Here is a 57671-nt window from a genome sequence, read left to right on the forward strand (position 1 = left end):
GGCCACGATCGGATGGAGCTGCGGCACTGCTGCTACTGGACCAACCTCGCCGGACACCCCGTGACCGGCAGGCACAAGACCACCGTGCGGATCCCCACCGCCCGCGTCTTCGACGACCGGGCGCTGTGCGAGATCATGACGCGGGTCGGGGCGGGAGGAAGACCGTGATGCGACCGATCGACGACGAGCTCGGCGACCTCCAGCCCCCCGACCCCGGACGCGTCGACCCCGGAGTGCTCACCGCGCTGCTGCGGCGGCACGGCTGGGAGCGCCGGGGACGGCAGGACGGCCCGTACACCCGCTGGACGCCGCCCGGGCACCCGTACGCCGACGGGGGCGCCGGTGGCACGAGTCTGCTGGTCCCGGCCCGCGGCGGCTTCGGCGACTCCGCCGACCTGCTGGGGGAGGCGCTCACCGCGCTGGCCCGCTCCGGCGCGCCCTCCGCCCGCGAGGTGCTGCTCGCGCTCAGCGTGCCCGGCGACGAGGTGCGCTGGCGGCGCGACGTGCCGCGCACGGCCGGCGCGGTGCCGTGGACGGCCGCGGAACAACTGCGCCAGGCCGTGCGCGGCACGCTGCTCGCTGCGGCGCGGGCGGCCCGGGCGCCGTCCGGCTACTTCGGCGAGCGGCACGCCCGGCACGCCCGTGCCTGCCTGGAACAGGTCCTCCTCGGCCCCGCGGCGAGCGGCCACCTGCTCACCGCGTACCTGCCCGCGCCCGGCGCCCGGTCGGTCACCGTCACGCTGCTGCGCGCCCTGCAGGCCACCCGGGACGCCGTCGACTACCAGCGCGCGACCGGCCGCTGGGACGCCTTCGACGCCGCCGTCGAACTGGGCGTCTGCCACGAACTCGTCGTGGCGCTGGCCCACTTGGTGCGCGAGAGCGAGGGCGCCGAGGTCGCGCTCGCCTGGTCGCCCGCAGCCGGAACGCCGCCCGGGGTCGCCGCCCGCCCCGAACCGGTGGAGTTCTCCCCGGGCGACCTGCCCGCACTGCACCGGGCCGCGACCCGCTACGTGCGCGCCGAGCCGCCGGTCCGGGTCACCGTGACCGGCACCGTGGTGCGGCTGCGCAGCGCCCGCCCGTCCGGCGGCGGGACGGTCAGGCTGCGGGTGCTGTCCGGCGCCGAGGTGCGCCAGGTGCGGGTCAGGCTGGACGAGGACGGCTACCGGGCCGCCGCCGAGGCCCACCTCGCCGGGCGGCCGGTGCGGCTGAGCGGGGCGCTGGAGAGCCGCGACGGCTTCCGCAGGCTCACCGGCGCCTCGGTCCCGGTCCCGGCCGACCTGGACGAGGCCGAACGCGACCGGCTGCTGAAGGCCTGGGAGGAACCCGCGCGCGACGAGGAGCCGGACGCGTAGCCCGCCGCACGGCCGCCCCCGCGCAGCCGTCACCCCCTGACCATCGCTTCGCGGCCAACGCCTCCGGCTCGGTACGATTCAGCGGGGCGGCGTCCGCTGCCGACCGTGGGACGTGAAGTCAGGAGAGACCGGTGTCAGACCTCCGTGTGATCATCAAACGCGATTCCGCGAGCCCGGAAGAGCGGCTGGTGACTACGGGGACCACGGCGGCCGAGCTGTTCGAGGGCGAGCGCTCCGTCGTCGCCGCGCGGGTCGCCGGGCAGCTGCGGGACCTCGCCCACGTCGTCGCGGACGGCGACGAGGTCGAGCCCGTCGACATCACCAGCGACGACGGCCTGAACATCCTGCGCCACTCCACCGCGCACGTCATGGCCCAGGCCGTCCAGGAGATCTTCCCCGAGGCCAAGCTCGGCATCGGCCCGCCCATCAAGGACGGCTTCTACTACGACTTCGACGTCGAGCAGCCCTTCCACCCGGACGACCTCAAGCGCGTCGAGAAGAAGATGCAGGAGATCGTCAAGCGCGGCCAGCGCTTCTCGCGCCGTCCGGTGAGCGACGAGGCCGCCCGCGAGGAGCTGGCCGCCGAGCCGTACAAGCTGGAGCTGATCGGCCTCAAGGGTTCCGCCGCCGAGGCCGCGGAAGGCGCCTCCGCCGAGGTCGGCGCCGGTGAGCTGACGATCTACGACAACCTCGACGCCAAGACCGGCGAGCTGTGCTGGAAGGACCTGTGCCGCGGTCCGCACCTGCCGACCACCCGGCTGATCCCCGCCTTCAAGCTGATGCGCTCGGCCGCCGCGTACTGGCGCGGCAGCGAGAAGAACAAGCAGCTCCAGCGGATCTACGGCACGGCGTGGCCGACCAGGGACGAGCTGAAGGCGTACCTGGACTTCCTCGCCGAGGCCGAGAAGCGCGACCACCGCAAGCTCGGCTCCGAACTCGACCTGTTCTCCATCCCGGAGCAGATCGGCTCGGGCCTGGCGGTCTTCCACCCCAAGGGCGGCATCGTCCGCCGGGTCATGGAGGACTACTCGCGCCGCCGCCACGAGGAGGAGGGCTACGAGTTCGTCTACACCCCGCACGCGACGAAGGGGAAGCTCTTCGAGACCTCCGGCCACCTGGACTGGTATGCCGACGGCATGTACCCGCCCATGCAGCTCGACGAGGGCGTGGACTACTACCTCAAGCCCATGAACTGCCCGATGCACAACCTGATCTTCGACGCGCGCGGCCGCTCGTACCGCGAACTGCCGCTGCGCCTCTTCGAGTTCGGGACCGTGTACCGGTACGAGAAGTCGGGCGTCGTGCACGGCCTGACCCGCGCCCGGGGCTTCACCCAGGACGACGCGCACATCTACTGCACCCGCGAGCAGATGGCCGACGAACTGGACAAGACGCTCACCTTCGTCCTCAACCTGCTGCGCGACTACGGCCTGGAGGACTTCTACCTGGAGCTGTCCACCAAGGACGAGACGAAGTACGTCGGCTCGGACGAGGTGTGGGAGGAGGCCACCGAGGTCCTGCGCCAGGCGGCCGAGAAGCAGGGGCTGCCGCTGGTGCCGGACCCGGGCGGCGCCGCCTTCTACGGCCCGAAGATCTCCGTGCAGACCAAGGACGCCATCGGCCGCACCTGGCAGATGTCGACGATCCAGCTGGACTTCAACCTCCCCGAGCGCTTCGACCTGGAGTACACCGCGGCCGACGGCTCCCGGCAGCGGCCGGTGATGATCCACCGGGCGCTGTTCGGCTCCATCGAGCGGTTCTTCGCGGTGCTGCTGGAGCACTACGCTGGCGCCTTCCCGGCCTGGCTCGCGCCCGTCCAGGCGGTCGGCATCCCGATCGGCGACGCGCACGTGCCGTACCTGGAGGAGTTCGCGGCGAAGGCCCGGACGAAGGGGCTGCGGATCGAGGTGGACTCCTCCTCCGACCGCATGCAGAAGAAGATCAGGAACGCGCAGAAGCAGAAGGTGCCGTTCATGGTCATCGCGGGCGACGAGGACATCGCCAACAACGCGGTGAGCTTCCGCTACCGGGACGGCTCGCAGAAGAACGGCATCCCGGTCGAGGACGCCCTCGCGGAGATCGCGGACGCCGTCGAGCGCCGCGTCCAGGTCTGACCCACCGCGATCCCACCGGCCGGCACCGGCCCCCGCAGCGCGCGTCAGTCGCGCCCCGGGGGCCGTTCCGCCTCCGAGATCTCGCGGAAGCGGCCGACCAGCCAGGACGAGAACGTGCCGACCACCGAGCCCAGCAGGCCCAGGCCGATGACCATCAGGCCGACGCCGATCAGCCGGCCGCGCGCCGTCACCGGGAAGACGTCGCCGTAGCCGACCGCGGTCAGCGTCGAGCAGGTGTACCAGACCGCGTCGCCGTAGGTGCGGATGTTCGCGCCCGTCCTGCCGTGCTCCACGTGGTAGACCGCGAGGCTGCCCGCGAAGCCCAGCAGCAGCGTGGTGAGCCCGGTGTACGCCATCACCTGCGCCTCCAGCCGCAGCCGCCCGCCGTGCCCGGAGAGCTGCGCCCGGGTGTAGGTCCGCACCACCCGCAACGGACGCAGCAGCGGCAGCACGAGCACCACCAGATCGAGCCACCGCGTCACGACGAACCGCAGCCGCCGCGTGCTGAGCGCCAGCCGCACCAGGTAGTCCACCACGAACACGGCCCAGGCCACCCCCAGCACCGCCCACCACGCATCCCGGGCGTCCGGCGACAGGCCGTGGTCGAGGACCAGCACGGCGTACGCGGTGAGGAAGAGCATCGAGGTGGCCATGAGCGGCACCGAGGTGCGGCGCTCCCACTCGCGGATCCGGCGGTCGTCCATCGCCCCAGGATCCAGGCAGCCGACCGGGGCCCGCCCCGACGACACGCCCGGGGCGGGTGAAGCCATATGCTGCACACCATGACGAGTGAGCCGGAGCAGCAGATCGGAGTGGGGACGCCGGACGCGTTCCAGCGCCTGTGGACCCCGCACCGCATGGCGTACATCCAGGGCGAGAACAAGCCCACCGGCCCCGACGCCGACGGCTGCCCGTTCTGTTCCCTCCCGGCCAAGTCCGACGAGGACGGCCTGATCATCGCGCGCGGCTCGTCCGTCTACGCGGTGCTCAACCTCTACCCGTACAACGGCGGCCACCTGATGGTGGTCCCGTACCGGCACGTTGCCGACTACACCGAGCTGGACGCCGCCGAGACCGCGGAGCTCGCCGGGTTCACCAAGCGGGCGATGACGGCGCTGCGGTCGGCGTCCGGGGCGCACGGCTTCAACATCGGCATGAACCAGGGCTCGGTGGCCGGCGCGGGCATCGCCGCCCACCTGCACCAGCACGTGGTGCCGCGCTGGGGCGGCGACACCAACTTCATGCCGGTCGTCGGCCACACCAAGGTGCTGCCCCAACTCCTCGCCGACACCCGCGCGATGCTCGCCGAGCACTGGCCGCAGGAGGGCTGAGCACCGCGGCCCGGCCGCCGCCGCGCCGTGTCGCGGCGGCGGTCCCGGTCAGGCGTCGTAGACGTCGGCCTTGCCGGGCTTGGCGTCCTGCACCGCCCCGCCGAGGACCAGCGAGCGGCCCTCGAACCGCGTGGTGTCCACGCCGTTCTCCCTCAGCAGCCCGATCGTCGCGGCGTGCACCGCGCGCAGCACCGGGGTCGCCGTGCGCAGCGCGTCGTCGGCCATGAAGCGGTGCTGCCACGGCTTCGCCGCCCAGGAATGCCGCAGGCCGAACGGCTCGGGCAGGGTGAGCTTGCCCCCCAGGAAGTCCAGCACCGGCGGGAACCAGGTGAACGGCGCGCGGGCGGCCAGCCGGACCACCTCGCCCGAGTTCACCAGGGGCATGTGCACCGTGCGGGTCTCCCAGAACTTGACGCTCTTGGAGACCTCCTTGGTGTTCGGCGCGGGCTTGGACATGAACATCCCGGCGACCGGACCCAGCGCGTGCCCGGTGACCTCGACGCGCAGCGTGCGGTGCAGCACCGTCACCGTGATCATCATCGTGATGACCAACTGCCCGTCCCACAGCACGAACTGCACGCCCAGGTAGTGCCGGTTGCCGCTGCCGAACTGCTGCTCGTTGCAGATGCGCTGGACCTCGAAGTCCTTGACCGTGAAGCCGTCCACGGTCTCGCCGGTGGGCCGCGAGATGCTCGTGGCGTTCTCCCCGACCGGCGCGACGATCCAGTGCCGTATCGACGGCTTGGGGAAGCCCCCGGTGTGCAGCGGGCCGCGCTCCAGGTCGCGCAGCCGGTCGTGGATGGCGCGGATGACGTCCCAGGAACGGAACTGGTGGAAGTCCTTGCCGTCCGCGGGCAGCAGCTCCTCCGCCAACTGCCATATGCCCCAACGGGATCCCATGCCCAGTATCCCCTTGGGGCCCGCGTAGAAGACCACGTTGCTGTTCTGCTCGGCGGCCAGCACCACCAGGGACTTGCGCAGCTCCTCGGCGCGCTTGTCGTTGGGGTTGCGCGGCACCGCCTCGGGGATCTTGGCGCCCGGCCCGGGGCCGCCCAGCAGCGATCCCCAGCGGCCCCGCAGGTCGACCGCGGTGCGCTCGCAGATGCGCTTCGCCAGGTACCACCCGCCCACCGGGAACAGCAGCACCACGCGTACGTACAGCCCCCAGAAGCCGCCCAGGGGCGGGCGCCAGGCCAGCAGCCCGGCGAGGCCCACCACGATCACCAGCACCAGCGTGCCCAGCGTCCCGGCCCAGCCGCGGTCACCCTTGCCGAGGGTGCGGCGCAGCTGGAACGCGGCGAGCCAGATCAGCACCCCGGGCAGGAAGAGCAGTCCGAAGACCACCATCACCGCGGTGAGGCGGATGTCGCGCTGCTGCCGGATGCGGTTGGCGGCCAGGCAGTGCTCCACGACGGTCTGCGGGTCCATGCCGAAGGACTGCACGGTCTCGCTGTGCGCGCCACCGAGCATCCGCACCTGTACGGCGCGCGCGAACGCCTCGCCGAGGTTGGGCTCGAACAGCGACAGCCGGGGCGGCTTGACGCCCGCCTCCGGGTTGGCCGCGAGCAGGTCGGCGACGGCACCGTCGCGGTAAGGGGCCGACGACAGGGCCTGCGTGGCGGCGGTCTGGCCGCTGTGCACACCCATCAGCGGCACCTGCGCACCCGGGCTGAAGTCGAACTCCGTGCCGGAGAAAAGCGACACCGCCTGCCCCCACTCCCTCGCTCCGACCCGCGGTGCGCCGTCCGCGCCCGCGCCGCCCCGGACCGGTCGGCCGCGCCATCCGGTCCGGGAACAAGCGTATCCGCACAGTGACCAGCGCGTCAGCGGCGCACGGGAACGCGGATCAGTGGGCCTGCTCCTCCTCCTGCCGCAGTTTCGCGGCGAGTTGGGGCGGCATCGGCTCGTGCCGGGCGTAGGCGCGGGTGAACCGCCCGGTGCCGTGGGAGAGCGACCGCAGATCCACCGCGTAGCGGCCGATCTCGGTCTCGGGGACCTGCGCGCGCACCACCGTGCGCCCCGGGCCCGCCGGTTCGGTGCCCACCACCCGGCCGCGCCGTCCGGCCAGGTCGCTCATCACCGCGCCCACGTACTCGTCGGAGACCATCACCGTCAGGTCGCACACCGGCTCCAGCAGGTGGATCCGGGCGCCGGCCGCCGCCTCGCGCAGCGCCAGCGCGCCCGCGGTCTGGAACGCGGCGTCGGAGGAGTCGACCGAGTGCGCCTTGCCGTCCAGCAGCGTGACCCTGATGTCCACCACCGGGTGACCGGTCGCCACGCCCTTGAGGGCCTGCGCCCGCACGCCCTTCTCCACCGAGGGGATGAACTGCCGGGGCACGGAGCCGCCGACCACCTTGTCGACGAACTCGATGCCCGAGCCGACCGGCAGCGGCTCCACCTCGATCTCGCAGATGGCGAACTGCCCGTGGCCGCCGGACTGCTTGACGTGCCGGCCGCGCCCCGCCGCCCGTTCGCCGAACGTCTCGCGCAGCGACACCCGGTAGGGCACCGCGTCCACCTGGACCCCGTACCGGCCCCGCAGCCGCTCCAGCGCCACGTCCACGTGCGCCTCGCCAAGGCACCACAGCACGACCTGGTGGGTGTCCTGGTTCTGCTCCAGGCGCATCGTCGGGTCCTCGGCGACCAGCCGGGCCAGCCCCACCGACAGCTTGTCCTCGTCGGCCTTGCTGTGCGCCTCGATGGCCACCGGCAGCAGCGGCTCCGGCATCACCCACGGCTCCATCAGCAGCGGGTCGTCCTTGGACGAGAGGGTGTCGCCGGTCTCCGCGCGGTTCAGCTTCGCCACGCACACCAGGTCGCCCGCGACGCCCCGGGGGACCGGCCGCTGGGTCTTGCCGAACGGCGACGACAGCGCGCCGACCCGCTCGTCGACGTCGTGGTCCTCGTGCCCGCGGTCCTCCAGACCGTGCCCGCAGATGTGCACCGTCTCGTCGGGCCGCAGGGTGCCGGAGAAGATCCGCACCAGGCTCAGCCGCCCGACGTACGGGTCGGAGGAGGTCTTGACCACCTCGGCGGCCAGCGGGCCGTCCGGATCGCACTCCAGCGGCGGCCTGGGGTCGCCCTTCGGCGTGGTCACCGCGGGGGCCTCGCGCTCCAGCGGGGTCGGGAAGCCGCCGGTGACCAGTTCCAGCAGCTCCAGCGTGCCGAGGCCCTGCGTGGCGTCCCCGGCCGGGGGAGCGGCGGCCAGCACCGGGTGGAAGGTGCCGCGCGCCACGGCCCGCTCCAGGTCGTCGATGAGCGTCTTGAAGTCGACCTCCTCGCCGCCGAGGTAGCGGTCCATGAGGGTCTCGTCCTCGCTCTCCGCGATGATGCCCTCGATCAGGCGGCCGCGCGCCTCGGCGATCAGCGGCAGGTGCTCCGGGTCCGGCTCGCGCTCGGCCCGCTCACCGGAGGAGTAGTCGTAGACCCGCTGCGACAGCAGGCCGATCAGCCCGGCGACCGGGGCGTGCCCGTCCGGGGTCTCCTCGCCGTGCAGCGGCAGGTACAGCGGCAGCACCGCGTCCGGGTCGTCGCCGCCGAAGACCCGGCGGCAGATCTCGGTCATCTCGTCGAAGTCGGCGCGCGCGTTGTCGAGGTGGGTGACGACCACCGCGCGTGGCATGCCGACCGCCGCGCACTCGTCCCAGGCCATCCGGGTCGCGCCGTCCACCCCGTCCGCCGCCGAGACCACGAACAGCGCCGCGTCGGCGGCGCGCAGCCCGGCCCGCAGCTCGCCGACGAAGTCCGCGTACCCGGGGGTGTCCAGCACGTTGATCTTGACGCCGGCCCACTCCACCGGAACGAGCGACAGCTGGACGGAGCGCTGCTGCCGGTGCTCGATCTCGTCGTAGTCGGAGACCGAGGCCCCGTCCTCCACCCGGCCGCAGCGCGTCAGCGCGCCGCACGTCCTGGCCAGGGCCTCCACCAGGGTCGTCTTGCCCGAACCACTGTGGCCGACCAGCACCACGTTCCGGATCTTCTCGGGCCGGTCGGCCGTCGGTACGCCTCCGGCGGCTCCCGCGTGCGGTTCTCGTTTGTCGCCCATCGCATGCCTCCCGGTCACTGCGCGGTGACTGCCCCGGTGAGCGGGGCACTCGGGGAATTCTGGGATTGCGGGGATTGGGGATGTGGGCTGCGGGCGCGTCGGGACGCCGGCCGCGGTCCGCGTTCGGCACCGGACGACGCCCGCGGTCCTTCGACCTTCCCACGACCGTCACGCTGCGTCCATACGTCGTACCCCCGGCGGCCGCCGGGGGTGCCCGGTGGGTGCCTGCGCCTGCGGCCCGTCCCGCGTGACTACGATGATGGGGCCGCCGGGGGCCGCAGGGGCCCGTCCGGCGCCCCACTGACCTGTCGGGAAGGCCATGCTGAACAAGTACGCGCGTGCTTTCTTCACGCGTGTCCTCACCCCGTTCGCCGCTCTGCTGCTGCGCAAGGGCGTAAGCCCCGACGCGGTCACCCTGGTCGGAACGGGCGGTGTGATGGCGGGAGCGCTGGCCTTCTACCCGCGCGGCGAGTTCTTCTGGGGCACCGTCGTCATCACCCTGTTCGTCTTCTCCGACCTCGTCGACGGGAACATGGCCCGCCAGCTGGGCCGCTCCAGCCGCTGGGGCGCCTTCCTGGACTCCACCCTGGACCGGGTGGCGGACGCGGCGATCTTCGGTGGCCTGGCGCTGTGGTACGCGGGCGGCGGCAACGACCTCACGCTCTGCGCGGTCACCATCTTCTGCCTGGCCAGCGGCCAGGTGGTGTCGTACACCAAGGCGCGCGGCGAGGCGATCGGGCTGCCGGTGAAGGTCAACGGCCTGGTCGAGCGAGCCGAGCGGCTGGTGGTCTCGCTGGTCGCCTGCGGCTTCTCCGGGCTGCACAAGTTCGGCGTGCCGTACATCGAGTGGCTGCTGCCGGTCGCGCTGTGGCTGGTGGCCGCGGGCAGCCTGGTGACCATCGTGCAGCGGGTGGTCACCGTACGCCGCGAGTCCGCGGAGGCCGACGCGGCCGACCGCGCGAGGGAGGGGAACCCGGCGTGAGGGAACGACTGAACGACGCGCTCTACGGAGCCGGCTGGGCGGCCGTCAAGCGGCTCCCGGAGCCGGTGGCCAACGCCCTGGGACGGCGGATCGCCGACATCACCTGGAAGCGGCGCGGCAAGGGCGTCCTGCGGCTGGAGGCGAACCTCGCCCGGGTCGTCCCCGGCGCCTCCCCCGAGCGGCTCGCGCGGCTGTCCCAGGCGGGCATGCGCTCCTACCTGCGCTACTGGATGGAGTCCTTCCGGCTGCCGACCTGGAGCGACGAGCGCATCCGCGACGGCTTCACCCCGGACGGCCTGGAGCACCTGGAGAAGGGCATGGCGGCCGGACGCGGCGTGGTGCTCGCGCTGCCGCACATGGCCAACTACGACCTCGCGGGGGCGTGGGTGACCCGCAAGCTCGGGGTGCCGTTCACCACCGTCGCCGAGCGCCTCAAGCCCGAGACGCTCTACGACCGCTTCGTCGCCTACCGCGAGGGCCTGGGCATGGAGGTGCTGCCGCACACCGGCGGCGCCGCCTTCGGCACGCTGGCCCGGCGGCTGCGCGGCGGCGGCCTGGTCTGCCTGGTCGCCGACCGCGACCTGTCCTCCTCCGGCGTCGAGGTGGAGTTCTTCGGCGAGAGGACCCGGATGCCCGCCGGGCCCGCGCTGCTCGCCCAGCAGACCGGCGCGACGCTGCTGCCGGTCACGCTCTGGTACGACGGCACGCCGGTGATGCGCGGGCGGGTCCACCCGCCCGTCGAGGTGCCGGACGAGGGCACGCGGGCGCAGAAGACCTCCGCCATGACCCAGTCGCTCGCCGGCGCCTTCGCCTCCGGCATCGCCGAGCACCCCGAGGACTGGCACATGCTGCAACGGCTGTGGCTGGCCGACCTCGACCCGGCGCGCACGGCACCGTCCGCCGCGCCGGGGCCGCGTGAGGCGTCCGGCACGGCGGCCGCGGTCCCCGCCGGGAACGGCGCCGACCGCCCCGGCCCGGCAGGCACCCCCGAATCACCCGAGCGCCCCGGATCGGAGGAGAGTTGAGGATCGGGATCGTCTGCCCGTACTCCTGGGACGTGCCCGGTGGCGTCCAGTTCCACATCCGCGACCTCGCCGAACACCTGATCCGCCGCGGCCACGAGGTCTCCGTGCTGGCCCCGGCCGACGACGACACCCCGCTGCCGGACTACGTGGTCTCCGCGGGCCGCGCGGTGCCCGTGCCGTACAACGGCTCGGTGGCCCGGCTCAACTTCGGCTTCCTGTCGGCCGCGCGGGTGCGCCGCTGGCTGCACGACGGCCGCTTCGACGTCATCCACATCCACGAGCCCGCCTCGCCGTCACTGGGCCTGCTGTCCTGCTGGGCGGCGCAGGGCCCGATCGTGGCCACGTTCCACACCTCCAACCCGCGTTCGCGCGCGATGATCGCCGCCTACCCGATCCTCCAGCCCGCGCTGGAGAAGATCAGCGCCCGCATCGCGGTCAGCGAGTACGCCCGGCGCACGCTGGTGGAACACCTCGGCGGCGACGCGGTCGTCATCCCCAACGGCGTCGACGTCGACTTCTTCGCGCGCGCCGAACCCCGGCCCGAGTGGCAGGGCACCGACGAGGCTCCCGTCATCGGCTTCATCGGCCGCATCGACGAGCCGCGCAAGGGGCTGCCGGTGGTGATGCGGGCCCTCCCGGCGATCCTCGCCAAGCGCCCCGGCACCCGGCTGCTGGTCGCCGGACGCGGCGACGAGGAGGAGGCGGTCGAGACGCTGCCGGCCGCGCTGCGCGGCCAGGTGGAGTTCCTCGGGATGGTCAGCGACGAGGACAAGGCCAGGCTGCTGCGCTCGGTCGACCTCTACCTCGCGCCCAACACCGGGGGCGAGTCCTTCGGCATCATCCTGGTGGAGGCGATGTCCGCAGGCGCGCCGGTGCTCGCCAGCGACCTCGACGCGTTCCGGCAGGTGCTGGACGGAGGCCGGGCGGGGGAGCTGTTCCCGGTCGAGGACGCCGAGGCGCTCGCCGACGCCGCGCTGCGGCTGCTGGCCGACCCCGGCCGGCTGGCCGCCCTCAGCACCACCGGCTCGCGGCACGTGCGCCGCTTCGACTGGTCGTGCGTCGGCGCCGAGATCCTGTCGGTCTACGAGATGGTCACCGACGGCGCCGGCTCGGTCGCCACCGACGAACGCACCGGCCTGCGCGCCCGGTTGGGGCTGGCCCGCGACTGACGGGCGGTACCGAAGGTGACGGGCCGGGCCGTCCGCGACGGTAGCCTTGCCGCCCGTGACCATGACTCTCATCTGGATCGCGGTGGCGGTCGTCCTGCTCGGCGTCTACCTGAGCTGGACGGCGGGACGGCTGGACCGGCTGCATGCCCGGATGGACGCCGCACGCGCCGCGCTCGACGCCCAGTTGCTGCGCCGGGCTTCGGTCGCCCAGGAACTGGCGACCTCCGGCGTGCTGGACCCGGCCGCCTCCATGGTGCTCTACCAGAGCGCGCACGCCGCCCGGCAGGCCGAGGACGAGCAGCGGGAGGTCGCGGAGAGCGAACTGAGCCAGGCGCTGCGGGCGGTCTTCGCCGAGCCGGACGCCGTGACCGCGGTCCGCGAGGCTCCCGGCGGCCCGGAGACGATCGGCGAACTCGCCCAGGCGGTACGCCGGGTGCCGATGGCCCGGCGCTTCCACAACGACGCGGTGCGCGCGGCCCGGGTGGTGCGGCGGCACCGGGTGGTGCGCTGGTTCCGGCTGGCCGGTCACGCGCCGTTCCCGCTCGCGTTCGAGATGGACGACGAGCCCCCGGCCGACCTGGCGGCCGACGCGGCCCGCTGACCGGTCCACCGGGTAACGATTGGCCCTTGCCCGCCCGCGCCCGTTCACGGTTTTGTCACATGCGTAGCAGCGGACCGGCCGAAGTGGACCGCACGGCGGGTCCGGCACCGGACCACCGGGCCCTACGATGGTCGTATCGCACTTATGTCCAACGAGTGAGGTCAAAACCGTGTCCACCACGCCCCTCAGCACCCCCGACGCCGCCTCCAGCGCAGCCCCCGAGACCGGCACCGCGCGCGTCAAGCGCGGCATGGCCGAGCAGCTCAAGGGCGGCGTGATCATGGACGTCGTCACGCCGGAGCAGGCGAAGATCGCCGAGGACGCAGGCGCCGTCGCGGTCATGGCCCTGGAGCGGGTGCCCGCCGACATCCGCAAGGACGGCGGCGTGGCCCGCATGTCCGACCCGGACATGATCGAGGGCATCATCGACGCCGTCTCCATCCCGGTGATGGCCAAGTCCCGGATCGGCCACTTCGTCGAGGCCCAGGTCCTCCAGGCGCTCGGCGTCGACTACATCGACGAGTCCGAGGTCCTCACCCCGGCCGACGAGGTCAACCACTCCGACAAGTGGTCCTTCACCACCCCGTTCGTCTGCGGCGCCACCAACCTCGGCGAGGCCCTGCGCCGCATCGCCGAGGGCGCGGCGATGATCCGCTCCAAGGGCGAGGCCGGCACCGGCAACGTCGTCGAGGCCGTGCGCCACCTGCGCCAGATCAAGGGCGAGATCGGCCGCCTGCGCGCCTTGGACAACCACGAGCTGTACGCCGCCGCCAAGGAGCTGCGCGCCCCGTACGAGCTGGTCAAGGAGGTCGCCGAGCTGGGCAAGCTGCCCGTCGTGCTGTTCTCCGCCGGTGGCGTGGCCACCCCGGCCGACGCCGCGCTGATGCGCCAGCTGGGCGCCGAGGGCGTCTTCGTCGGCTCCGGCATCTTCAAGTCGGGCGACCCGGCCAAGCGTGCCGAGGCCATCGTCAAGGCCACCACCTTCTACGACGACCCGAAGGTCATCGCGGACGCCTCCCGCAATCTCGGCGAGGCCATGGTCGGCATCAACTGCGACACCCTCCCGGAGACCGAGCGCTACGCCAACCGCGGCTGGTAGTCCGCGCCCGTCCCGACAGGACACCTGAGATGGGCAGGCCGGCCGGCCTGCCCATCGGCCGTACGACCGAAAGGCGACCCACCCCGTGACCCCCATCCCCACCGTCGGCGTGCTCGCCCTCCAGGGCGACGTGCGCGAACACCTGGCCGCGCTGCGCGCCGCGGGCGCCGAGGCGGTCACCGTCCGCAGGCCGCAGGAGCTGGCCGCGGTGGACGGCCTGGTCATCCCCGGTGGCGAGTCGACCACCATGTCCAAGCTGGCCGTCGCCTTCGGCCTGCTGGAGCCGCTGCGCGAGCGGGTGCGGGCCGGGATGCCCGTCTACGGCTCCTGCGCGGGCATGATCATGCTCGCCGACAAGATCCTGGACGGCCGCGACGACCAGGAGACCGTCGGCGGCATCGACATGACCGTGCGCCGCAACGCCTTCGGGCGGCAGAACGAGTCGTTCGAGGCCGCGGTCGAGGTCGCCGGGATCGACGGCGGCCCGGTCGAGGGCGTCTTCATCCGCGCCCCCTGGGTGGAGTCCACCGGCGCGGGCGTCGAGACGCTGGCCACGCTCGGTGACGGTACGGTCGTCGCGGTGCGCCAGGGACACCTGCTGGCCACCTCGTTCCACCCAGAGCTGACCGGCGACCAGCGGGTGCACGCCCTGTTCGCCGAGATGGTGCGAGGGGCGTCCGCCGGATCCCGGTAGGATCACAGGTGTTGGTGAGCACGTGGGTCACGTGAAGACGCGAACGACACGTGAAGACGCGAAAAAGGAGACAGGCGGATGTCCGGCCACTCTAAATGGGCTACGACCAAGCACAAGAAGGCCGTGATCGACGCCAAGCGCGGCAAGCTCTTCGCGAAGCTGATCAAGAACATCGAGGTCGCGGCCCGCACCGGCGGTGCCGACCCGGATGGCAACCCCACCCTCTTCGACGCCATCCAGAAGGCCAAGAAGAGCTCGGTGCCGAACAAGAACATCGACAGCGCCGTCAAGCGCGGCGCCGGTCTCGAGGCGGGCGGCGCCGACTACGAGACGATCATGTACGAGGGCTACGGGCCCAACGGCGTGGCCGTCCTCATCGAGTGCCTCACCGACAACCGCAACCGCGCCGCCTCCGAGGTGCGCGTGGCGATGACCCGCAACGGCGGCTCGATGGCCGACCCGGGCTCGGTGTCGTACCTGTTCAACCGCAAGGGCGTGGTGATCGTCCCCAAGGGCGAGCTGACCGAGGACGACGTGCTCGGCGCGGTCCTCGACGCGGGCGCCGAGGAGGTCAACGACCTGGGCGACACCTTCGAGGTGATCAGCGAGGCGACCGACCTGGTCCCGGTGCGCAAGGCGCTGCAGGACGCGGGCATCGACTACGACTCGGCCGACGCCAACTTCGTCCCGACCATGCAGGTCGAGCTGGACGAGGAGGGCGCACGCAAGATCTTCAAGCTGATCGACGCCCTGGAGGACAGCGACGACGTGCAGAACGTCTTCGCCAACTTCGACGTCTCCGACGACGTCATGGAGAAGGTCGAGGCCTGACGGCGGGTCAACTCCGCGCCACGCACGCCGGCACGGGCCGACCGGGACACTCCCCGGTCGGCCCGTGCCGCGTCTTTGTCAGTGCGACCCGATAACCTGCCGGAACGGATGTCCGAACGGCTCGGAAGGGGAGGGAAGCGGTGCGCGTTCTGGGCGTTGACCCCGGGCTGACCCGGTGCGGCGTCGGCGTCGTCGAAGGCGTCGCCGGGCGCCCCCTGCGCATGATCGGCGTCGGCGTCGTGCGCACCCCGGCCGACGCCGAGACCCCGCGGCGGCTGGTCGCCGTCGAGGAGGGCATCGAGCGCTGGCTTCAGGAGTACCGCCCCGAATACGTCGCCGTGGAGCGGGTGTTCAGCCAGCACAACGTGCGCACCGTGATGGGCACCGCCCAGGCCAGCGCCGTCGCCATGCTCTGCGCCGCGCGCCGCGGACTGCCCGTCGCGCTGCACACCCCCAGCGAGGTCAAGGCCGCCGTCACCGGCTCGGGGCGCGCCGACAAGGCCCAGGTCGGCGCGATGGTCACCCGGCTGCTGCGGCTGGACGCCCCGCCCAAGCCGGCCGACGCCGCCGACGCGCTCGCCCTGGCCATCTGCCACATCTGGCGCGCCCCCGCCACCGACCGGCTCCAGCGGGCGGTCGCCGCCCAGCGCGTTCGCACCACGAAAGGCAGCACCGCATGATCGCCTTCGTCTCAGGGCCCGTCGCCGCCCTCGCCCCCGGCAGCGCGGTCGTCGAGGTCGGCGGGGTCGGCCTGCTTTTGCAGTGCAGCCCCGGCACCATCGCCGGACTGCGGATCGGCGAGTCCACCCGGCTGGCGACCTCCCTGGTCGTGCGGGAGGACTCGCTCACCCTCTACGGCTTCGCCGATGACGACGAGCGCCAGGTCTTCGAACTGCTCCAGACCGCCAGCGGCGTCGGCCCCCGGCTCGCCCAGGCCATGCTCGCCGTGCACACCCCCGACGCGCTGCGGCTCGCCGTCGCCCAGGGGGACGAGAAGGCGCTCACCGCGGTGCCCGGCATCGGCAAGAAGGGCGCCCAGCGGCTGCTGCTGGAGCTCAAGGACCGGCTCGGCGCACCGCTCGGCACCGCGCCCGCCGCCCGCCCGACCACCGCGAGTGCCCCCGCCTCCTGGCGCGAGCAACTGCACGCCGCCCTCACCGGCCTCGGCTACCAGCCCAAGGACGCCGAGGAGGCGGTCGACGCCGTCGCCCCGCAAGCGGAGGCGGGCGGCGAGCCCAACGTGGGCGCCCTGCTGCGCGCCGCCCTCCAGACCCTCAACCGCTCCCGCTGAGCCGCACCCCCGACCGCTCCCGCCGACCCGCGCGCCCCGACCCGTGAGGCACCCCACCGTGAACCCGTACGACCCCCCGTACGACGACGAGTCCGCCGCGACCGCCGCCGACCGACTCGTCGGCTCCGCCGCCGACGGTGAGGACCAGGCTGTCGAAGCCGCCCTGCGGCCCAGGGAACTCGCCGAGTTCGTCGGCCAGGAACGGGTCCGCGAACAGCTCGACCTGGTGCTCAAAGCCGCCCGCCAGCGCGGGGCCACCGCCGACCACGTGCTGCTGTCCGGCGCCCCGGGCCTGGGCAAGACCACCCTGTCGATGATCATCGCGGCCGAGATGGGCGCCCCGATCCGCATCACCTCCGGCCCCGCCATCCAGCACGCGGGCGACCTCGCCGCGATCCTGTCCTCGCTCCAGGAGGGCGAGGTGCTCTTCCTCGACGAGATCCACCGGATGTCCCGGCCCGCCGAGGAGATGCTCTACATGGCGATGGAGGACTTCCGCGTCGACGTGATCGTCGGCAAGGGCCCCGGCGCCACCGCGATCCCGCTGGAGCTGCCCCCGTTCACCCTGGTCGGCGCGACCACCAGGGCCGGACTGCTGCCGCCGCCGCTGCGCGACCGGTTCGGCTTCACCGGCCACATGGAGTTCTACGCGCCCGCGGAGCTGGAGCGCGTCGTCCACCGCTCCGCCGGGCTGCTGGACGTCGACATCGACACCGACGGGGCCGCCGAGATCGCCGGACGCTCCCGCGGCACCCCCCGCATCGCCAACCGCCTGCTGCGCCGGGTCCGCGACTACGCGCAGGTCAAGGCGGACGGCGTGATCACCCGCGAGGTGGCCGCCTCGGCGCTGGACGTCTACGAGGTCGACCGGCGCGGGCTCGACCGGCTGGACCGGGCGGTGCTCGACGCGCTGTTGCGGCTGTTCGGCGGCGGGCCGGTGGGGCTGTCGACGCTCGCGGTGGCGGTGGGGGAGGAGCGCGAGACGGTGGAGGAGGTGGCCGAGCCGTTCCTGGTGCGCGAGGGACTGCTGGCGCGCACTCCGCGTGGCCGGGTCGCCACACCCGCGGCCTGGGCCCACCTCGGTCTCGTACCGCCGCAAAACGTGGGGAATCCGTCCCAGCAGGGGCTGTTCGGCCCCTGACGGCGCGGGGACTCGCCGCTCGCGGAACCTGAGTGCCATGCTGGGCGTTGTTCCCAAGGCGCGGGTTCGCCTAGACTCCGCCGATGCCCTCAGTAACGGGCGGCACAGCACCTCGCACACACCGCTCGTCCCACCCGTAGACCAGGCCGCACCCCCGTGGCCACGCGAAGGAAACCCCCCAGGCCGTGAACATCGCCACGCTCCTCCCTTTCATCCTGATCATCGGCGTCATGCTGCTGATGACCCGCTCGGCCAAGAACAAGCAGCGCCAGGCGGCCCAGATGCGCGACCAGATGCAGCCAGGCTCCGGCGTGCGGACCATCGGCGGCATCATCGCCCTCGTCAAGGAGGTGCGTGACACCACCGTCCTGCTCGAGGTCGCGCCCGGCGTCCACTCGATCTTCGCCAAGAACGCCATCGGCGCCGTTCTCAGCGAGGAGGAGTACGACCGCCTGGTCAACAACGACGTCCCGCTCGCCTTCGAGGACGCTCCCGCCGAGGACGCGACCGAGGACCACGCGGACGCCGCCGACGCCAAGGTCGACCTCGGCAAGACCGAGGCCGCGGGCCCGGACGACGCCGACGCCGCGCCGCACGGCACCGGCGCGGACGACGCCGAGAACGTGACGGACGTCAAGGACAGCGAGAAGAAGTAACACCCTGCCCCGGTGGCGTCGGCCGCCGGGGTCAGGCGCTCGACCGCGCCCCGCCCGCACCACCCACGCGGCGCGGGGCACGTCCGGAACGTCCTCACAACACATTCGTGGCCGCACCCGTGCGCCGTCGGCGGCGCGGGAACGGTTGGACAGGGAGAAACGAGAAGGTGGCAGCACCCAAGAAGGGACGCAGGTCCCCGGGCGCAGACGGGTACCCGGGCCGCGCGCTGGCGATCATCCTGATCGCGCTGGTCGCGCTCACCGGGACGATGTTCATCTCCGGCGCGAAGACCCCGCGGCTGGGCATCGACCTGGCGGGCGGCACCGAGATCACGTTGACGGCCAAGAACACCCCGGGCCAGCCCAACGCGATCAACCCGACCAACATGAAGACCGCCGCCGACATCATGAACAAGCGGGTCAACGGTCTGGGTGTCTCCGAGGCGACCGCGCAGACGCAGGGCAACAAGAACATCGTCGTCGACATCCCCAAGGGCACCAACACCGCGCAGGCGGAGAAGCTGGTCGGCACCACCGCCCAGCTCTACTTCCGCCCGGTGATCACCGAGGCGGCCAACACCCCGGCGTCCACCCCGACGCCCACGCCGTCCAGCAGCCCCTCCGGGAAGACCACGCCGTCGTCCAAGCCCAGCGCGAGCACCGGCGCCAAGGCCACCGGCTCCACCGCCCCGAAGCCCTCTCCCAGCTCCACCACCCAGGGCCGCGCGGTCACCGACGCCCTCAAGGCGTCCGGCGCCGCCGGCCCCAAGACGACCCCGTCCACCGCGCCCAGCCCCTCGCCGAGCGCCTCCTTGTCGTCCGGCGGCCTCGACCTGTCCGCCCCGGCCGCGCTCCAGAAGCAGTTCGCCGCGCTGGACTGCAAGAACAAGAAGCAGGCCTCCGAGGCCGGCGCCTCCGCCAAGCCGACCGACAAGATGATCGCGTGCAGCCAGGACGGCTCCACCAAGTACATCCTCGGCGCCTCCGCGGTCGCGGGTAAGGACGTCTCCAGCGCCAAGTCGGTCTACGACACGCAGACCGGCGCCGGCTGGATCGTCACCCTCGGCTTCAACTCCAAGGGCAACAGCGAGTTCGCCAAGGTCACCGGCGAGCTGGCGCAGCAGCAGGCCCCGAACAACGAGTTCGCGATCGTCCTGGACAACCAGGTCGTCTCCTCGCCGTCCGTCAGCTCCGCCATCACCGGCGGCCAGGCGCAGATCTCCGGCAGCTTCACCCAGCAGAGCTCCGAGGACCTCGCCAACGTGCTGTCCTACGGCGCGCTGCCGCTGTCCTTCAACACCTCGACCGTCACCACCGTCTCCCCGCAGCTCGGCGGCGAGCAGCTGCACGGCGGTCTCATCGCTGGCGCCTTCGGCCTGGCGCTGGTGGTGCTCTACCTGCTGGCCTACTACCGGGGCCTGAGCTTCGTCGCGGTGCTCAGCCTGGTGGTCTCCGCAGCGCTGACCTACTCGATCATGTCGCTGCTCGGCCCGGCCATCGGCTTCGCGCTGAGCCTGCCGGCGGTCTGCGGCGCCATCGTCGCCATCGGCATCACGGCCGACTCGTTCATCGTGTACTTCGAACGCGTACGGGACGAGCTGCGGCACGGACGCAGCCTCGGCCCGGCCGTGCAGCGCGCCTGGCCGCGCGCCCGGCGCACCATCCTGGTCTCCGACTTCGTCTCCTTCCTGGCCGCCGCCGTGCTCTACATCTGCTCGGTCGGCGACGTGAAGGGCTTCGCGTTCACCCTGGGCCTGACCACCATCCTCGACGTCGTCGTGGTCTACCTGTTCACCAAGCCGCTGCTGACGATCCTGGCCCGGCGCCCGTTCTACCGGGACGGTCACCGCTGGTCCGGGCTCGATCCGGAGAGCGTGGGCTTCAACGCCCCGCTGCGCCGCGTCCGCCGTCCGGCTCGTACCGATGTCAAGGAGGCCTGATGTCCCGGCTCGGTAACCTCAGCCACCGGCTGCACCGCGGCGAGCTGTCGCTCGACGTCGTCGGCAAGCGCCGCGTCTGGTACGGCGTCTCGATCGTCATCACGATCATCGCCGTCGTGGGACTGGCCATCAACGGCCTCAACAAGGGCATCGACTTCTCCGGCGGCGCGGTCTTCACCACGCCGAAGGTCTCGGTCTCCACGACCCAGGCGGAGAACGACACCAAGGACCTGCTGTCGGGCCCGCACGACGTCATCGCGCAGAAGCTCGGCACCGGCGGCATGCGCATCCAGGTCAGCGGCATCGACAACGACACCGCGATGAGCGTGCGCGGCGGCCTCGCCAAGGACCTCGGCGTCGCCCCCGACTCCATCTCGCCGCAGGTCGTCGGCCCGAGCTGGGGCCAGCAGGTCTCCCAGAAGGCCGAACTGGGCCTGGTCATCTTCATGATCCTGGTCGTCATCTACCTGGCGATCGCCTTCGAGTGGCGGATGGCCGTCGCGGCCCTGATCGCGCTCATCCACGACCTGACGATCACCGTCGGCGTCTACGCCCTCGTCGGCTTCGAGGTGACGCCCGGTACGGTCATCGGTCTGCTGACCATCCTCGGCTACTCGCTCTACGACACCGTCGTGGTCTTCGACGGCCTGAAGGAGACCACCAAGGGCATCACGAACCAGACCCGGTACACCTACACCGAGCTGGCCAACCGCAGCCTCAACATGACGCTGGTGCGCTCCATCAACACCTCCGTCGTGGCGCTGCTGCCGGTCGCCGCGCTGCTGTTCATCGGCGGCGGCCTGCTCGGCGCGGGCATGCTCAACGACATCGCGCTCGCGCTGTTCGTCGGCCTGACCGCCGGTGCCTACTCCTCGATCTTCATCGCCACCCCGCTGGTCGCCTCCTTCAAGGAGGCCACCCCGGAGATGAAGGCGCTGGCCAAGCGGGTCAGGACCAAGCGCGCCAAGGCCGAGCGCGAGGGCGTCGACCTCGACGCCCAGGACACCGAGCGGGAACAGGCCGAGGACGGCGACGACGAGCCGGCCGGCGCCGGGGCGGGTTCCGCCTCCGGCATCGGCGGCCAGCGCCGCCAGCCCTCGTCCCGCAACCGCGGCCGTGGCCGAGCGTCCGGCAAGCGCCGCTGAGCCGGGGGAGACGACGATGACCACGGCCGACCTGGCCGGGGCCGACCTGCGCGGCCTGCTGCTCAGCCGGATCCGCGACGTGCCCGACTATCCGGTACCGGGCGTGACGTTCAAGGACATCACCCCGCTGCTCGCCGACCCGGCCGCCTTCGGCGCGCTCACCGGCGCGCTGGCCGAGCTGTGCGTACGCCACCGGGCCGACAAGGTCGTCGGCCTTGAGGCCCGCGGCTTCATCCTGGCCGCCCCCGCGGCGGCCAGGGCCGGACTCGGCTTCGTCCCGGTCCGCAAGGCGGGCAAGCTCCCCGGCGTCACGCACCGGCAGGCGTACGAGCTGGAGTACGGCACCGCGGAGATCGAGGTGCTCGGCGACGCCTTCGTGCCCGGCGAGCGGGTCCTCGTCATCGACGACGTGCTGGCCACCGGCGGCACCGCCGAAGCCTCGCTGGAGCTGATCCGTCGGGCGGGCGCCGAGGTGGCCGGGCTCGCGGTGCTGATGGAACTGGGCTTCCTGGGCGGCCGCGCCCGGCTGGCCCCGGCGCTGGACGGCGCCCCGCTGGAAGCCCTGGTCGCCGTCTGACGGGCGCGGGCACCACGCGGTGCGTCAACGCCGACGAGAGCGGGTCCCGGGAACAACCGGGGCCCGCTCCCGCGTTCGTCCGTGACACGTCCGCCCGCGCGCACGCCGGGGCAGCCCCGGCGCACCGGCCGCACGCGGCAGGGGGCGGCACATCGATACCATGGGAGTCCGGACCCGTACCGCGGCCCGGTCCCGCTTGAGGAGTGCCCTTGCCTGACGAGGCCCAGCCGCTCGCCGCCGGGGGCGGGAAAGACACCACCGCACCCGCTCCGGCGCCCTCCGGCACGCCCGGAGACGCCGGCGCCGCCCGTCCGCCCGCCGAGCCCCGCCCGGTGCGCCCCGCGGCCGGCAACCTGGCGCCCTCGCGCTCCGCGGGCTCCTCCAGCCGGGTGCGCGCCCGCCTCGCCCGCCTCGGCGTCCAGCGGCAGAGCCCGTACAACCCGGTGCTGGAACCGCTGCTGCGGATCGTGCGGAGCAACGACCCCAAGATCGACACCGCGGGCCTGCGGCAGATCGAACGCGCCTACCAGGTCGCCGAGCGCTGGCACCGCGGCCAGAAGCGCAAGAGCGGCGACCCGTACATCACGCACCCGCTCGCGGTCACCACGATCCTCGCCGAGCTGGGCATGGACCCGGCGACGCTGATGGCGGGCCTGCTGCACGACACCGTCGAGGACACCGAGTACGGCCTGGACACCCTGCGCCGCGACTTCGGCGAGCAGGTCGCGCTGCTGGTCGACGGCGTCACCAAGCTGGACAAGGTCAAGTTCGGCGAGGCGGCACAGGCCGAGACCGTGCGCAAGATGGTCGTGGCGATGGCCAAGGACCCGCGCGTCCTGGTCATCAAGCTCGCCGACCGCCTGCACAACATGCGCACCATGCGCTACCTCAAGCGGGAGAAGCAGGAGAAGAAGGCCCGCGAGACGCTGGAGATCTACGCCCCGCTGGCGCACCGGCTGGGCATGAACACCATCAAGTGGGAGCTGGAGGACCTCGCCTTCGCGATCCTCTACCCCAAGATGTACGACGAGATCGTCCGCCTGGTCGCCGAGCGCGCCCCCAAGCGCGACGAGTACCTCGCCGTCGTCACCGACCAGGTGCAGCAGGACCTGCGCTCGGCCCGCATCAAGGCCACCGTCACCGGCCGCCCCAAGCACTACTACAGCGTCTACCAGAAGATGATCGTGCGGGGCCGCGACTTCGCCGAGATCTACGACCTGGTGGGCATCCGGGTCCTGGTCGACACCGTCCGCGACTGCTACGCGGCGCTGGGCACCATCCACGCGCGGTGGAACCCGGTGCCGGGGCGGTTCAAGGACTACATCGCGATGCCCAAGTTCAACATGTACCAGTCGCTGCACACGACGGTCATCGGGCCCTCCGGCAAGCCGGTCGAGCTGCAGATCCGCACCTTCGACATGCACCGGCGCGCCGAGTACGGCATCGCCGCCCACTGGAAGTACAAGCAGGAGGCCGTGGCCGGCGCCTCCAAGGTGCGCACCGACAGCCCGAAGTCCGCCAAGGCCGACGACGCGGTCAACGACATGGCGTGGCTGCGGCAGCTGCTGGACTGGCAGAAGGAGACCGAGGACCCGGGCGAGTTCCTGGAGTCGCTGCGCTTCGACCTCTCCCGCAACGAGGTCTTCGTCTTCACGCCCAAGGGCGACGTCATAGCGCTGCCCGCCGGCGCCACCCCGGTCGACTTCGCGTACGCCGTCCACACCGAGGTCGGCCACCGCACGATCGGCGCCCGCGTCAACGGCCGCCTCGTGCCGCTGGAGTCGACGCTCGACAACGGGGACCTGGTCGAGGTCTTCACCTCCAAGGCGCAGGGGGCCGCGCCGTCCCGCGACTGGCTGAGCTTCGTCAAGTCGCCGCGCGCCCGCAACAAGATCCGCGCCTGGTTCTCCAAGGAGCGCCGCGAGGAGGCCATCGAGCAGGGCAAGGAAGCCATCGCCCGCGCGATGCGCAAGCAGAACCTGCCCATCCAGCGGGTGCTGACCGGCGACTCGCTGGTCACCCTCGCGCACGAGATGCGCTACCCCGACATATCGGCGCTCTACGCGGCGATCGGCGAGGGCCACATCACCGCGCAGTCGGTCGTGCAGAAGCTGGTCGAGGCGCTCGGCGGCGAGGAGGGCGCGACCGAGGACATCGCCGAGGTCACCACCCCGTCCCGCAGCCGCGGCAAGCGGCGCGCCAACGCCGACCCCGGCGTCATCGTCAAGGGCGAGCGTGACGTGTGGGTCAAGCTGTCGCGGTGCTGCACGCCGGTGCCGGGCGATCCGATCATCGGCTTCGTCACCCGCGGCAACGGGGTCTCGGTGCACCGCGCGGACTGCGTCAACGTCGACTCCCTGTCGCAGCAGCCCGAGCGGATCATCGAGGTCGAGTGGGCGCCGACCCAGTCGTCGGTCTTCCTGGTCGCCATCCAGGTCGAGGCGCTGGACCGCTCCCGGCTGCTGTCGGACGTCACCCGGGTCCTTTCCGACCAGCACGTCAACATCCTGTCGGCGGCCGTCCAGACCTCCCGCGACCGGGTCGCCACCTCCCGCTTCACCTTCGAGATGGGCGACCCGAAGCACCTGGGCCACGTCCTGAAGGCGGTACGCGGCGTGGAGGGCGTCTACGACGTGTACCGGGTGACGTCAGGCCGCGCGAGGTAGCCGCCTCCCGGCTGCGGTGCCTTTTCCGCCTCCGGCGCCCGTTCCGCGCACCGCCCCGCCCGGCTGCCGGCGCCGTTTGTGCCTGCGGCGCCGCTTGTGCCTGCGGCTTTCCTCTCGGCCTGCGGCGTCGTTTCCGCGCGCGGCTCCCCCTTCCCCGCCGCGACGGCGGGAAGCGAAACGGTGCGGACCGGCGGTGCCCGGTCGTCGTCAACCCTTCAGCAGGTCGAGGACGGCTCGGCACCGCCGGTCCGCACCGTATCGGCTGATCACCGTCGCGGCGGGGAGAACTCATCCCCCGCGGCGGAAGAAACCGCGACGGGTCAGCCGCCGAACTCGTGCAGGCCCTTCAGGGCCTGGTCCAGGAGGGCCTGGCGGCCCTCCAGCTCGCGCTCCAGCTTGTCCGCCTTCGCCGTGTTGCCCGCCGCGCGAGCGGCCTCCACCTGACCCCTGAGCTTGTCCACCGCCGCCTGAAGCTGACCGGTGAGACCTTCCGCCCGCGCCCGCGCCTCAGGGTTCGTGCGGCGCCACTCCGCCTCCTCCGCCTCCTGGATCGCCCGCTCGACCGCGTGCATCCGCGCCTCGATGCGCGGCCGCGCGTCCCGCGGGACGTGGCCGATCGCCTCCCAGCGCTCGTTGACCGAACGGAACGCGGCGCGGGCCGCCTTCAGGTCGGTCACCGGAAGCAGCTTCTCGGCCTCGATGGCCAGCTCCTCCTTGCGGGCCAGGTTCTCCCGCTGCTCGGAGTCGCGCTCGGCGAACACCTCGGCGCGGGCGGCGAAGAAGACGTCCTGCGCGCCGCGGAAACGGTTCCACAGTTCGTCCTCGGCCTCGCGCTGGGCGCGGCCCGCCGCCTTCCAGTCGGCCATCAGTTCGCGGTAGCGGGCCGCGGTCGCACCCCATTCGGTGGAGCCGGAGAGGGACTCGGCCTCCTGGACCAGCTTCTCCTTGACGCGCCGGGCGTCCTCGCGCTGCGCGTCGAGCGAGGCGAAGTGCGCCTTGCGGCGCTTGGAGAAGACCGAACGGGCGTGGCTGAAGCGGTGCCACAGCTCGTCGTCGGACTTGCGGTCGAGCCGGGGCAGGCTCTTCCATGTGTCCACCAGCGCACGCAGCCGCTCGCCCGCCGAGCGCCACTGCTCGCTGACCGACAGCTCCTCGGCCTCGGCGACCAGCTGCTCCTTGGCGGTCTTCGCCTCGTCGTTCGCCTTCGCCTTGGCCGCCTTGCGCTGCTCACGACGCGATTCGACCTCGCCGACGAGCGCGTCGAGCCGCTTGTCCAGGGCGTCCAGGTCGCCCACGGCGTGCGCCTCGCGCACCGTCGAGCGCAGGTGCTCGATGGCGGTGTTGGCGTCCTTGGCCGACAGGTCGGTGGTACGCACCCGGCGTTCGAGGAGGCCGATCTCGACGACGAGTCCGTCGTACTTGCGCTTGAAATACGCGAGCGCCTCGTCGGGAGAGCCCGCCTGCCACGAGCCGACGACTCGCTCACCGTCGGCCGTCCGCACGTACACGGTCCCCGTCTCGTCGACGCGTCCCCATGGGTCGCTGCTCACAGCGCCTCCTCCACGTGATGCCCGGCCGTCGCCGGCGCTTCGGGCATCGTCCACAGTTCTCTCCGGCCGAGGCTCGCCCCGGCCGCTCCGACGTGCTGTTTTGTTGCTCCTGATCGAGCCGGGCGGCAGCCGTCGGCGCGGGCGCCCTGTACAACGCAAACATAGGCGACCGGCGCCCCGGCTGTCCGCATCCCCGGGACGCGAATATCGCCGGGGACGCCCCTGCCTCCCGCGCGGCCTCAGTCCTTGACGACCGTCGCCTTGTTGATCACCACGGTCGCGTTGGGCGCTGTGGTGCCGTTGGCGTCGGCCGGAGCGGCGCCCGCGGCGGCGATCTTCTGCAGCACCTTCATGCCGGCCGGGGTGATGGTGCCGAACGGGGTGTAGCTCGGCGCGAGCGGGCTGGCCTTGTAGACCAGGAAGAACTGGCTGCCGCCGGTGTGCGGCTGGCCGGTGTTGGCCATCGCCACCGTGCCCGCCGGGTACGTCACCGTGCCGTCGGAGCCCTTCTTGCCGAACGCGCCGAGGTTCTCGTCCGGGATGGTGTAGCCGGGGCCGCCCTGGCCGGTGCCGGTCGGGTCGCCGCACTGGAGGACGAAGATCCCGGAGGTGGTGAGCCGGTGGCACTTGGTGTGGTCGAAGAAGTGCTGGTCGGCGAGGAACTTGAAGGAGTTGACGGTGTGCGGCGCCTTGGCGGCGTCCAGTTTCATGGAGATGTCGCCGCAGGTCGTCGACAGGTCCATGGTGTACGCGGAGCCGGTGGAGATGTCCATCGACGGCTCGGTCTTCCACTGCTTCTTGCCCGGCGAGCCCGCCGCCGGCCTGCCGCAGGGATCCTTCGCCGTGGACGCCGTGGAGGCGGACGGGGAAGCGCCGGCCGAAGTCGACTTGTCGCCGCCGAGCCCGGTGGACGCCCACACCGCGCCGCTCGCGGCCAGCACCACGGCCACCACCGAGGCGATGACCACGTTACGCCGCCGTGCCCTGGACCGCTGCTGTGCCCTGCGCTGCTGCTGGCGCTCGAACTTCTGGCGGGCGAGCTGGCGCCGCCGCTGATCCTTGCTGACCACTTCAGCCTCTCCCGATGCCGATCTCGTTGCCCGAGGTGTCCGCGGGTGACCGGTTCTCCCGCGGACCGTTGAGGATGCTGCACGAATGCTGCCATCCGTCACTGTGCGCCGGTGACGATACGGGTTCGCGTGAGTACCGTCGCCGCCGGTAGGCTCGTCGTCCGCGGGAACCCGCCACGGACCGCAGGTCGCCGGAGGGCTCGCCGCGTACGAGACAGTTCGCAGCCGAGTAGAGGACGATCGTGCTCATTGCCGGGTTCCCGGCCGGGGCCTGGGGGACCAACTGCTACGTGGTCGCCCCCGCCGCCGGCGAGGAGTGCGTGATCATCGACCCCGGGCACGAGGCCGCCGCGGGCGTCGGGGAACTGCTCGCCAAGCACCGGCTCAAGCCGGTCGCCGCGATCCTCACGCACGGCCACATCGACCACGTCGCCTCGGTCGTCCCGGTCTGCGGGGCCCACGACATACCGGCCTGGATCCACCCCGAGGACCGCTACATGATGAGCGACCCGGCCAGGGCGCTGGGCCGTTCCATCGGGCAGCATCTGCTGGGTGAGCTGACCGTGGGCGAGCCGGACGACGTCCGGGAGCTGTCGGACGGCGCCACGCTGGCGCTGGCCGGTCTGGAGTTCACCGTGGCGCACGCGCCCGGCCATACCAAGGGGTCGGTGACCTTCCGGCTGCCCGAGACCTCCGGGATTCCCCCGGTGTTCTTCTCGGGCGACCTGCTGTTCGCCGGCTCCATCGGACGCACCGACCTGCCCGGCGGCTCCCACGCCGAGATCCTCGAGTCGCTGGCCCGCGTGTGCCTGCCGCTCGACGACTCGACCGTGGTGCTGTCCGGCCACGGCCCCCAGACCACCATCGGCCGCGAACGCGCCACCAACCCGTTCCTGGGTGAGGTGGCCCGCGGCCACGGAGCCGAGCCGGCTCCGCGACGAGGAATGTGACGACGCAACCGAAGTGAGCACCTTCTCCGCCCCCAAGGGCACCTACGACCTGATCCCGCCGGACTCCGCCGCGTTCCTCGCGGTGCGCGAGGCGATCGCCGCGCCGCTCAGGCGCGCCGGTTACGGCTACGTGGAGACACCCGGCTTCGAGCAGGTCGAGCTGTTCTCCCGAGGTGTCGGCGAGTCCACCGACATCGTGACCAAGGAGATGTACACCCTCACCACCAAGGGCGGTGACGAGCTGGCGCTGCGCCCCGAGGGCACCGCCTCCGTCCTGCGTGCCGCCCTCCAGGCCAACCTGCACAAGCAGGGCAACCTGCCGGTGAAGCTGTGGTACTCCGGCTCGTACTACCGCTACGAGCGACCGCAGGCCGGCCGCTACCGCCACTTCTCGCAGGTCGGCGCCGAGGCGCTGGGCGCCGAGGACCCGGCGCTCGACGCCGAGCTGATCATCCTCGCGGTCGACGCGTACAAGTCGCTCGGCCTGCGCGGCTTCCGCCTGCTGCTCAACTCCCTCGGCGACAAGGAGTGCCGCCCGGTCTACCGCGCCGCGCTGCAGGAGTTCCTGCGCGGCCTCGACCTGGACGAGGAGACCCGCCGCCGCATCGACATCAACCCGCTGCGGGTGCTGGACGACAAGCGCGAGGCGGTGCAGAAGCAGCTGGCCGGCGCGCCGATGATGCGCGACCACCTGTGCGAGGCGTGCCGTACCTACCACGACCAGGTGCGCGAGCTGCTGACCGAGGCGGGCGTGCTGTTCGAGGACGACCCCAAGCTGGTGCGCGGCCTCGACTACTACACCCGCACCACGTTCGAGTTCGTCCACGACGGCCTCGGCTCGCAGTCCGCGGTCGGCGGCGGCGGCCGCTACGACGGCCTGTCGGAGATGATCGGCGGCCCGGCGCTGCCCTCGGTGGGCTGGGCGCTGGGCGTGGACCGCACGGTGCTGGCCCTCAGGGCGGAGGGCGTCGAACTCGAACTGCCCGCCCCCACCCAGGTGTTCGCGGTGCCGCTGGGCGAGCGGGCGCGGCGCGCGCTGTTCGCGGTCGTCACCGAACTGCGCCGGGAGGGCGTCGCGGCCGACTTCGCGTTCGGCGGCAAGGGCCTGAAGAACGCGATGAAATCGGCCAACCGCTCCGGCGCCCGCTACGCGATCGTGGCGGGGGAGCGGGACCTTGACGAGGGCCACGTCCAGCTGAAGGACCTGGAGAGCGGCGAGCAGACCCCGGTGCCGCTGACCGCGGTCGCCGCGACCCTACGGGAACGGCTGGGCTGAGGCGCGACGGCGGACCGCCGACCGGGGTGGCCCCGGCCGTCATGTCCGCGTCGCCGACCGGCCGGATCCGGTCGCGTTCACCACGGCCCCGGACACCGCGTGCGCGGTCCGGGGCCGTGCGGGCAGGATGGCGACATGGACTCGATCCTGACCCGGCCGGAGCGCCCCGCCGACCACGAAGCGGTCCGAGCCGTCAACCTGAGTGCTTTCCCGTCCCCCGTCGAGGCGGATCTCGTCGACGCGTTGCGCCGCGACGCCTGCTGGCTGCCCGGGCTGTCCTGGGTGGCTCAGGCCCCCGACGGCCAGGTCGCCGGGCACGCCCTGCTGACCCGGCTGCGCGTCGAGGGCGCGGGCACCGCAGGGGACGCGCTCGCCCTGGCCCCGGTCGCCGTCTCCCCGTCGTGGCAGCGGCAGGGCTATGGAACGGCACTGGTCAGAGCGGTGCTGGCGGCGGCGGACGCGACCGGCGAACGGCTGGTGGTGGTGCTCGGCGACCCTCGCTACTACCGCCGCTTCGGCTTCGCCCCGGCCTCGCTGCACGGGGTGAGCGGGCCGTACGAGGTACCGGACGCGGTCTTCCAGGCGCTGCCGCTCGGCGGCTACGACGGCGGACCGCGCGGCGAGGCGGTCTACGCGGCTCCGTTCCGCAGCCTGTGATCTTCGCCGGTCCGCGGTATGCGGCCGGGGCGGCTGGTGCACAATGATGCCCCGGCGCCTACCGTTCACGCGCGGCGCCGTGCAGTCTGGTAGTGGGCGGGCCGGTGGCGGGCGGACCTCACCGGGACGCGATCCCTTGGACACGGCGACAGAAGGCGACATGACGACATCGGCGCTCGAAGAGACCCGCAGCGAGGAACGGCACGACGAGCCGGAGCTCATCGGCGGGGGCCGCGCGTTCGGTGTGCTGCTGGTGGTGTGCGGCGTGCTGGGCCTGCTCGCCGCCTGGTACATCACCCTCGACGAGTTCCAGCTGTACAAGAACCCCAACTTCGTCCCCGGGTGCAGCATCAACCCGATCATCTCCTGCGGCAACATCATGAAGAGCCACCAGGCGAAGGCCTTCGGGTTCCCCAACCCGATGATCGGCCTGGTCTGCTATCCGGTGCTCATCTGCGTGGGCATGGCGGTGCTCGCCAGGGCCCGGTTCCGCCGCTGGTTCTGGCTCGGCCTGCAGGCCGGCACGCTCTTCGGCGTCGGGTTCGTCACCTGGCTCCAGTACGAGTCGCTGTACTCGATCGGTTCGCTGTGCCCCTGGTGCATGATGGCCTGGGTCGGAACCATCGCCGCCTTCTGGTACACGCTCGCGCACAACGTGAAGAACCGGGTGATCCCGGTGCCCGCCGGGGTCAAGCAGGCGGTGGAGGAGTTCCACTGGGCGGTCCCGATCCTGTGGTACGGCGTCCTGGTGATGCTCATCCTGACCCGCTGGTGGTCGTACTGGCGCACCCTGCTCTGAGCCCCGCCCGCGCGCTGCGCGGTGCGAGGCGCACGCCCCCTGAGCCGACCGTACGGCCCGGGCCCCCGTCGCGGGCCCGGGCCGTTGTCAGTGCCGTGTCCTAGGCTTCCTTGTCGTGGAACCCGACCTGTTCACCGCCGCCGCCGAGGACCGCCGGGCCAAGGAGCCCGGCGCCAGCCCGCTCCCGGTGCGCATGCGCCCGCGCACCCTGGACGAGGTGGTGGGCCAGCAGCACCTGCTCGGCCCCGGCTCGCCGCTGCGCAGGCTCGTCGGCGAGGGCGCGGGCGGCCCCGCCGGTCCCGCCTCGGTCATCCTGTGGGGGCCGCCGGGGACCGGCAAGACGACCCTCGCCTACGTGGTCAGCCACGCCACCAACCGCCGCTTCGTGGAGCTGTCGGCGATCACCGCGGGCGTCAAGGAGGTCCGCGCGGTCATCGACAGCGCGCGCCGCGAGTCGGGCGGGTACGGCCGCGAGACGCTGCTGTTCCTCGACGAGATCCACCGCTTCAGCAAGGCTCAGCAGGACTCCCTGCTGCCCGCCGTGGAGAACCGCTGGGTCACCCTGATCGCCGCCACCACCGAGAACCCGTACTTCTCGGTCATCTCCCCGCTGCTGTCCCGCTCGCTGCTGCTGACCCTCGAAGCCCTCACCGACGAGGACATCCGCGGGCTGCTGCACCGCGCGCTGAGCGATCCGCGCGGGCTGGACGGCGCCGTCACCCTCCCCGAGGACGCCGAGGCCCACCTGCTGCGCATCGCGGGCGGTGACGCGCGGCGCGCCCTGACCGCGCTGGAGGCGGGCGCCGGGTCGGCCCTGGCGCGCGGTGAGGACGAGATCACGCTGCCGGTGCTGGAGGCGGCCGTGGACCGGGCCGCGGTGAAGTACGACCGCGCGGGCGACCAGCACTACGACGTGGCCAGCGCCCTGATCAAGTCGATCCGCGGATCCGACGTGGACGCCGCGCTGCACTACCTGGCCCGCATGATCGAGGCCGGTGAGGACCCCCGCTTCATCGCCCGCAGGCTGATGATCTCCGCCAGCGAGGACATCGGGCTGGCCGACCCGCAGGCGCTCCAGACGGCCGTCGCCGCCGCGCAGGCGGTCGCGATGATCGGCTTCCCCGAGGCCCGAATCACGCTGTCCCAGGCGACCATCGCTCTGGCGCTCGCCCCGAAGTCCAACGCGGCCTACCTGGCGATCGACGCGGCCCTGTCGGACGTACGCAAGGGGCTGGCGGGCCCCGTCCCGGCGCATCTGCGCGACAGCCACTACAAGGGCGCGACCAAACTCGGCCACGGCGAGGGGTACGCCTACCCGCACGACCTGCCCGGTGCCATCGCCGCCCAGCAGTACGCCCCCGACGAGGTGCATGGCAGGCGGTACTACGAGCCCACCCGCTACGGCGCCGAGGCCCGCTACGCGGACGTGCTCGACCGGGTCAGGGAGCGCCTGACGGGGGAGTGAGCGCCGGGACGCCCGGGGCGCCCCCGGGCGTCCCGGCGGGGACCGGTGCCCCCGCCGCGACGCCCGCGTGTCCTAGGCCGGCGGCTGCTCGCGGTACCGCTCCAGCGCGGGCGCCGTCTTGGTCGCCGCGAACTCCAGGACGCGGTACTCCGCCACGCCCTCCACGGCGAACGGGTCGGTGGCCACCAGGGCCTCGATGGCCGCGCGGTCGGGGGCGACGGCCAGCAGCACGCCGCCGTCACGCGGGTTCTTGCGGCCGGACGCGAGCAGCACTCCGGCCGCGTACTGCTCCTCCAGCCAGGCGACGTGCCGCTCCAGCAGCGCGTCGACGCGGTCAAGGGGCGCGGTGTAGGTCAGTTCGACGACAAACATGATCGGGAGCCTACGCGTCGCGCCGGTCCTGCCGTGCCTCGCGGGCGGCGTCGAACAGGGCGTGCATCGACCGGCGCAGCTCGTCGACCCCCTCCACCGGCGCCGGGAACTCGAAGCGGGCGTCGAAGCCGCCACCGCCCCCGGTGAAGCGCACCCGCAGGCCGTAGCGGTCCAGCGCCAGCGGCACGGCGCCGTCCGCGGCGGGGCAGTGCCCGGTGCCGTCGTCGACCAGGGCGCACAGCCAGGCCAACTGGTCGTCGTGGGCGGCGGCGAGGTGCTGGAGGAGTTCCGCCTCGTGAGCGGCGAGCGGGTCGGGGCGGGCGGCGGCGAAGTCGTCGGGCTCGACGTGCTCGGCGCCCCACAGGTCGTCCACCGAGCCCTCGCCGGTCTCCAGCCGCAGCCAGCCGGGCTGCTCCCGGTCACGCGCCCTGGTCAGCCACCCGGCGACCCAGGCCCGGCCGCGGATGCGGTGCGGCACCGCGACCGGGGCGACGTCGGTGATTTCCAGCACAGCGGTGAGTCCGCCGTCGGCGGCGTGGGTGGCCGCCCGTACCGCCGGGGAATCCGGCGGAAAGCGCAGCAGGACGTCGCCTGCGGCCTCCACGACGCGTGCCGTCGGCATCATCAGATGCTGTTCGGCCAGGTCAAGACCCGGAATGACCAGCACGGCGGAGGCGTTACCCTCGACTAGAGTTCGCGCGCGTTCCGCGGCCGTCGGCCTGCTGGGCGCGTATTCCTCTTCGGGACGCGGCTGACCGTGCTCCTCGCGTTCCTCACCCACCGAGGCGGTGGCGGTGTGGTCCGCACTGGGCATGGGGTTCCCGGGTCGAAACATGCGATCTCCTCCGCTAAGGTAAGCCTTACCTAACTTACATGGAGGTCTGGAGAACGTGAACCAGTCGCGTCCCAAGGTCAAGAAGTCCCGCGCGCTCGGCATCGCGCTGACCCCGAAGGCGGTCAAGTACTTCGAGGCCCGCCCGTACCCGCCCGGCGAGCACGGCCGCGGCCGCAAGCAGAACAGCGACTACAAGGTCCGTCTGCTGGAGAAGCAGCGTCTGCGTGCCCAGTACGACATCAGCGAGACGCAGATGCGCCGTGCCTACGACCGCGCTCGGAAGGTCGAAGGCAAGACCGGCGACGCGCTGATCATCGAGCTTGAGCGCCGTCTGGACGCGCTCGTCCTGCGGTCCGGCCTGGCCCGCACCATCTACCAGGCCCGGCAGATGGTCGTCCACGGCCACATCGAGGTCAACGGCCGCAAGGTCGACCGCCCGTCCTTCCGGGTCCGCCCGGACGACGTGGTGCAGGTCCGCGAGCGCTCCCGCGCCAAGACCCCGTTCCAGGTCGCCAAGGCCGGCGGCTGGGCGGGCGAGGGCGAGACCCCGAAGTACCTCCAGGTCAACCTGGACGCCCTGGCGTTCCGCCTGGACCGCGACCCCAACCGCCGCGAGATCCCGGTGATCTGCGACGAGCAGCTCGTCGTCGAGTACTACGCCCGCTGACGTCCCCCCGGACCGTCTCCGGCACCTCCCCGCAGCGCCGCGCCGTCGAGTACGGGCGGCGCTGCGGCGTTCCCGCCCGCGCGTCACCCCGGAACTCGGTACGAGCACCGGCCCCGGGCGCGATAGGGTCGGAACCCTGCCGCCCGCGCCCGCGTTCCGCCGTGGCCCTCGGGCCCGGACCGGCGTACGCGAGCGGCCCGCCGACCGTCGTGAACTTCGAGGAGCCAGCAGTGTCCGGTGGAGAGGTGGCCGGCCTCATCGTGGCCGTCTTCTGGGCCATCCTGGTGTCGTTCCTGGCCGTGGTGCTGGTCCGGCTCGCGCAGACCCTGCGGCAGGCCGGCGACCTGGTCGCAGGCGTCACCGAGCAGGCCGTGCCGCTGCTGGGCGAGGCCACCGCGGCGGTGCGCGCCGCCCACACCCAGCTCGACCGCGTCGACACCATCACCGCCGACGTCCAGGAGGTCACGGCCAACGCCTCCGCGCTGTCCACCACCGTCGCCTCCACCTTCGGCGGCCCGCTGGTCAAGGTCGCCGCGTTCGGCTACGGCGTGCGCCGCGCGGTCGGCCTGCAGGCGCAGGACCGCAAGGACGCCAAGGCCGACCGGCGCGCCAGGGCCCGCGCCGCGCGCCGTACGGTGATCGTGGGCGCCGCGCTGCCGGGCGCCCGCCGCCGCACCCGAGGGAAGGGCTGATCCGAGATGTTCCGCCGCCTGTTCTGGTTCGTCGCCGGCATCTCGACCGGCGTGTGGGCCACCACCAAGGTCAACCGCGCGGTGCGCCGCCTCAGCCCCGACGGCCTCGCGGCTACCGCCGCCGACCGGGCGCTCGAACTCGGCGGCCGGGCACGGCAGTTCGCGATCGACGTGCGCGCCGGAATGACCGAGCGCGAAGCCGAACTCGGCGACGTCCTGGGGATCGACGGCCGGCCCGGTCCGGAGCCCGAACCCCACCGGGCCGTGCAGCCCGTCAACCGTCCGCAGATCACCTACCGGGGCCACGTGCGTTCACGGGTCCACCCGCAGGATCACCAGCAGAAAGAGGGCCACTGATGGAGTCGGCAGAAATCCGCAGGCGCTGGCTGCGCTTCTTCGAGGAGCGCGGGCACACGGTCGTGCCGTCCGCGTCCCTGATCGCGGACGACCCGACGCTGCTGCTGGTCCCCGCGGGCATGGTGCCGTTCAAGCCCTACTTCCTCGGCGAGGTCAAGCCGCCCTTCGCGCGCGCCACGAGCGTGCAGAAGTGCGTGCGCACCCCGGACATCGAAGAGGTCGGCAAGACCACCCGGCACGGCACGTTCTTCCAGATGTGCGGCAACTTCTCGTTCGGCGACTACTTCAAGGAAGGCGCCGTCAAGCTCGCCTGGGAGCTGCTCACCCTGCCCCAGGACCAGGGCGGTTACGGCCTGGAGCCGGAGAAGCTGTGGATCACCGTCTACGAGGACGACGACGAGGCCGAGACCCTCTGGCGTGACGTCGTCGGCGTCCCGGCCGAGCGCATCCAGCGCCTGGGCAAGAAGGACAACTTCTGGTCCATGGGCGTGCCCGGACCCTGCGGCCCCTGCTCGGAGATCAACTACGACCGCGGGCCGGAGTTCGGCGCCGAGGGCGGCCCGGCCGTCAACGACGAGCGCTACGTGGAGATCTGGAACCTGGTCTTCATGCAGTACGAGCGCGGCCCGGGCTTCGGCAAGGACGACTTCGAGATCCTCGGCGACCTGCCCGCCAAGAACATCGACACCGGGCTCGGCCTGGAACGCCTGGCGATGATCCTCCAGGGCGTCCACAACATGTACGAGACCGACACCCTGCGCGTCGTCATCGACAAGGCCACCGAGCTGACCGGTGTCGCCTACGGCGCCGACCGCGACTCCGACGTGTCGCTGCGCGTGATCGCCGACCACCTGCGCACCTCCGTGATGCTCATCGGCGACGGCGTCACCCCGGGCAACGAGGGCCGCGGCTACGTGCTGCGCCGCATCATGCGCCGCGCCATCCGCAACATGCGGCTGCTCGGCTCCACCCAGCCGGTCATCGGCGACCTGGTGGACGTGGTGATCCGGACCATGGGCGAGCAGTACCCGGAGCTGGTCGAGGACCGCAGGCGCATCGAGACCGTCGCGCTCGCCGAGGAGGCCGCCTTCCTCAAGACCCTCAAGGCCGGCACCAACATCCTCGACACCGCCGTCACCGAGACCAAGGCCGCCGGTTCCGCCGTGCTCTCGGGCGACAAGGCGTTCCTGCTCCACGACACCTGGGGCTTCCCCATCGACCTCACCCTGGAGATGGCCTCCGAGCAGGGCCTGTCCGTGGACGAGGAGGGCTTCCGCCGCCTGATGAAGGAGCAGCGGGAGCGCGCCAAGGCCGACGCCAAGGCCAAGAAGCAGGGCCACGCGGACCTGTCCGCCTACCGCGAGGTCGCCGACACCTCCGGCACCACCGTCTTCACCGGCTACACCGAGAACTCCGGCGAGGCCACCGTGGTCGGCCTGCTGGTCGACGGCGTGCCCTCGCCCGCCGCCACCGAGGGCGACGAGGTCGAGGTCGTCCTCGACCGCACCCCGTTCTACGCCGAGGGCGGCGGCCAGCTCGCCGACACCGGCCGCATCCGCACCGACACCGGCGCGGTGGTCGAGGTCCGCGACGTCCAGCAGCCGGTGCCCGGCGTCAGCGTGCACAAGGGCGTCGTCCAGGTCGGCGAGATCGCCCTGGGCTCCGCCGCGCACGCCGCCATCGACCTGGTGCGCCGCCGGGCCATCGCCCGCGCCCACTCCGCCACCCACCTCACCCACCAGGCGCTGCGCGACGCCCTCGGGCCGACCGCCGCGCAGGCCGGCTCCGAGAACTCCCCCGGCCGCTTCCGCTTCGACTTCGGTTCGCCCGCCGCCGTTCCCGGCACGGTGCTGACCGACGTCGAGCAGAAGATCAACGAGGTCCTCGCCCGTGAACTCGACGTCACCGCCGAGGTGATGAGCATGGCCGAGGCCAAGAAGCAGGGCGCCATCGCCGAGTTCGGCGAGAAGTACGGCGAGCGGGTCCGGGTCGTCACCATCGGCGACTTCTCCAAGGAACTGTGCGGCGGCACCCACGTCCACAACACCGCGCAGCTGGGCCTGGTCAAGCTGCTCGGCGAGTCCTCCATCGGCTCCGGCGTGCGCCGCGTGGAGGCCCTGGTCGGCGTGGACGCCTACAAGTTCCTGGCCCGCGAGCACACCCTCGTCTCGCAGCTGACCGACCTGGTCAAGGGCCGCCCGGAGGAGCTGCCCGACAAGATCTCCGGCGTGCTGACCAAGCTGCGCGAGGCCGAGAAGGAGATCGAGCGCTTCCGCGCCGAGAAGGTGCTGGCCGCCGCGGGCGGTCTCGCCGAGGGCGCCGAGGACGTCAAGGGCGTCGCCCTGGTCACCGGCAGCGTCCCCGAGGGCACCGGCGCCGACGACCTGCGCAAGCTCGTCCTGGACGTGCGCGAGCGCGTCGGCGGCGGCCGCCCGGCCGTGGTCGCCCTGTTCACGGTCGCGAACGGCCGCCCGCTCACCGTCATCGCCACCAACGAGGCCGCCCGCAGCCGCGGCGTCAAGGCGGGCGAGCTGGTCCGCACCGCCGCCAAGACCCTCGGTGGTGGTGGCGGCGGCAAGGACGACGTGGCCCAGGGCGGTGGCAGCGACCCGGCCGCCGTCGGCGAGGCCGTCGAGGCCGTGCGCCGCCTCGTGGCCGAGAAGGCCTGACGGGGGCACGGTGCGACGCGGCAGACGGATCGCGGTGGACGTCGGGGACGCCCGCATCGGAGTCGCCAGCTGCGACCCCGACGGGGTGCTGGCCACCCCGGTGGAGACCGTCCCCGGCAAGGACGCCCCGGCGGCCCGTCGCCGCATCGCGGCCATCGTCGCGGAGTACGAACCGATCGAGGTCGTCGTCGGCCTGCCCCGTTCGCTGAACGGTGGCGAGGGCCCGGCGGCGGCCAAGGTCCGTACCTTCGCGGCCGATGTGGCGAAACTCATCCAGCCGGTCCCGGTCCGCTTGGTCGACGAGCGGATGTCCACGGTGACGGCGGCCCAGGGCATGCGCGCCTCGGGCGTGAAGTCCCGGAAGGGCAGGGCGTTCATCGACCAGGCGGCGGCCGTGGTCATCCTCCAGAGCGCCCTGGAAACCGAACGCGTGTCGGGAGATCCCCCCGGCGAGAGCGTCCAGGTGGCCGGCTGATCGCGGTACGGTGACGTTCCGCGCCGGACGACGGGCCACCGCCCGCCCCGACCGGACGCGGACACGTATCGCCCCGCGTACTCAGGAGAGCCATGACCGATTACGGGCAGGGCCACGGTTCGCAGCCGTGGCATCCCGAGCCATGGCACCCCGACGATCCGCTCTACGGCGACCCGGGCTGGGAGCACCAGCAGGACCCCGCCCGGGACGCCTACGGGCAGCAGGGCTACCCGCCCGAGTCGTATCCGCAGCAGCAGTACCAGCCGCAGTACGCGGAGCAGCAGTACCCCCAGCAGCAGTGGGACGGCGGCCAGCAGTACCCGGCGGGGCAGCAGTACCCGGTCCCGCAGCAGTACGCCACTGCCCCGCAGGCCTACGGCTGGGACCAGCAAGTCCCCTACCCGGACGACCAGTACGGGCAGTACGGCACGACCGTCGGCCCGCCCGCCGACCCGTACGGCAACCAGCCGCCGGCCGGGTACTACGACGGCAACGCCGCGTTCGTCCGCCCCGAGCAGCCGCAACAGGTCCCGCAGACGCAGCAGTTCCCGCAGGCCCAGGCGCAGACGCGGACCGCACCGCCGCCCGCCGTGGACACCACGGCCGAGTGGAACCCGTTCGACGAGGGCGCCGACGAGCCGGAGACCCATCCGTTCTTCACCGGCGGCCCGTCGGACACCAAGAAGCGCCGCGACGCCGGTCTCGCCGACGCGCACGACGACTTCGAGGACGACCGGGCCGGTGACGGGGACGACGACGGGCTGCCCCGGCGGGGTAAACGCGGCGAGAAGAAACGTCCCAAGCGGCGCAGCGGCTGCGCCTGCCTGGTCGCCCTGATCGCCATCGGCGGCCTGCTCTCGGGCGGCGGCTACCTCGGATACCGGTACTACGAGGGCCACTTCGCCGCCCCGCCGGACTACGCGGGCCAGGGCAGCGGCAGCGTGCAGGTGCAGATCCCCGACCACGCGACGCTCGCCCAGATGGGCAACATCCTCAAGACCGAGGGCGTGGTGCGCAGTGTGGACGCCTTCACCAAGGCCGCCGCGGCCAATCCGCAGGGCTCCAGCATCCAGGGCGGCATCTACGAACTGCGCAAGCAGATGTCGGCCGCCGCCGCCGTCACCATGATGCTCGACCCCAGCGCCCAGAGCGCCCTGATCATCCCCGAGGGCTGGCGCGCCACCCAGGTCTACGACGCCCTCGACAAGCGGCTCGGGCTCGCCGCGGGCAGCACCGCCACCGCCGCGAAGAACACCGACCTGGGCCTGCCCTCCTACGTCCAGGACGGCAACCCCGAAGGCTTCCTGTACCCGACGCGCTACAGCGTGGGCAAGGGCAGCAAGCCCGGCGACGTCCTCAAGCAGATGGTCCAGCAGGCCGAGTCGCAGTACGCGGCCGACAACCTCCCGGCACAGGCCGCCAAGGTCGGCAAGACCCCGTTCCAGATCATCGTGATCGCGAGTCTCATCCAGGCCGAGGCCCAGCAGCAGGGCGACTTCGGCAAGGTCTCCCGGGTCATCTACAACCGGCTCCAGCAGAACATGGCGCTGGGCTTCGACTCCACGATCAACTACGCCAAGGGCCGCTCGACCCTGAACACCACCGCGGCCGACACCCAGTACCAGTCCCCGTACAACACCTACCTGCACAAGGGACTGCCGCCGGGCCCGATCGACAACCCCGGCCAGGAGGCGATCCAGGCCGCGCTGAACCCGGCACCCGGCGACTGGCTGTACTTCGTGACGGTCAAGCCCGGCGACACCCGGTTCACCGACAGCGCCGCGGTGCAGGCGCAGAACGTCCAGGCATTCAACGAGTACCAGCGGGAGCACGGCGGCTGATGCGCGAACCCCTCGTCACCGGCGCACCGGACCCCGGCGCCGCACCGATCACCCACCGCGCCGCGGTGCTCGGCTCTCCCATCGCGCACTCCCTGTCCCCGGTGCTGCACCGTGCCGCCTACGCGGCGCTCGGACTGACCGGCTGGGAGTACGGACGCCACGAGGTGGACGAGGCGGCGCTGCCCGCGTTCCTCGAACGGATCGCGCAGGAGCAGGCGGCGGGCGGGGCGCGCTGGGCCGGGCTGTCGCTGACCATGCCGCTCAAGCGCGCGGTCATCCCGCTGCTAGACGCGATCGGCACGACCGCCTCCCGGGTGGAGGCCGTCAACACCGTCGTGTTCACCCCGGACGGCCGCCGCACCGGTGAGAACACCGACATCCCCGGCCTGGTCGCCGCCCTGCGCGAACGCGGGGTGGAGCGCGTCGGGACCGCGGCCGTCCTCGGCGCCGGGGCCACCGCCTCCTCCGCGCTCGCCGCGCTGGCCGCGATGGGCGCCGAGCGGGTCACCGCCTACGTGCGCGGCTCCGCCAGGGCCGCCGAGATGCGCGGCTGGGGCGAGCGGCTGGGCGTCCCCGTGGTCACCGCCGACTGGGACGCGGCGGCCGGCGCCCTCACAGAGCCGCTGGTCGTCTCCACGACCCCGGCCGGTGCCACCGACCACCTCGCGGACGCGGTCCCGGCCCGGCCCGGAGCCTTGTTCGACGTGCTCTACGAGCCGTGGCCGACCCCGCTCGCGGCCGCCTGGTCGGCCCGCGCAGGGGTGCTGCTGGGCGGCCTCGACCTGCTCGTGCACCAGGCGGTGCTCCAGGTCGAGCTGATGACCGGCCGGGCGCCCGCGCCGCTGGCCGCGATGCGCGCCGCCGGTGAGGCCGCACTCGCCGCCCGCTGACCTGGGGCTGCCGCGCCCGGCCCGGTCTCGCGTTCCGTCCCGCCGGCTGGACGGATACCCGCCCCGCGGCCCGCACGTGGGAGGATCGGGGCGAGAACTTCCGACGGGCGCAGGAGAGAGGAAGCACCGTTGAGCAGGTTGCGCTGGCTGACGGCGGGGGAGTCGCACGGTCCGGCCCTGGTGGCCACATTGGAGGGGCTGCCCGCCGGTGTGCCGGTCACCACGGACATGGTGGCCGACGCCCTCGCGCGGCGGCGGCTGGGCTACGGTCGCGGCGCGCGGATGAAGTTCGAGCGCGACGAGGTCACCTTCCTCGGCGGCGTGCGGCACGGCCTCAGCCTCGGCAGTCCGATCGCGGTCATGGTCGGCAACACCGAGTGGCCCAAGTGGGAACAGGTGATGGCCGCCGACCCAGTCGACCCCGCGCTGCTCGCCGAACTCGCCCGCAACGCGCCGCTGACCCGCCCCCGGCCCGGTCACGCGGACCTGGCGGGCATGCAGAAGTACGGGTTCGACGAGGCGCGTCCGGTGCTGGAGCGGGCCTCGGCGCGCGAGACCGCGGCCCGGGTGGCGCTCGGCGCGGTCGCCCGGTCGTACCTGAAGGAGACCACCGGCATCGAGATCGTCTCCCACGTGGTCGAACTCGCCGCCGCCAAGGCGCCCTACGGCGTCTACCCCAAGCCCTCCGACGTCGAGAAGCTCGACGCCGACCCGGTGCGCTGCCTGGACGAGGCCGCGAGCGAGGCGATGGTGGCCGAGATCGACCAGGCCCACAAGGACGGCGACACCCTCGGTGGCGTCGTCGAGGTGCTCGCCTACGGCGTGCCGGTGGGCCTCGGCTCCCACGTGCACTGGGACCGCAGGCTCGACGCCCGCCTGGCCGCCGCCCTGATGGGCATCCAGGCCATCAAGGGCGTCGAGGTGGGCGACGGCTTCGAGCTGGCCCGTGTGCCCGGGTCGAAGGCCCACGACGAGATCCTGGCCACCCCCGAGGGCATCCGGCGCTCCTCCGGCCGTTCCGGCGGTACCGAGGGCGGGCTGTCCACCGGCGAACTGCTGCGGGTGCGCGCGGCGATGAAGCCGATCGCCACCGTGCCGCGCGCGCTGGCCACCGTGGACGTCTCCACCGGCGAGCCCGCGCAGGCGCACCACCAGCGCTCCGACGTGTGCGCGGTCCCGGCCGCCGGCATCGTCGCCGAGGCGATGGTCGCGCTGGTGCTGGCCGACGCGGTCGCGGAGAAGTTCGGCGGCGACAGCGTGGCCGAGACCCGCCGCAACGTCACCGGCTACCTCGACAACCTGGCGATCCGATGACCGCCGAGCACCGCGCGGGCCCCCTGGTCGTCCTGGTCGGGCCGCCCGGCGCGGGCAAGACGACGGTGGGCCGGGTGCTGGCCGACCGGCTCGGCCGCACCTTCCGCGACACCGACGCCGACATCGAGGCCGGCACCGGCCGCTCGATCCCGGACATCTTCGTGGAGGACGGGGAGGAGCACTTCCGCGCCCTGGAACGCGAGGCCGTACGCGCCGCCCTCGCCGGCCACGACGGCGTGCTGGCGCTCGGCGGCGGCGCGGTGATGGACGACGGGACCCGGGCGGCGCTCGCCGGGCTCCCGGTGGTCTTCCTCGACGTGGGCCTCGCCGACGCGGTGCGCCGGGTCGGCCTGGACACCCCGCGCCCGCTGCTGGCGGTCAACCCCAGGGCCCGCTGGCGGGAGTTGATGGAGCGGCGCCGCCCGCTGTACACCGAGGTGGCCCGGGCGGTGGTCAGCACGGACGGGCGCCTGGCGGCACAGGTCGCCGACGAGGTCATGGACGTACTGGAGCTGAAGAACGCATGACAGAGCAAGAGCCGCGAGAGCCCGTCCGCATCCGGGTCGGCGGCACCGCGGGCACCGCACCCTACGACGTCCTGATCGGCCGTCAACTCCTCGGTGAGCTGCCCGGGTTGATCGGCCCGGACGCCAAGCGGGTGGCCGTGCTGCACCCCGAGGCGCTGTCCGCCACCGGCGAGGCCATCCGCGAGGACCTGGCGGCGCAGGGCTACGAGGCGATCGCCGTGCAGCTGCCCAACGCCGAGGAGGCCAAGTCCGCCGAGGTCGCCGCGTACTGCTGGAGCGTGCTGGGGCAGACCGGCTTCACCCGCACCGACGTGATCGTCGGCATCGGCGGCGGCGCCACCACCGACCTGGCCGGGTTCGTCGCCGCGACCTGGCTGCGCGGCGTGCGCTGGGTCGCGGTGCCGACCACCGTGCTGGGCATGGTGGACGCGGCCGTGGGCGGCAAGACGGGCATCAACACCGCCGAGGGCAAGAACCTCGTCGGCGCCTTCCACCCCCCGGCCGGCGTGCTGTGCGACCTGGCGAGCCTGGAGTCGCTGCCGGTGCACGACTACGTCAGCGGGCTCGCCGAGGTCATCAAGGCGGGCTTCATCGCCGACCCGGTCATCCTCGACCTCGTCGAGGCCGACCCGCAGGCCGCCCGCACCCCGCGCGGCCCGCACACCGCGGAGCTGATCGAGCGCTCGGTGCGGGTCAAGGCCGACGTGGTCTCGCAGGACCTCAAGGAGTCCGGTCTGCGGGAGATCCTCAACTACGGCCACACCCTCGCGCACGCCATCGAGAAGAACGAGCGCTACAGCTGGCGGCACGGCGCCGCGGTCTCCGTCGGCATGGTCTTCGCCGCCGAACTCGGCCGTCTCGCGGGCCGTCTCGACGACGCGACCGCCGACCGGCACCGCGCGGTGCTGGAGTCGGTCGGTCTGCCGCTGACCTACCGGGGCGACCAGTGGCCCAAGCTGCTGGAGACCATGAAGGTCGACAAGAAGTCCCGGGGCGACCGGCTGCGCTTCATCGTGCTGGCCGGCCTCGGCAAGCCGGTCGTCCTGGAGGCCCCGGACCCGGCGGTGCTGCTCGCCGCGTACGCGGAGGTGGCGAAGTGACGCGCCGCGCCCTGGTGCTCAACGGCCCCAACCTCGGCCGCCTCGGCAGCCGGGAGCCCGAGGTCTACGGGTCGACCTCCTACGCGGGACTGGTCGAGGCGTGCACCGCGCTCGGCAAGGAGCTGGGCTTCGAGGTCGAGGTCAGGGAGACCAACGACGAGGGCACCATGATCGGCTGGCTGCACGAGGCCGCCGACGGACGGATCCCCGTCGTCCTCAACCCGGGCGCGTTCACGCACTACTCGTACGGCATGCGGGACGCCGCCGCCCAGCGCACCGCGCCGCTGATCGAGGTGCACATCTCCAACCCGTACACCCGCGAGGAGTTCCGGCACACCTCCGTGGTCGCCGCCGTGGCCAGCGGGACCGTCGCGGGCTTCGGCATCGGCTCCTACCGCCTGGCGCTGCGTGCGCTGGCCGAGGAGCTGGACGGCTGACGCCCGCCGCACCGTCCCCGGCCGTTCACACAACACCGGCCGGGGACGGTACGGTTCGGTGTCGACGGGCCTTCACCGGCACGTCAGTGACACCGAACGACCGGCGTACGACCGGCAGACGACCGGCGTACGACCGGTAGGGACGGAGCCGAGATGCAGCATGCCGCGGGGGTGCCGCAGTCACCGCCACACGGCACCCCGCAGCCCGCCGCAGCAGGCTGGGCGCCCTCCGCAGGACCGCCGGTTCCCCCGCCGCCCGGGCCGCACCCGCATCCGGGCCACCCCCTCCCTCCGCCGCCCGCCGTGCCGCCGCCCGCCGCCACCGGGCACTTCCCGATGGCGCCCGGCGCACCGGTGCCCGCCCCCGCCCCCGCGGTACCCGTGCCCGCCGCGCCGCCGGCCCCGGTGGCCGTGCTGCTGATCGGTCCCGCCGGGGCGGGCAAGACGACGGTGGCCCGGCACTGGGCCGACCACCGCGGCGCGCCCACCGCTCACATCAGCCTGGACGACGTGCGCGAATGGGTGCGCTCCGGCTTCGCCGACCCGCAGTCGGGGTGGAACGACCACTCCGAGGCGCAGTACCGGCTGGCCCGCCGCACCTGCGGCTTCTCCGCCCGCAACTTCCTGGCCAACGGGATCTCCTGCATCATCGACGACGCCGTCTTCCCCGACCGCCCGGTGGTGGGCCTCGGCGGCTGGAAGCGGCACGTCGGCCCGGGCCTGCTTCCGGTCGTCCTGCTGCCCGGCCTGGAGATCGTCCTCGCCCGCAACGCCGAGCGTTCCGGCAACCGGCGGCTGACCGACGAGGAGGTGGCGCGCATCCACGGCCGCATGGCGGGCTGGTACGGCTCGGGCCTGCCGATCATCGACAACTCCCAGCTCGACGTCGCGGCCACCGCGCAGGCGCTCGACCAGGTCATCGCCCGTACGCTCACCGGCGCCCGCTGACCGCGCCGCCGCCCGCGCCCCCGTCCGCACGGCGCGGTGGCCGGTACGCGACCCGTCCGGACCCGCCCGGAGGTACGTGCCGGGCCGCAGACGTAGGCTCGGCACATGTCCGAGGTGCACGCTTCCCGCCGGACGCGTCTGCGCGAGCGCTGCGCGGCCGCCGGGACCGCCGCCGCGCTGGTCACCCGGCCCGCCAACATCCGCTACCTGGCCGGCTGGGCCCCACCGGGCGCCGTACTGCTGCTCACCCCCCGGCAGGACGTGCTGGTCCACCCGCGCCCCGGCACCGTCGAGCCCGGCGAGGGCACGCCGCCCAGCGACCTGCGCCGGGTCGTGGTGGAGTGCGTGGACGGCGACACGGCGGTGGCCGCCGCCGACCTGGTCGGCGAGCTGGGCGCGGACAGCCTCGCCGTCGAGGAGCACCACCTCACCGTCGCCCGGCACCGCGCGATCTCCTCGGTGACCCGCGGCCTCCGCCTCGCCGACCTCGGCCAGGCGGTGGAGCAGCTTCGGCTGGTCAAGGACGACGACGAGATCGCCTGCCTGCGGATCGCCGCCGAGATCACCGACCAGGCCCTCGGTGAGCTGCTGGAATCCATCCTGGTCGGCCGCACCGAGCGCCACCTCGCCCTGGAGCTGGAGCGCCGCCTCGCCGACCACGGGGCCGACGGCCCGGCGTTCCCCACCTGTGTCGGCACCGGACCGAACTCCGGCGCCGCCCGCCACGTCCCCACCGACCGCAGGGTCGAGGAGGGCGACTTCCTCAGCGTCTGCCTGGGTGCCTGCTACCGCGGCTACCGCTGCGAGGTCGGCCGCACCTTCGTCATCGGCACCGCCCCCGCCGCCTGGCAGATCGAGCTGTACGACGTGGTCTTCGAGGCGCAGCGGGCCGGCCGGGAGGCGCTGGCCCCCGGGGTGGCCTGCCGCGACGTGGACCGGGCGGCCCGGCAGGTGCTGGAGCGGGCGGGGCACGCGGAGGCGGCCCAGGCGTGCACCGGACACGGTGTGGGTCTGGAAATCGGTGAGGACCCGCGCCTGACCCCGTCGGCCATGGGTAAACTGGACGCTTGTGTGCCGGTCACCGTCGAGCCGGGGGTCCACTTCCCGGGCCGGGGCGGAGTCAGGATCGACGACACACTCGTCGTGCGTCCCTCGGCGGACGGCGGGCCCGAGCTACTCACCATCACGACCAAGGAACTGCTCGCGCTGTGAGCGGCGGACGCCGTACGCGGTAGCGTGTCTCCTTCGGTCCGATGCAGCACTTTCTCAGGAGATTCCGCAACCGTGGCATCCACGAACGACCTCAAGAACGGCATGGTGCTCAAGCTCGACGGTGACCAGCTGTGGTCCGTCGTCGAGTTCCAGCACGTCAAGCCCGGCAAGGGCCCGGCCTTCGTCCGTACGAAGCTCAAGAACGTGCTCTCCGGGAAGGTCGTCGACAAGACCTTCAACGCGGGCGTGAAGGTCGAGACGGCCACCGTCGACAAGCGCGGCATGCAGTTCTCGTACATGGACGGCGAGTACTTCGTCTTCATGGACATGGACACCTACGACCAGATCCACGTCGACCGCAAGTCCGTCGGCGACGCGGCCAACTTCCTGCTGGAGGGCTTCGAGGCCGTCGTGGCGACGCACGAGGGCTCGGTCCTCTACGTCGAGCTGCCGGCCGCCGTCGAGCTGACGATCCAGCACACCGAGCCGGGCCTGCAGGGCGACCGCTCCACCGGCGGCAGCAAGCCCGCCACCCTGGAGACCGGCTACGAGATCCAGGTCCCGCTGTTCATCACCACCGGTGAGAAGATCAAGGTCGACACCCGCACGGGTGACTACCTCGGCCGGGTGAACAGCTAACCGTGGCCGCTCGCACCAAGGCCCGCAAGCGCGCCTTCCAGATCCTCTTCGAGGCGGATCAGCGGGGCGCCAAGCCGGTGACCGTCATGGCGGACTGGATCCGGCTCGGGCGGACCGACGACCGGCAGCCGCCGGTGACCGAGTACACGATGCGGCTGGTCGAGGGCTACGAGGCCAACGCCGCCCGGGTCGACGAGCTGATCTCCACCTACGCGGTCGGCTGGACCCTTGACCGGATGCCGGTCGTGGACCGCAACGTGCTGCGGCTGGGCGCCTACGAGCTGGTCTGGGAGGACGAGATCCCGGACGCCGTCGTGCTCGACGAGGCCGTGCAGCTCGTCAAGGAGTTCTCCACCGACGAGTCGCCGGCCTTCGTCAACGGCCTGCTGGCCCGCCTGAAGGAGCTCAAGCCCACCCTGGCCCGTCCGGACCGCCGGGACGGCGCTCAGACGCCGGAAGGCGCCTGAGAGGCCTCCAGGACCGCGCGGACGCGGCCGGGTGCACGCCACCCGGCCGCGTTCTGCTGTTCCGGGCCTTCCGCGGCTGTGGGGACGACGAAGGGGTGGGTCCCGGAGCACACTGCTCCGGGACCCACCCCTTCCGGCGTCATATGCCCGTGCGCCGCCTGAGCTGGGACGTTTCTGCGCCGCAGCGTCGAAGGCCCGCCAGGTCCGCGCGGATCAGACCTCGTCGTGCTGGACCGCGCGGCGCGCGTCGGCGTCCAGGACGCCCCAGCCGATGAGCTGCTCGGTGAGGACCGAGGGCGACTGGTCGTAGATCACGGCGAGGGTGCGCAGGTCGTCCTGGCGGATCGACAGCACCTTGCCGTTGTAGTCGCCGCGCTGGCTCTGGATCGTCGCCGCGTAGCGCTGCAACGGCCCGGCCTTCTCCGACGGCACCTGGGAGAGCCGCTCAAGGTCGAGGACGAGCTTCGGCGGCGGCTCGGCGGCGCCACCGGGCGCGGTACCGGGCAGCAGCTCCTGCACGGGGACACCGTAGAAGTCCGCCAGCTCGGCGAGCCGCTGCACGGTCACCGCGCGGTCGCCACGCTCGTAACTGCCGACGACGACCGCCTTCCAGCGGCCCTGGGACTTCTCCTCGACACCGTGGAGGGAGAGACCCTGCTGCGTGCGGATGGCCCGGAGTTTGGCTCCGAGCTGTTTGGCGTAATCGCTGGACATAAGGCTCCCCGGATGGACACGTGGTAACTCACTGTGAGGTTACGCAGCGTAATTTGGCTTCGTCAAGCCGAACGGGTCACGCAAGGCCCCCGGCGGCCGCGCCGGCCGGGCCTGGTACGGTGGAACGCGTAACCCAGACGTCCTTTAAGGCCCGTCCCGTGAGGCGGGGAAGGAGGTCACCGACCCATGGTCGAAGACCGTAACGTTTCGGCGCGCCCCGTCCTGGAGGCGCCGGACATCGCGCGGGTCCTCACCCGCATCGCCCACGAGATCGTCGAACGCGCCAAGGGCGCCGACGACGTGGTGCTCCTCGGCATCCCCACCCGCGGCGTCTTCCTCGCCCGCAGGCTCGCCGACAAGCTGGCCGGCATCACCGGCCGCCAGACCCCGGTCGGCTCGCTCGACATCACCATGTACCGCGACGACCTGCGCCTGAAGCCCGCCCGCGCGCTGGAGCGCACCGAGATCCCCGGCGACGGGATCGACGGCCGGCTGGTGGTCCTCGTGGACGACGTGCTCTTCTCCGGCCGTACCATCCGCGCCGCGCTCGACGCCCTGGGCGACATCGGCCGCCCTCGCGCGGTCCAGCTGGCCGTGCTGGTCGACCGCGGCCACCGCGAACTGCCCATCCGCGCCGACTACGTCGGCAAGAACCTCCCCACCTCGCTGCGCGAGACCGTCAAGGTCCAACTGGCCGAGAACGACGGCCGGGACGCCGTGCTGCTCGGCGCACGGGACGAATAGGGCCCGTCTGCCCGCGAGCGAGCGTCACCCCCGCACGCCCGCGTCCAGCCGCCCTGCCACCGCTTCGTACCCATCCGGAGTCATATCTGATGAAGCGTCACCTCATCTCGGCCGCCGACCTCACCCGCGACGACGCCCTGCTGGTCCTCGACACCGCCGAGGAGATGGCCCGGGTCGCCGACCGGCCGATCAAGAAACTCCCCACCCTGCGCGGCCGCACGGTCGTCAACCTCTTCTTCGAGGACTCGACCCGCACCCGCATCTCCTTCGAGGCCGCCGCCAAGCGGCTGTCCGCTGACGTGATCAACTTCTCCGCCAAGGGCTCCTCGGTCTCCAAGGGCGAGTCCCTGAAGGACACCGCGCTCACCCTGGAGGCGATGGGCGCCGACGCGGTCGTCATCCGCCACCACGCCTCCGGCGCCCCGCACCGGCTCGCCACCTCCGGCTGGATCGGCGGCTCGGTGGTCAACGCGGGCGACGGCACCCACGAACACCCCACCCAGGCCCTGCTGGACGCCTTCACCATGCGCCGCCACCTGGCCGGCGCCCCCGACGGCGGCCCGACCTTCCACCGCGGCCCCGGCGACGGCACCGGACGCGACCTCGAAGGCCGCCGCATCACCGTCGTCGGCGACGTGCTGCACAGCCGCGTCGCCCGCTCCAACGTCGCGCTGCTGAACACCCTGGGCGCCCACGTCACCCTCGTCGCGCCGCCCACCCTGCTGCCGATCGGCGTCGAGTCCTGGCCCTGCGAGGTGAGTTACGACCTCGACGCGGTGCTCGCCAAGTCCGACGCCGTGATGATGCTGCGGGTGCAGAGCGAGCGGATGAACGCCGCCTTCTTCCCCACCGAGCGCGAGTACGCCCGCCGCTACGGCCTGGACGGCACCCGGATGGCCGCCCTGCCCGAGCACGCCATCGTGATGCACCCCGGCCCGATGAACCGCGGCATGGAGATCACCGCCGAGGTCGCCGACTCCGGCCGCTGCACCGTGGTCGAGCAGGTGGCCAACGGCGTCAGCGTCCGCATGGCCGTGCTCTACCTGCTGCTGGGCGGCAACGAGCCCGCCGTCGCCACCGCCACCCCCCGCACCGAGGAGACCAAGCAAGCATGAGTACCACCCTGATCCGCGGCGCGAAGCTCCTCGGCGGTGAGCCGACGGACGTCCTGATCGACGGGGAGACGGTCGCCGCCGTCGGCGCCGGCCTGACCGCCCCCGCGGGCGCGGCCGTCGTCGAGGCCGAGGGCCTGGTCGCGCTGCCGGGCCTGGTCGACCTCCACACCCACCTGCGCGAGCCGGGCCGCGAGGACTCCGAGACCGTGCTGACCGGCACCCGCGCCGCCGCCGTCGGCGGCTACACCGCCGTGCACGCCATGGCCAACACCTTCCCGGTCGCCGACACCGCCGGCGTCGTCGAGCAGGTCTGGCGGCTCGGCCGCGAGTCCGGTTACTGCGACGTGCAGCCGGTCGGCGCCGTCACCGTCGGCCTGGAGGGCGCCAAGCTCGCCGAACTGGGCGCCATGGCCGACTCCGCCGCCGCCGTCCGGGTCTTCTCCGACGACGGCAAGTGCGTGGACGACGCGGTCATCATGCGCCGCGCCCTGGAGTACGTGAAGGCGTTCGACGGCGTCGTCGCCCAGCACGCCCAGGAGCCCCGGCTGACCGAGGGCGCCCAGATGAACGAGGGCGCGGTCTCCGGCGAGCTGGGCCTGCGCGGCTGGCCCGCGGTCGCCGAGGAGTCGATCATCGCCCGCGACGTGCTGCTCGCCGCGCACGTCGGCTCCCGCGTCCACATCTGCCACCTGTCGACCGCCGGTTCCGTGGAGATCGTGCGCTGGGCCAAGTCCAAGGGCTGGGACGTCACCGCCGAGGTCACCCCGCACCACCTGCTGCTCACCGACGAGCTGGTGCGCACCTACAACCCGGTCTACAAGGTCAACCCGCCGCTGCGCACCGAGGCCGACGTGATGGCGCTGCGCGAGGCGCTGGCCGACGGCACCATCGACTGCGTCGCCACCGACCACGCCCCGCACCCGCACGAGGACAAGGACTGCGAGTGGGGCGCCGCCGCCATGGGCATGGTGGGCCTGGAGACCGCGCTGTCCGTGGTGCAGCACACCATGGTCGACACCGGCCTGCTGGACTGGGCGGGCGTGGCCGACCGCATGTCGCTGCGCCCGGCCGCGATCGGCCGCCTCGCCGGTCACGGCCGTCCCGTCGCGGTGGGCGAGCCCGCCAACCTGACGCTGGTCGATCCGGCATACCGTGGTGTGGTGAACCCCGCCGGCTTCGCCTCCCGCAGCCGCAACACCCCGTACGAGGGTCTCGAGCTGCCGGGCCGGGTGACCGCCACCTTCCTGCGGGGCAAGGCGACGGTCATGGACGGGAAGCTCACGTGAACGCAACCACACTGCTGCTGGCCGAGGCGAAGCACTCGGCGAGGATCACCGACCTGAGCGGACGGCTGGAGTGGCTCGCCGTCTTCGTCGTGCTGATCGCGCTCGTCTACTGGCTGATGTGGCGGGCCTGGCGCAAGCGCGCCGCCCGCCAGTCCGACCTGCCCGAGCTGCCCGCGATCCCGGCCGACCCGGGCACGCCCCTCGCCCACCCGTCTCCCACCGCCGCCCTCAACGGAGGCGGCGAGCCGCCTCGGCTGATCATGTCCGGCCGCTACCACGCCAGCACCACCGCCGGTGACTGGCTGGACCGGATCGCCGCCCGGGGCCTGGGGACCCGCAGCCTGGTCGACCTGACCCTGACCGAGCAGGGCGTGGTGGTACGCCGTCCGGCCGCCACCGACTTCTTCATCCCGGCCGCCGCACTGCGCGGCGCCCGCCTCGACAAGGGCATCGCGGGCAAGGTGGTCCCCGAGGGCGGCCTGCTGGTCATCACCTGGAGCCACGGCGACCGCGTGATCGACTCCGGCTTCCGCTCCGAGCACCCCGCCGAGCACCCCGCGTGGGTCGAGGCCGTCAACAACCTGAACACCACGAGGGAAGGCGCACGATGACCACCTCCACCAGGGGGGACCGCACCCCCGCCGTACTCGTCCTGGAGGACGGCCGCACCTTCCGCGGCCGTGCCTACGGGGCAGTGGGGGAGACCTTCGGCGAGGCGGTGTTCTCCACCGGCATGACCGGCTACCAGGAGACCCTGACCGACCCCTCCTACCACCGCCAGGTCGTCGTGATGACCGCGCCGCACGTCGGCAACACCGGCGTCAACGACGAGGACCCGGAGTCCAAGCGCATCTGGGTCTCCGGCTACGTGGTCCGCGACCCCGCCCGGGTGCCGTCCAACTGGCGCTCGGTGCGCACCCTCGACCAGGAGCTGGCCGCCCAGGGCGTCGTCGGCATCCAGGGCGTGGACACCCGCGCCCTCACCCGCCACCTGCGCGAGCGCGGCGCCATGCGCGTCGGGATCTTCTCCGGCGACGCGGTCGCCGACGGATCGGCCCTGCTGGAGCGGGTCCGCCAGGCGCCCGGGATGACCGGCGCCGACCTGTCGCGGGAGGTCGCCACCACCGAGGCGTACGTCGTACCGGCGATCGGCGAGAAGAAGTACACCGTGGCCGCACTCGACCTCGGCATCAAGGGCATGACCCCGCACCGCATGGCCGAGCGCGGCATCGAGGTGCACGTCCTGCCCGCGACCGCTACCGCCGAGGACGTCTACGCCGTCGCCCCGGACGGCGTCTTCCTCTCCAACGGCCCCGGCGACCCGGCCACCGCCGACCTGACCGTCGTCCAGGCGGTGCTGGAGCGCGGCACCCCGCTGTTCGGCATCTGCTTCGGCAACCAGTTGCTGGGCCGCGCCCTGGGCTTCGGCACGTACAAGCTCAAGTACGGCCACCGCGGCATCAACCAGCCGGTGCAGGACCGCACCACCGGCAAGGTCGAGGTCACCGCCCACAACCACGGCTTCGCCGTCGACGCCCCGCTCGACCGGGTCAGCGACACGCCCTACGGCCGCGCCGAGGTCTCCCACGTCTGCCTCAACGACGACGTGGTCGAGGGCCTGCGGCTGCTCGACAAGCCGGCGTTCAGCGTCCAGTACCACCCCGAGGCGGCGGCGGGCCCGCATGACGCGGCCTACCTCTTCGACCGCTTCGTGACCCTGATGGAGGGCCAGCGTGCCTAAGCGCACCGACATCCAGTCCGTTCTGGTCATCGGGTCCGGCCCGATCGTCATCGGCCAGGCGGCCGAGTTCGACTACTCCGGCACCCAGGCCTGCCGGGTGCTCAAGGCCGAGGGCCTGCGGGTGATCCTGGTCAACTCCAACCCGGCCACGATCATGACCGATCCGGAGATCGCCGACGCCACCTACGTCGAGCCGATCACCCCGGAGTTCGTCGAGAAGATCATCGCCAAGGAGCGCCCGGACGCCCTGCTGCCGACCCTCGGCGGCCAGACCGCGCTCAACACCGCGATCGCCCTGCACGAGTCCGGCGTCCTGGAGAACTACGGTGTCGAGCTGATCGGCGCCCGGCCCGAGGCCATCCACAAGGGCGAGGACCGCGACCAGTTCAAGACCGTCGTCGAGGCGGTCAACGCCAAGATCGGCCACGGCGAGTCGGCCCGTTCCGTCATCTGCCACTCCATGGAGGACGTCCTCGCGGGCGTCGAGACCCTCGGCGGCTACCCGGTCGTGGTGCGCCCGTCGTTCACCATGGGCGGCGCGGGCTCCGGCTTCGCCCATGACGAGGAGGAACTGCGCCGCATCGCGGGCCAGGGCCTGACGCTGTCGCCGACCACCGAGGTGCTCCTGGAGGAGTCCATCCTCGGCTGGAAGGAGTACGAGCTGGAGCTGATGCGCGACAAGCACGACAACGTCGTGGTCGTCTGCTCCATCGAGAACTTCGACCCGATGGGCGTGCACACCGGCGACTCCATCACCGTCGCCCCGGCGATGACGCTGACCGACCGCGAGTACCAGATCCTGCGCGACATCGGCATCGCCGTCATCCGCGAGGTCGGCGTGGACACCGGCGGCTGCAACATCCAGTTCGCCGTCAACCCCGCCGACGGCCGGGTCATCGTCATCGAGATGAACCCGCGCGTCTCGCGTTCCTCGGCGCTGGCGTCCAAGGCCACCGGCTTCCCGATCGCCAAGATCGCCGCCCGCCTCGCCGTCGGCTACACGCTGGACGAGATCCCCAACGACATCACCGAGCAGACTCCGGCCTCCTTCGAGCCGACGCTCGACTACGTGGTCGTGAAGGTGCCGCGGTTCGCCTTCGAGAAGTTCCCGGCCGCCGATTCCTCCCTGACCACCACCATGAAGTCGGTGGGCGAGGCGATGGCCATCGGCCGCAACTTCACCGAAGCGCTCAACAAGGCGCTGCGCTCGCTGGAGAAGAAGGGCTCGCAGTTCGCCTTCACCGGCGCGCCCGGCGACAAGGGCGCCCTGCTGGAGGCCGCCCGGGTGCCCACCGACGGCCGGATCAACACGGTCATGCAGGCGATCCGCGCGGGCGCGACGCCGCAGGAGGTCTTCGAGGCCACCGCCATCGACCCGTGGTTCGTCGACCAGCTCTTCCTGATCAAGGAGATCGCCGACGAGCTGGCCGCCGCCCCCGAGCTGGACCCCGAACTGCTCGCCGAGGCCAAGCGGCACGGCTTCTCCGACGCGCAGATCGCCGGGATCCGCGGGCTTCGCGAGGACGTGGTGCGCGAGGTGCGGCACGCGCTGGGCGTCCGTCCGGTCTACAAGACGGTCGACACCTGCGCCGCCGAGTTCGCCGCCCGCACCCCGTACTTCTACTCGTCCTACGACGAGGAGTCCGAGGTCGCGCCGCGCACCAGGCCCGCCGTGATCATCCTCGGCTCCGGGCCCAACCGCATCGGCCAGGGCATCGAGTTCGACTACTCCTGCGTGCACGCCTCCTTCGCGCTGTCGGACGCGGGCTACGAGACCGTCATGGTCAACTGCAACCCGGAGACCGTCTCCACCGACTACGACACCTCCGACCGGCTCTACTTCGAGCCGCTCACCCTGGAGGACGTGCTGGAGATCGTGCACGCCGAGACGCAGGCGGGCCCGGTCGCGGGCGTCGTCGTCCAGCTCGGCGGCCAGACCCCGCTGGGCCTGGCGCAGGCCCTGAAGGACAACGGCGTGCCCGTCGTCGGCACCTCGCCCGAGGCGATCCACCTCGCCGAGGACCGCGGTGCCTTCGGCCGGGTGCTCGCCGAGGCCGGCCTGCCCGCGCCCAAGCACGGCACCGCCACGACCTTCGGCGAGGCGAAGGAGATCGCCGACGAGATCGGCTATCCGGTGCTGGTGCGCCCCTCCTACGTGCTGGGCGGACGCGGCATGGAGATCGTCTACGACGAGACCCGCCTCGCGTCCTACATCGCGGAGTCCACCGAGATCAGCGCGGACCGCCCGGTGCTGGTCGACCGCTTCCTCGACGACGCGATCGAGATCGACGTGGACGCGCTCTACGACGGCACCGAGCTGTACCTCGGCGGCGTGATGGAGCACATCGAGGAAGCGGGCATCCACTCCGGCGACTCCGCCTGCGCCCTGCCCCCGATGACGCTCGGCGGCTACGACGTCAAGCGGCTGCGCGCCTCGACGGAGGCCATCGCCAAGGGCGTCGGGGTCCGCGGGCTGATCAACATCCAGTTCGCGCTGGCCGGCGACATCCTCTACGTGCTGGAGGCCAACCCGCGCGCCTCGCGCACCGTGCCGTTCACCTCCAAGGCGACCGCGGTGCCGCTGGCCAAGGCCGCCGCCCGCATCTCGCTGGGCGCCACCGTCGCCGAACTGCGCGCCGAGGGCCTGCTGCCCGCGAACGGCGACGGCGGCACGCTGCCGCTGGACGCGCCGATCTCGGTCAAGGAGGCCGTGCTGCCCTGGAGCCGCTTCCGGGACGCCTCCGGGCGCGGGGTGGACACCATCCTCGGCCCGGAGATGCGCTCCACCGGCGAGGTCATGGGCATCGACTCGGTCTTCGGCACCGCCTACGCCAAGTCGCAGGCCGCCGCCTACGGCGCGCTGCCGACCAAGGGCCGGGCGTTCGTCTCGGTCGCCAACCGGGACAAGCGGGCGATGATCTTCCCGGCCCGGGCGCTGGCCGCCCACGGCTTCGAGCTGCTGGCCACCTCCGGCACGGCCGAGGTGCTCAGGCGCAACGGTATCGAGGCCACCGTGGTCCGCAAGCAGAGCGAGGGCCCCGGTCCGAGCGGCGAGCCGACCATCGTCCAGCTCATCCACGACGGCCGGGTCGACCTGATCGTCAACACTCCCTACGGCACCGGCGGCCGGCTCGACGGCTACGACATCCGTACCGCCGCCGTCGCCCGCGGCGTACCGTGCCTGACCACCGTCCAGGCACTCGCCGCCGCGGTCCAGGGCATCGACGCGCTGGGCCGGGGCGACATCGGCGTCAGGTCGCTCCAGGAACACGCCGAGCACCTGATCGCGGCCCGGGAGGCGTGACGCGAGGCGAGGGGGACACCGAGGCGGTGTCCCCCTCCGCTTGAGCCCGGCGGCCCGCCGCCCCGCGCCGCCGCCCGGCTCACCCCCCGCCCGTCCCGCCCCTTGCCGCACGCTGCCGTGGAGAGTCCCTTATGTACCGATTGTTCTTCCGTCTGATCTTCCGCCGCATGGATCCCGAACGCGCCCACCACATGGCGTTCCGGTGGATCCGGCTGGCCGCCCGCGTCCCCGTCCTGCGCACCTTCGCCGCCGCCGTCCTCGCGCCGCGCGACGTCCGCCTGCGCACCGAGGCGTTCGGACTGCGCATGCACGGCCCGTTCGGGCTCGCGGCCGGGTTCGACAAGAACGCGGCGGCCATCGACGGCATGGCGATGCTCGGCTTCGACCACGTCGAGGTCGGCACCGTCACCGCGCACCCCCAGCCCGGCAACCCGCGCAAGCGCCTCTTCCGCCTGGTCGCCGACCGTGCCCTGATCAACCGCATGGGCTTCAACAACGACGGCTCGGCCGCCGTCGCCGCGCGCCTGGCAGGACGCCGGGCGGCCTTCAGGACCGTCGTCGGCGTCAACATCGGCAAGACCAAGGTCGTCCCCGAGGCGGAGGCGGTGGGCGACTACGTGACCTCGACCGAGCGACTGGCCCCCCACGCCGACTACCTGGTCGTCAACGTCAGTTCCCCGAACACCCCCGGCCTGCGCAACCTCCAGGCCGTCGACCACCTGCGCCCGCTGCTGACCGCGGTGCGCGAGGCAGCCGACCTCGCCGTCACCACCCGCCGCGTACCGTTGCTGGTCAAGATCGCGCCGGACCTCGCCGACGAGGACGTCGACGCGGTCGCCGACCTCGCCGTCGAACTCGGCCTCGACGGCATCATCGCCACCAACACCACCATCGCCCGC

52 protein-coding genes and 2 pseudogenes (1 of these 54 only partly in view) are annotated in these 57671 nt (G+C 72.5%); 46 read left to right on the plus strand and 8 right to left on the minus strand.

Translation table 11 applies throughout. The annotated features are described in order from the left end of the window. From CK485_RS25285 to thrS, 3 genes and pseudogenes are all read left to right on the plus strand, one after another. Positions 1 to 168: pseudogene (locus CK485_RS25285) on the plus strand (DUF4365 domain-containing protein); the annotation flags it as partial. Beyond that, positions 168 to 1352, plus strand: a complete 1185-nt coding sequence (locus CK485_RS25290) for a hypothetical protein (RefSeq protein WP_109454120.1) — start codon at positions 168 to 170, stop codon at positions 1350 to 1352. The pseudogene CK485_RS25285 and the gene CK485_RS25290, both read left to right, overlap by 1 nt. A 131-nt stretch (positions 1353 to 1483) precedes the next feature. Beyond that, entirely contained in the window at positions 1484 to 3466 is a 1983-nt protein-coding gene (thrS, locus tag CK485_RS25295; protein ID WP_109454121.1) for a threonine--tRNA ligase, read from the plus strand. Positions 3467 to 3510: 44 nt separating this feature from the next. Here thrS and CK485_RS25300 read toward each other — a convergent pair whose 3' ends face one another. Continuing rightward, positions 3511 to 4170: a potassium channel family protein gene (locus CK485_RS25300; protein WP_109454122.1), complete on the minus strand. Its 660-nt coding sequence runs from the start codon at positions 4168 to 4170 to the stop codon at positions 3511 to 3513. Positions 4171 to 4236: 66 nt separating this feature from the next. Between CK485_RS25300 and CK485_RS25305 the strand changes: the two genes are divergently transcribed. After that, positions 4237 to 4797, plus strand: coding sequence for an HIT domain-containing protein (locus CK485_RS25305; RefSeq protein WP_109454123.1), 561 nt, complete (start codon positions 4237 to 4239; stop codon positions 4795 to 4797). 48 nt (positions 4798 to 4845) lie between these two features. On the opposite strand, the gene CK485_RS25310 is transcribed toward CK485_RS25305, so the two are convergent. Continuing rightward, entirely contained in the window at positions 4846 to 6444 is a 1599-nt protein-coding gene (locus CK485_RS25310; RefSeq protein WP_199239529.1) for a hypothetical protein, read from the minus strand. Positions 6445 to 6643: 199 nt separating this feature from the next. Further along, the gene (locus CK485_RS25315) at positions 6644 to 8842 is read right to left on the minus strand and encodes an elongation factor G-like protein EF-G2 (RefSeq protein ID WP_109454125.1); all 2199 of its coding nucleotides are present in this window, start codon (positions 8840 to 8842) and stop codon (positions 6644 to 6646) included. A 319-nt stretch (positions 8843 to 9161) separates the two neighbouring features. Between CK485_RS25315 and pgsA the strand changes: the two genes are divergently transcribed. The 15 genes from pgsA to CK485_RS25390 all read left to right on the plus strand — a co-directional run bounded on the left by pgsA (position 9162) and on the right by CK485_RS25390 (position 24659). Then, complete coding sequence (gene pgsA, locus CK485_RS25320; RefSeq protein WP_109454126.1) at positions 9162 to 9824, plus strand: phosphatidylinositol phosphate synthase; 663 nt, start codon at positions 9162 to 9164, stop codon at positions 9822 to 9824. After that, positions 9821 to 10849 (plus strand): phosphatidylinositol mannoside acyltransferase, encoded by a 1029-nt coding sequence (locus tag CK485_RS25325; RefSeq protein ID WP_109454127.1) that lies wholly within the window; start codon positions 9821 to 9823, stop codon positions 10847 to 10849. The genes pgsA and CK485_RS25325 overlap by 4 nt, the downstream gene beginning before the upstream one ends. Then, entirely contained in the window at positions 10846 to 12018 is a 1173-nt protein-coding gene (locus CK485_RS25330; protein WP_109454128.1) for a glycosyltransferase family 4 protein, read from the plus strand. The genes CK485_RS25325 and CK485_RS25330 overlap by 4 nt, the downstream gene beginning before the upstream one ends. A gap of 55 nt (positions 12019 to 12073) precedes the next feature. Then, entirely contained in the window at positions 12074 to 12619 is a 546-nt protein-coding gene (locus CK485_RS25335; RefSeq protein ID WP_109454129.1) for a hypothetical protein, read from the plus strand. A gap of 169 nt (positions 12620 to 12788) precedes the next feature. Then, complete coding sequence (gene pdxS, locus CK485_RS25340; protein WP_109454130.1) at positions 12789 to 13718, plus strand: pyridoxal 5'-phosphate synthase lyase subunit PdxS; 930 nt, start codon at positions 12789 to 12791, stop codon at positions 13716 to 13718. Positions 13719 to 13803: 85 nt separating this feature from the next. Next, entirely contained in the window at positions 13804 to 14412 is a 609-nt protein-coding gene (gene pdxT / locus CK485_RS25345; RefSeq protein ID WP_109454131.1) for a pyridoxal 5'-phosphate synthase glutaminase subunit PdxT, read from the plus strand. Between the two features lie 78 nt (positions 14413 to 14490). Then, positions 14491 to 15243, plus strand: coding sequence for a YebC/PmpR family DNA-binding transcriptional regulator (locus tag CK485_RS25350; RefSeq protein WP_109454132.1), 753 nt, complete (start codon positions 14491 to 14493; stop codon positions 15241 to 15243). Positions 15244 to 15383: 140 nt separating this feature from the next. After that, positions 15384 to 15923: a crossover junction endodeoxyribonuclease RuvC gene (gene ruvC / locus CK485_RS25355; RefSeq protein ID WP_109454133.1), complete on the plus strand. Its 540-nt coding sequence runs from the start codon at positions 15384 to 15386 to the stop codon at positions 15921 to 15923. After that, positions 15920 to 16534, plus strand: a complete 615-nt coding sequence (gene ruvA / locus CK485_RS25360) for a Holliday junction branch migration protein RuvA (RefSeq protein ID WP_109454134.1) — start codon at positions 15920 to 15922, stop codon at positions 16532 to 16534. The genes ruvC and ruvA overlap by 4 nt, the downstream gene beginning before the upstream one ends. A gap of 58 nt (positions 16535 to 16592) precedes the next feature. Continuing rightward, on the plus strand, positions 16593 to 17675 hold the full coding sequence (ruvB, locus tag CK485_RS25365) for a Holliday junction branch migration DNA helicase RuvB (RefSeq protein ID WP_109454135.1): 1083 nt from the start codon (positions 16593 to 16595) through the stop codon (positions 17673 to 17675). A gap of 185 nt (positions 17676 to 17860) precedes the next feature. Then, positions 17861 to 18331, plus strand: coding sequence for a preprotein translocase subunit YajC (gene yajC, locus CK485_RS25370; RefSeq protein ID WP_109454136.1), 471 nt, complete (start codon positions 17861 to 17863; stop codon positions 18329 to 18331). A 167-nt stretch (positions 18332 to 18498) separates the two neighbouring features. Beyond that, positions 18499 to 20271, plus strand: a complete 1773-nt coding sequence (secD, locus tag CK485_RS25375; protein ID WP_109454137.1) for a protein translocase subunit SecD — start codon at positions 18499 to 18501, stop codon at positions 20269 to 20271. After that, complete coding sequence (gene secF / locus CK485_RS25380) at positions 20271 to 21416, plus strand: protein translocase subunit SecF (protein ID WP_109454138.1); 1146 nt, start codon at positions 20271 to 20273, stop codon at positions 21414 to 21416. Before secD ends, secF begins: the two co-directional genes overlap by 1 nt. A 16-nt stretch (positions 21417 to 21432) precedes the next feature. Next, positions 21433 to 21993: an adenine phosphoribosyltransferase gene (locus CK485_RS25385; protein ID WP_109454139.1), complete on the plus strand. Its 561-nt coding sequence runs from the start codon at positions 21433 to 21435 to the stop codon at positions 21991 to 21993. A 209-nt stretch (positions 21994 to 22202) separates the two neighbouring features. Further along, complete coding sequence (locus CK485_RS25390) at positions 22203 to 24659, plus strand: bifunctional (p)ppGpp synthetase/guanosine-3',5'-bis(diphosphate) 3'-pyrophosphohydrolase (protein ID WP_109454140.1); 2457 nt, start codon at positions 22203 to 22205, stop codon at positions 24657 to 24659. Positions 24660 to 24979: 320 nt separating this feature from the next. Here CK485_RS25390 and CK485_RS25395 read toward each other — a convergent pair whose 3' ends face one another. Further along, positions 24980 to 26209 (minus strand): DUF349 domain-containing protein, encoded by a 1230-nt coding sequence (locus CK485_RS25395; protein WP_109454141.1) that lies wholly within the window; start codon positions 26207 to 26209, stop codon positions 24980 to 24982. 239 nt (positions 26210 to 26448) lie between these two features. Next, on the minus strand, positions 26449 to 27279 hold the full coding sequence (locus tag CK485_RS25400) for a peptidylprolyl isomerase (RefSeq protein ID WP_109454142.1): 831 nt from the start codon (positions 27277 to 27279) through the stop codon (positions 26449 to 26451). A 242-nt stretch (positions 27280 to 27521) separates the two neighbouring features. On the opposite strand from CK485_RS25400, the gene CK485_RS25405 reads away from it, so the two are divergent. The 5 genes and pseudogenes from CK485_RS25405 (at position 27522) to CK485_RS25425 (ending at position 32426) form a co-directional block, all read left to right on the plus strand. Continuing rightward, positions 27522 to 28229 carry an MBL fold metallo-hydrolase gene (locus CK485_RS25405; RefSeq protein WP_109454143.1) on the plus strand — a complete coding sequence of 236 codons (708 nt, stop codon included), beginning with the start codon at positions 27522 to 27524 and terminating at the stop codon, positions 28227 to 28229. 13 nt (positions 28230 to 28242) lie between these two features. Then, positions 28243 to 29505, plus strand: a complete 1263-nt coding sequence (gene hisS / locus CK485_RS25410) for a histidine--tRNA ligase (protein WP_109454144.1) — start codon at positions 28243 to 28245, stop codon at positions 29503 to 29505. Positions 29506 to 29655: 150 nt separating this feature from the next. Next, a pseudogene (locus CK485_RS25415) lies at positions 29656 to 30075 on the plus strand (N-acetyltransferase); the annotation flags it as partial. A 247-nt stretch (positions 30076 to 30322) separates the two neighbouring features. Continuing rightward, on the plus strand, positions 30323 to 30961 hold the full coding sequence (locus CK485_RS25420) for a vitamin K epoxide reductase family protein (RefSeq protein WP_109454146.1): 639 nt from the start codon (positions 30323 to 30325) through the stop codon (positions 30959 to 30961). Positions 30962 to 31076: 115 nt separating this feature from the next. Next, a complete protein-coding gene (locus CK485_RS25425; protein WP_109454147.1) occupies positions 31077 to 32426 on the plus strand; it encodes a replication-associated recombination protein A in 1350 nt (449 codons plus the stop codon). A gap of 72 nt (positions 32427 to 32498) precedes the next feature. Here the strand turns inward: CK485_RS25425 and CK485_RS25430 are convergent, their stop codons facing one another. Both CK485_RS25430 and CK485_RS25435 read right to left on the minus strand, forming a co-directional pair. Further along, on the minus strand, positions 32499 to 32798 hold the full coding sequence (locus tag CK485_RS25430; protein ID WP_109454148.1) for a YciI family protein: 300 nt from the start codon (positions 32796 to 32798) through the stop codon (positions 32499 to 32501). Positions 32799 to 32808: 10 nt separating this feature from the next. Next, positions 32809 to 33612, minus strand: coding sequence for a DUF2470 domain-containing protein (locus CK485_RS25435; RefSeq protein WP_241968575.1), 804 nt, complete (start codon positions 33610 to 33612; stop codon positions 32809 to 32811). A 76-nt stretch (positions 33613 to 33688) separates the two neighbouring features. Here CK485_RS25435 and rpsD point away from each other — a divergent pair, with 76 nt between their 5' ends. The 15 genes from rpsD to nusB all read left to right on the plus strand — a co-directional run bounded on the left by rpsD (position 33689) and on the right by nusB (position 47868). Next, positions 33689 to 34300 (plus strand): 30S ribosomal protein S4, encoded by a 612-nt coding sequence (rpsD, locus tag CK485_RS25440; protein ID WP_109454150.1) that lies wholly within the window; start codon positions 33689 to 33691, stop codon positions 34298 to 34300. Positions 34301 to 34530: 230 nt separating this feature from the next. Further along, positions 34531 to 34992: a DUF948 domain-containing protein gene (locus tag CK485_RS25445; RefSeq protein ID WP_109454151.1), complete on the plus strand. Its 462-nt coding sequence runs from the start codon at positions 34531 to 34533 to the stop codon at positions 34990 to 34992. Positions 34993 to 34998: 6 nt separating this feature from the next. Further along, the gene (locus CK485_RS25450; RefSeq protein WP_109454152.1) at positions 34999 to 35349 is read left to right on the plus strand and encodes a DUF6167 family protein; all 351 of its coding nucleotides are present in this window, start codon (positions 34999 to 35001) and stop codon (positions 35347 to 35349) included. Further along, the gene (alaS, locus tag CK485_RS25455) at positions 35349 to 38018 is read left to right on the plus strand and encodes an alanine--tRNA ligase (protein ID WP_109454153.1); all 2670 of its coding nucleotides are present in this window, start codon (positions 35349 to 35351) and stop codon (positions 38016 to 38018) included. The genes CK485_RS25450 and alaS overlap by 1 nt, the downstream gene beginning before the upstream one ends. 10 nt (positions 38019 to 38028) lie before the next feature. Beyond that, positions 38029 to 38493, plus strand: coding sequence for a Holliday junction resolvase RuvX (gene ruvX, locus CK485_RS25460; protein WP_109454154.1), 465 nt, complete (start codon positions 38029 to 38031; stop codon positions 38491 to 38493). Positions 38494 to 38585: 92 nt separating this feature from the next. After that, positions 38586 to 40334 carry an endolytic transglycosylase MltG gene (gene mltG / locus CK485_RS25465; RefSeq protein WP_109454155.1) on the plus strand — a complete coding sequence of 583 codons (1749 nt, stop codon included), beginning with the start codon at positions 38586 to 38588 and terminating at the stop codon, positions 40332 to 40334. Beyond that, positions 40334 to 41224, plus strand: coding sequence for a shikimate dehydrogenase (locus CK485_RS25470; protein ID WP_109454156.1), 891 nt, complete (start codon positions 40334 to 40336; stop codon positions 41222 to 41224). The genes mltG and CK485_RS25470 overlap by 1 nt, the downstream gene beginning before the upstream one ends. A gap of 129 nt (positions 41225 to 41353) precedes the next feature. Then, positions 41354 to 42538 (plus strand): chorismate synthase, encoded by a 1185-nt coding sequence (aroC, locus tag CK485_RS25475; protein ID WP_109454157.1) that lies wholly within the window; start codon positions 41354 to 41356, stop codon positions 42536 to 42538. Next, the gene (locus tag CK485_RS25480; protein ID WP_109454158.1) at positions 42535 to 43065 is read left to right on the plus strand and encodes a shikimate kinase; all 531 of its coding nucleotides are present in this window, start codon (positions 42535 to 42537) and stop codon (positions 43063 to 43065) included. Before aroC ends, CK485_RS25480 begins: the two co-directional genes overlap by 4 nt. Next, the gene (gene aroB / locus CK485_RS25485) at positions 43062 to 44165 is read left to right on the plus strand and encodes a 3-dehydroquinate synthase (RefSeq protein WP_109454159.1); all 1104 of its coding nucleotides are present in this window, start codon (positions 43062 to 43064) and stop codon (positions 44163 to 44165) included. Before CK485_RS25480 ends, aroB begins: the two co-directional genes overlap by 4 nt. Next, entirely contained in the window at positions 44162 to 44602 is a 441-nt protein-coding gene (locus CK485_RS25490) for a type II 3-dehydroquinate dehydratase (protein ID WP_109454160.1), read from the plus strand. The genes aroB and CK485_RS25490 overlap by 4 nt, the downstream gene beginning before the upstream one ends. A gap of 153 nt (positions 44603 to 44755) precedes the next feature. Beyond that, positions 44756 to 45550 (plus strand): AAA family ATPase, encoded by a 795-nt coding sequence (locus CK485_RS25495; protein ID WP_109454161.1) that lies wholly within the window; start codon positions 44756 to 44758, stop codon positions 45548 to 45550. A gap of 105 nt (positions 45551 to 45655) precedes the next feature. After that, positions 45656 to 46762 carry an aminopeptidase P family protein gene (locus tag CK485_RS25500; RefSeq protein WP_109454162.1) on the plus strand — a complete coding sequence of 369 codons (1107 nt, stop codon included), beginning with the start codon at positions 45656 to 45658 and terminating at the stop codon, positions 46760 to 46762. 72 nt (positions 46763 to 46834) lie between these two features. After that, entirely contained in the window at positions 46835 to 47401 is a 567-nt protein-coding gene (gene efp / locus CK485_RS25505) for an elongation factor P (protein WP_109454163.1), read from the plus strand. A gap of 2 nt (positions 47402 to 47403) precedes the next feature. After that, the gene (nusB, locus tag CK485_RS25510; protein WP_109454164.1) at positions 47404 to 47868 is read left to right on the plus strand and encodes a transcription antitermination factor NusB; all 465 of its coding nucleotides are present in this window, start codon (positions 47404 to 47406) and stop codon (positions 47866 to 47868) included. A 213-nt stretch (positions 47869 to 48081) separates the two neighbouring features. Here the strand turns inward: nusB and bldD are convergent, their stop codons facing one another. Continuing rightward, on the minus strand, positions 48082 to 48582 hold the full coding sequence (gene bldD, locus CK485_RS25515) for a transcriptional regulator BldD (protein WP_109454165.1): 501 nt from the start codon (positions 48580 to 48582) through the stop codon (positions 48082 to 48084). Positions 48583 to 48768: 186 nt separating this feature from the next. Here bldD and pyrR point away from each other — a divergent pair, with 186 nt between their 5' ends. From pyrR to CK485_RS25550, 7 genes are all read left to right on the plus strand, one after another. Beyond that, positions 48769 to 49326, plus strand: a complete 558-nt coding sequence (gene pyrR, locus CK485_RS25520) for a bifunctional pyr operon transcriptional regulator/uracil phosphoribosyltransferase PyrR (protein ID WP_109454166.1) — start codon at positions 48769 to 48771, stop codon at positions 49324 to 49326. A gap of 89 nt (positions 49327 to 49415) precedes the next feature. Next, the gene (locus tag CK485_RS25525) at positions 49416 to 50441 is read left to right on the plus strand and encodes an aspartate carbamoyltransferase catalytic subunit (protein ID WP_109454167.1); all 1026 of its coding nucleotides are present in this window, start codon (positions 49416 to 49418) and stop codon (positions 50439 to 50441) included. Then, positions 50438 to 51727, plus strand: a complete 1290-nt coding sequence (locus tag CK485_RS25530; protein WP_109454168.1) for a dihydroorotase — start codon at positions 50438 to 50440, stop codon at positions 51725 to 51727. Before CK485_RS25525 ends, CK485_RS25530 begins: the two co-directional genes overlap by 4 nt. Further along, the gene (locus CK485_RS25535; RefSeq protein WP_109454169.1) at positions 51724 to 52338 is read left to right on the plus strand and encodes a hypothetical protein; all 615 of its coding nucleotides are present in this window, start codon (positions 51724 to 51726) and stop codon (positions 52336 to 52338) included. The genes CK485_RS25530 and CK485_RS25535 overlap by 4 nt, the downstream gene beginning before the upstream one ends. Next, positions 52335 to 53468 (plus strand): glutamine-hydrolyzing carbamoyl-phosphate synthase small subunit, encoded by a 1134-nt coding sequence (carA, locus tag CK485_RS25540; RefSeq protein ID WP_109454170.1) that lies wholly within the window; start codon positions 52335 to 52337, stop codon positions 53466 to 53468. The genes CK485_RS25535 and carA overlap by 4 nt, the downstream gene beginning before the upstream one ends. Continuing rightward, a complete protein-coding gene (gene carB / locus CK485_RS25545) occupies positions 53461 to 56772 on the plus strand; it encodes a carbamoyl-phosphate synthase large subunit (RefSeq protein ID WP_109454171.1) in 3312 nt (1103 codons plus the stop codon). Before carA ends, carB begins: the two co-directional genes overlap by 8 nt. A gap of 131 nt (positions 56773 to 56903) precedes the next feature. Then, positions 56904 to 57671 carry the 5' portion of a quinone-dependent dihydroorotate dehydrogenase gene (locus tag CK485_RS25550; RefSeq protein ID WP_109454172.1) on the plus strand. 345 nt of this gene lie beyond the right edge of the window, so only the first 768 of its 1113 coding nucleotides appear in the window; it begins with the start codon at positions 56904 to 56906; the stop codon falls past the right edge of the window.

The sequence above is a fragment of the Streptomyces sp. ICBB 8177 genome (assembly GCF_003144095.1).
GTDB lineage: Bacteria > Actinomycetota > Actinomycetes > Streptomycetales > Streptomycetaceae > Streptantibioticus_D.

Coding starts and splice junctions, on each gene's coding strand:
- mltG (WP_109454155.1), top strand. CDS start 38,586: ATGACCGATTACGGGCAGGGCCACGGTTCGCAGCCGTGGCATCCCGAG.
- CK485_RS25430 (WP_109454148.1), bottom strand. CDS start 32,798: ATGTTTGTCGTCGAACTGACCTACACCGCGCCCCTTGACCGCGTCGAC.
- CK485_RS25500 (WP_109454162.1), top strand. CDS start 45,656: ATGTCCGAGGTGCACGCTTCCCGCCGGACGCGTCTGCGCGAGCGCTGC.
- bldD (WP_109454165.1), bottom strand. CDS start 48,582: ATGTCCAGCGATTACGCCAAACAGCTCGGAGCCAAACTCCGGGCCATC.
- CK485_RS25310 (WP_199239529.1), bottom strand. CDS start 6,444: ATGGGTGTGCACAGCGGCCAGACCGCCGCCACGCAGGCCCTGTCGTCG.
- CK485_RS25315 (WP_109454125.1), bottom strand. CDS start 8,842: ATGGGCGACAAACGAGAACCGCACGCGGGAGCCGCCGGAGGCGTACCG.
- CK485_RS25290 (WP_109454120.1), top strand. CDS start 168: ATGCGACCGATCGACGACGAGCTCGGCGACCTCCAGCCCCCCGACCCC.
- CK485_RS25530 (WP_109454168.1), top strand. CDS start 50,438: ATGAGTACCACCCTGATCCGCGGCGCGAAGCTCCTCGGCGGTGAGCCG.
- ruvA (WP_109454134.1), top strand. CDS start 15,920: ATGATCGCCTTCGTCTCAGGGCCCGTCGCCGCCCTCGCCCCCGGCAGC.
- carA (WP_109454170.1), top strand. CDS start 52,335: ATGACCACCTCCACCAGGGGGGACCGCACCCCCGCCGTACTCGTCCTG.
- secF (WP_109454138.1), top strand. CDS start 20,271: ATGTCCCGGCTCGGTAACCTCAGCCACCGGCTGCACCGCGGCGAGCTG.
- CK485_RS25470 (WP_109454156.1), top strand. CDS start 40,334: ATGCGCGAACCCCTCGTCACCGGCGCACCGGACCCCGGCGCCGCACCG.
- CK485_RS25435 (WP_241968575.1), bottom strand. CDS start 33,612: ATGCCCAGTGCGGACCACACCGCCACCGCCTCGGTGGGTGAGGAACGC.
- alaS (WP_109454153.1), top strand. CDS start 35,349: ATGGAGTCGGCAGAAATCCGCAGGCGCTGGCTGCGCTTCTTCGAGGAG.
- CK485_RS25350 (WP_109454132.1), top strand. CDS start 14,491: ATGTCCGGCCACTCTAAATGGGCTACGACCAAGCACAAGAAGGCCGTG.
- aroB (WP_109454159.1), top strand. CDS start 43,062: ATGACAGAGCAAGAGCCGCGAGAGCCCGTCCGCATCCGGGTCGGCGGC.
- pgsA (WP_109454126.1), top strand. CDS start 9,162: ATGCTGAACAAGTACGCGCGTGCTTTCTTCACGCGTGTCCTCACCCCG.
- CK485_RS25300 (WP_109454122.1), bottom strand. CDS start 4,170: ATGGACGACCGCCGGATCCGCGAGTGGGAGCGCCGCACCTCGGTGCCG.
- CK485_RS25420 (WP_109454146.1), top strand. CDS start 30,323: ATGACGACATCGGCGCTCGAAGAGACCCGCAGCGAGGAACGGCACGAC.
- CK485_RS25480 (WP_109454158.1), top strand. CDS start 42,535: ATGACCGCCGAGCACCGCGCGGGCCCCCTGGTCGTCCTGGTCGGGCCG.
- pyrR (WP_109454166.1), top strand. CDS start 48,769: ATGGTCGAAGACCGTAACGTTTCGGCGCGCCCCGTCCTGGAGGCGCCG.
- CK485_RS25495 (WP_109454161.1), top strand. CDS start 44,756: ATGCAGCATGCCGCGGGGGTGCCGCAGTCACCGCCACACGGCACCCCG.
- CK485_RS25385 (WP_109454139.1), top strand. CDS start 21,433: ATGACCACGGCCGACCTGGCCGGGGCCGACCTGCGCGGCCTGCTGCTC.
- CK485_RS25525 (WP_109454167.1), top strand. CDS start 49,416: ATGAAGCGTCACCTCATCTCGGCCGCCGACCTCACCCGCGACGACGCC.
- CK485_RS25305 (WP_109454123.1), top strand. CDS start 4,237: ATGCTGCACACCATGACGAGTGAGCCGGAGCAGCAGATCGGAGTGGGG.
- CK485_RS25450 (WP_109454152.1), top strand. CDS start 34,999: ATGTTCCGCCGCCTGTTCTGGTTCGTCGCCGGCATCTCGACCGGCGTG.